50 protein-coding genes, 1 pseudogene and 1 riboswitch (1 of these 52 running past the window's edge) are annotated in these 57,671 nt (G+C 36.0%); of the genes and pseudogenes, 36 read left to right on the top strand and 15 right to left on the bottom strand.

What is annotated here, in order from left to right; genetic code table 11:
* Window positions 1–300 precede the first annotated feature (300 nt).
* From HNQ80_RS07665 to HNQ80_RS07675, 3 genes are all read left to right on the top strand, one after another.
* Window positions 301–1,902, top strand: a complete 1,602-nt coding sequence (locus HNQ80_RS07665) for a methyl-accepting chemotaxis protein (RefSeq protein ID WP_184309838.1) — start codon at window positions 301–303, stop codon at window positions 1,900–1,902.
* A gap of 139 nt (window positions 1,903–2,041) precedes the next feature.
* Window positions 2,042–3,145, top strand: coding sequence for an NAD(P)/FAD-dependent oxidoreductase (locus tag HNQ80_RS07670; RefSeq protein WP_279288968.1), 1,104 nt, complete (start codon window positions 2,042–2,044; stop codon window positions 3,143–3,145).
* 171 nt (window positions 3,146–3,316) lie between these two features.
* Window positions 3,317–3,490, top strand: a complete 174-nt coding sequence (locus HNQ80_RS07675; protein ID WP_184309842.1) for a zinc-ribbon domain-containing protein — start codon at window positions 3,317–3,319, stop codon at window positions 3,488–3,490.
* Between the two features lie 351 nt (window positions 3,491–3,841).
* Here HNQ80_RS07675 and HNQ80_RS07680 read toward each other — a convergent pair whose 3' ends face one another.
* Window positions 3,842–5,608 carry a methyl-accepting chemotaxis protein gene (locus tag HNQ80_RS07680; protein WP_184309843.1) on the bottom strand — a complete coding sequence of 589 codons (1,767 nt, stop codon included), beginning with the start codon at window positions 5,606–5,608 and terminating at the stop codon, window positions 3,842–3,844.
* Between the two features lie 309 nt (window positions 5,609–5,917).
* Entirely contained in the window at window positions 5,918–8,362 is a 2,445-nt protein-coding gene (locus HNQ80_RS07685) for an MASE3 domain-containing protein (RefSeq protein ID WP_330602804.1), read from the bottom strand.
* A 362-nt stretch (window positions 8,363–8,724) separates the two neighbouring features.
* Between HNQ80_RS07685 and HNQ80_RS07690 the strand changes: the two genes are divergently transcribed.
* The 4 genes from HNQ80_RS07690 to HNQ80_RS07705 all read left to right on the top strand — a co-directional run bounded on the left by HNQ80_RS07690 (window position 8,725) and on the right by HNQ80_RS07705 (window position 11,777).
* The gene (locus tag HNQ80_RS07690) at window positions 8,725–9,180 is read left to right on the top strand and encodes a hypothetical protein (RefSeq protein WP_184309847.1); all 456 of its coding nucleotides are present in this window, start codon (window positions 8,725–8,727) and stop codon (window positions 9,178–9,180) included.
* 15 nt (window positions 9,181–9,195) lie between these two features.
* Window positions 9,196–9,864, top strand: coding sequence for an accessory gene regulator ArgB-like protein (locus tag HNQ80_RS07695; RefSeq protein ID WP_184309849.1), 669 nt, complete (start codon window positions 9,196–9,198; stop codon window positions 9,862–9,864).
* Window positions 9,861–9,998 (top strand): cyclic lactone autoinducer peptide, encoded by a 138-nt coding sequence (locus tag HNQ80_RS07700; protein WP_184309851.1) that lies wholly within the window; start codon window positions 9,861–9,863, stop codon window positions 9,996–9,998. The genes HNQ80_RS07695 and HNQ80_RS07700 overlap by 4 nt, the downstream gene beginning before the upstream one ends.
* Window positions 9,999–10,505: 507 nt before the next feature.
* Window positions 10,506–11,777 carry a bifunctional diguanylate cyclase/phosphohydrolase gene (locus HNQ80_RS07705; protein WP_330602800.1) on the top strand — a complete coding sequence of 424 codons (1,272 nt, stop codon included), beginning with the start codon at window positions 10,506–10,508 and terminating at the stop codon, window positions 11,775–11,777.
* 735 nt (window positions 11,778–12,512) lie between these two features.
* Here HNQ80_RS07705 and HNQ80_RS07710 read toward each other — a convergent pair.
* Window positions 12,513–12,905 carry a YmaF family protein gene (locus HNQ80_RS07710; protein ID WP_184309854.1) on the bottom strand — a complete coding sequence of 131 codons (393 nt, stop codon included), beginning with the start codon at window positions 12,903–12,905 and terminating at the stop codon, window positions 12,513–12,515.
* Between the two features lie 358 nt (window positions 12,906–13,263).
* On the opposite strand from HNQ80_RS07710, the gene hcp reads away from it, so the two are divergent.
* From hcp to HNQ80_RS07760, 10 genes and pseudogenes are all read left to right on the top strand, one after another.
* Entirely contained in the window at window positions 13,264–14,928 is a 1,665-nt protein-coding gene (hcp, locus tag HNQ80_RS07715; protein ID WP_184309856.1) for a hydroxylamine reductase, read from the top strand.
* Window positions 14,929–15,566: 638 nt separating this feature from the next.
* A complete protein-coding gene (locus HNQ80_RS26420; RefSeq protein ID WP_184309858.1) occupies window positions 15,567–19,685 on the top strand; it encodes a copper amine oxidase N-terminal domain-containing protein in 4,119 nt (1,372 codons plus the stop codon).
* A 163-nt stretch (window positions 19,686–19,848) separates the two neighbouring features.
* Window positions 19,849–22,914: an ATP-binding protein gene (locus HNQ80_RS07725; RefSeq protein ID WP_207726913.1), complete on the top strand. Its 3,066-nt coding sequence runs from the start codon at window positions 19,849–19,851 to the stop codon at window positions 22,912–22,914.
* Window positions 22,907–24,016, top strand: a complete 1,110-nt coding sequence (locus HNQ80_RS07730; RefSeq protein ID WP_184309860.1) for a response regulator — start codon at window positions 22,907–22,909, stop codon at window positions 24,014–24,016. Before HNQ80_RS07725 ends, HNQ80_RS07730 begins: the two co-directional genes overlap by 8 nt.
* 452 nt (window positions 24,017–24,468) lie before the next feature.
* Window positions 24,469–24,837 (top strand): ArsR/SmtB family transcription factor, encoded by a 369-nt coding sequence (locus HNQ80_RS07735; protein ID WP_184309862.1) that lies wholly within the window; start codon window positions 24,469–24,471, stop codon window positions 24,835–24,837.
* A 34-nt stretch (window positions 24,838–24,871) separates the two neighbouring features.
* Window positions 24,872–27,244: pseudogene (locus HNQ80_RS07740) on the top strand (heavy metal translocating P-type ATPase).
* A gap of 234 nt (window positions 27,245–27,478) precedes the next feature.
* Window positions 27,479–28,015: a TIGR03943 family putative permease subunit gene (locus HNQ80_RS07745; protein WP_184309864.1), complete on the top strand. Its 537-nt coding sequence runs from the start codon at window positions 27,479–27,481 to the stop codon at window positions 28,013–28,015.
* Window positions 28,016–28,359: 344 nt separating this feature from the next.
* Window positions 28,360–28,809 (top strand): MarR family winged helix-turn-helix transcriptional regulator, encoded by a 450-nt coding sequence (locus HNQ80_RS07750; protein WP_184309866.1) that lies wholly within the window; start codon window positions 28,360–28,362, stop codon window positions 28,807–28,809.
* Window positions 28,810–28,898: 89 nt separating this feature from the next.
* Window positions 28,899–29,327, top strand: a complete 429-nt coding sequence (locus tag HNQ80_RS07755; protein WP_243183044.1) for a hypothetical protein — start codon at window positions 28,899–28,901, stop codon at window positions 29,325–29,327.
* A gap of 13 nt (window positions 29,328–29,340) precedes the next feature.
* On the top strand, window positions 29,341–30,042 hold the full coding sequence (locus tag HNQ80_RS07760; protein ID WP_184309868.1) for a pirin family protein: 702 nt from the start codon (window positions 29,341–29,343) through the stop codon (window positions 30,040–30,042).
* An 860-nt stretch (window positions 30,043–30,902) separates the two neighbouring features.
* Here HNQ80_RS07760 and HNQ80_RS07765 read toward each other — a convergent pair.
* On the bottom strand, window positions 30,903–32,258 hold the full coding sequence (locus tag HNQ80_RS07765) for a rhodanese-like domain-containing protein (RefSeq protein WP_184309870.1): 1,356 nt from the start codon (window positions 32,256–32,258) through the stop codon (window positions 30,903–30,905).
* 397 nt (window positions 32,259–32,655) lie between these two features.
* Between HNQ80_RS07765 and HNQ80_RS07770 the strand changes: the two genes are divergently transcribed.
* The 13 genes from HNQ80_RS07770 (at window position 32,656) to HNQ80_RS07830 (ending at window position 43,519) form a co-directional block, all read left to right on the top strand.
* Window positions 32,656–33,288: a YdjY domain-containing protein gene (locus HNQ80_RS07770; protein WP_184309872.1), complete on the top strand. Its 633-nt coding sequence runs from the start codon at window positions 32,656–32,658 to the stop codon at window positions 33,286–33,288.
* Between the two features lie 91 nt (window positions 33,289–33,379).
* Window positions 33,380–33,811 (top strand): hypothetical protein, encoded by a 432-nt coding sequence (locus HNQ80_RS07775; RefSeq protein WP_184309874.1) that lies wholly within the window; start codon window positions 33,380–33,382, stop codon window positions 33,809–33,811.
* A 20-nt stretch (window positions 33,812–33,831) separates the two neighbouring features.
* Entirely contained in the window at window positions 33,832–34,536 is a 705-nt protein-coding gene (locus HNQ80_RS07780; protein ID WP_184309876.1) for a TVP38/TMEM64 family protein, read from the top strand.
* Between the two features lie 75 nt (window positions 34,537–34,611).
* Window positions 34,612–35,784, top strand: a complete 1,173-nt coding sequence (locus HNQ80_RS07785; protein ID WP_184309878.1) for a (Fe-S)-binding protein — start codon at window positions 34,612–34,614, stop codon at window positions 35,782–35,784.
* Window positions 35,765–36,439 (top strand): TVP38/TMEM64 family protein, encoded by a 675-nt coding sequence (locus HNQ80_RS07790; RefSeq protein ID WP_207726914.1) that lies wholly within the window; start codon window positions 35,765–35,767, stop codon window positions 36,437–36,439. The genes HNQ80_RS07785 and HNQ80_RS07790 overlap by 20 nt, the downstream gene beginning before the upstream one ends.
* A 30-nt stretch (window positions 36,440–36,469) precedes the next feature.
* Window positions 36,470–37,063, top strand: a complete 594-nt coding sequence (locus HNQ80_RS07795; RefSeq protein WP_184309880.1) for a CDP-alcohol phosphatidyltransferase family protein — start codon at window positions 36,470–36,472, stop codon at window positions 37,061–37,063.
* Window positions 37,064–37,128: 65 nt separating this feature from the next.
* Window positions 37,129–38,361, top strand: a complete 1,233-nt coding sequence (locus HNQ80_RS07800) for an ABC transporter substrate-binding protein (RefSeq protein WP_184309882.1) — start codon at window positions 37,129–37,131, stop codon at window positions 38,359–38,361.
* 2 nt (window positions 38,362–38,363) lie between these two features.
* Window positions 38,364–39,239 carry a hypothetical protein gene (locus tag HNQ80_RS07805; RefSeq protein WP_184309884.1) on the top strand — a complete coding sequence of 292 codons (876 nt, stop codon included), beginning with the start codon at window positions 38,364–38,366 and terminating at the stop codon, window positions 39,237–39,239.
* Window positions 39,236–40,024: an ABC transporter permease gene (locus HNQ80_RS07810; RefSeq protein ID WP_184309886.1), complete on the top strand. Its 789-nt coding sequence runs from the start codon at window positions 39,236–39,238 to the stop codon at window positions 40,022–40,024. The genes HNQ80_RS07805 and HNQ80_RS07810 overlap by 4 nt, the downstream gene beginning before the upstream one ends.
* Window positions 40,025–40,117: 93 nt before the next feature.
* A complete protein-coding gene (locus HNQ80_RS07815; RefSeq protein WP_184309888.1) occupies window positions 40,118–41,131 on the top strand; it encodes an ABC transporter ATP-binding protein in 1,014 nt (337 codons plus the stop codon).
* 351 nt (window positions 41,132–41,482) lie between these two features.
* Window positions 41,483–41,578, top strand: a riboswitch (guanidine-I (ykkC/yxkD leader).
* 104 nt (window positions 41,579–41,682) lie between these two features.
* Window positions 41,683–42,003 carry a DMT family transporter gene (locus HNQ80_RS07820; protein WP_184309890.1) on the top strand — a complete coding sequence of 107 codons (321 nt, stop codon included), beginning with the start codon at window positions 41,683–41,685 and terminating at the stop codon, window positions 42,001–42,003.
* 100 nt (window positions 42,004–42,103) lie between these two features.
* Window positions 42,104–42,811 (top strand): B3/B4 domain-containing protein, encoded by a 708-nt coding sequence (locus HNQ80_RS07825; RefSeq protein ID WP_184309892.1) that lies wholly within the window; start codon window positions 42,104–42,106, stop codon window positions 42,809–42,811.
* Window positions 42,812–42,829: 18 nt separating this feature from the next.
* On the top strand, window positions 42,830–43,519 hold the full coding sequence (locus HNQ80_RS07830) for a radical SAM protein (RefSeq protein ID WP_184309895.1): 690 nt from the start codon (window positions 42,830–42,832) through the stop codon (window positions 43,517–43,519).
* 429 nt (window positions 43,520–43,948) lie between these two features.
* Here the strand turns inward: HNQ80_RS07830 and HNQ80_RS07835 are convergent, their stop codons facing one another.
* The 6 genes from HNQ80_RS07835 to HNQ80_RS07860 all read right to left on the bottom strand — a co-directional run bounded on the left by HNQ80_RS07835 (window position 43,949) and on the right by HNQ80_RS07860 (window position 47,634).
* Window positions 43,949–44,716: an EFR1 family ferrodoxin gene (locus HNQ80_RS07835; protein WP_184309897.1), complete on the bottom strand. Its 768-nt coding sequence runs from the start codon at window positions 44,714–44,716 to the stop codon at window positions 43,949–43,951.
* A 108-nt stretch (window positions 44,717–44,824) separates the two neighbouring features.
* The gene (locus tag HNQ80_RS07840; protein WP_184309899.1) at window positions 44,825–45,112 is read right to left on the bottom strand and encodes an ArsR/SmtB family transcription factor; all 288 of its coding nucleotides are present in this window, start codon (window positions 45,110–45,112) and stop codon (window positions 44,825–44,827) included.
* A 550-nt stretch (window positions 45,113–45,662) separates the two neighbouring features.
* A complete protein-coding gene (locus HNQ80_RS07845) occupies window positions 45,663–46,475 on the bottom strand; it encodes an aminoglycoside adenylyltransferase domain-containing protein (RefSeq protein WP_184309901.1) in 813 nt (270 codons plus the stop codon).
* Between the two features lie 27 nt (window positions 46,476–46,502).
* Window positions 46,503–46,730: a hypothetical protein gene (locus HNQ80_RS07850; RefSeq protein ID WP_207726915.1), complete on the bottom strand. Its 228-nt coding sequence runs from the start codon at window positions 46,728–46,730 to the stop codon at window positions 46,503–46,505.
* A gap of 26 nt (window positions 46,731–46,756) precedes the next feature.
* Window positions 46,757–47,053 (bottom strand): HD domain-containing protein, encoded by a 297-nt coding sequence (locus tag HNQ80_RS07855; protein ID WP_184309905.1) that lies wholly within the window; start codon window positions 47,051–47,053, stop codon window positions 46,757–46,759.
* A gap of 92 nt (window positions 47,054–47,145) precedes the next feature.
* Window positions 47,146–47,634, bottom strand: a complete 489-nt coding sequence (locus HNQ80_RS07860; RefSeq protein WP_184309907.1) for an NUDIX hydrolase — start codon at window positions 47,632–47,634, stop codon at window positions 47,146–47,148.
* A gap of 231 nt (window positions 47,635–47,865) precedes the next feature.
* On the opposite strand from HNQ80_RS07860, the gene HNQ80_RS07865 reads away from it, so the two are divergent.
* Window positions 47,866–48,660 (top strand): class I SAM-dependent methyltransferase, encoded by a 795-nt coding sequence (locus HNQ80_RS07865; RefSeq protein WP_207726916.1) that lies wholly within the window; start codon window positions 47,866–47,868, stop codon window positions 48,658–48,660.
* Between the two features lie 345 nt (window positions 48,661–49,005).
* Window positions 49,006–50,079 (top strand): mannose-1-phosphate guanylyltransferase, encoded by a 1,074-nt coding sequence (locus tag HNQ80_RS07870; protein WP_184309911.1) that lies wholly within the window; start codon window positions 49,006–49,008, stop codon window positions 50,077–50,079.
* A 44-nt stretch (window positions 50,080–50,123) separates the two neighbouring features.
* Here the strand turns inward: HNQ80_RS07870 and HNQ80_RS07875 are convergent, their stop codons facing one another.
* The 3 genes from HNQ80_RS07875 to HNQ80_RS07885 form a co-directional block, all read right to left on the bottom strand.
* Window positions 50,124–50,450, bottom strand: a complete 327-nt coding sequence (locus tag HNQ80_RS07875) for a CGGC domain-containing protein (protein WP_184309913.1) — start codon at window positions 50,448–50,450, stop codon at window positions 50,124–50,126.
* A 384-nt stretch (window positions 50,451–50,834) separates the two neighbouring features.
* A complete protein-coding gene (locus HNQ80_RS07880) occupies window positions 50,835–51,533 on the bottom strand; it encodes a YkgJ family cysteine cluster protein (protein WP_184309915.1) in 699 nt (232 codons plus the stop codon).
* A gap of 83 nt (window positions 51,534–51,616) precedes the next feature.
* Window positions 51,617–52,732: a glycosyltransferase family 4 protein gene (locus HNQ80_RS07885; protein ID WP_184309917.1), complete on the bottom strand. Its 1,116-nt coding sequence runs from the start codon at window positions 52,730–52,732 to the stop codon at window positions 51,617–51,619.
* 205 nt (window positions 52,733–52,937) lie between these two features.
* On the opposite strand from HNQ80_RS07885, the gene HNQ80_RS07890 reads away from it, so the two are divergent.
* Genes HNQ80_RS07890 through HNQ80_RS07905 form a run of 4 tightly spaced genes read left to right on the top strand, consistent with a single transcriptional unit; the run spans window position 52,938 to window position 56,458 of the window.
* Window positions 52,938–53,948 (top strand): CotS family spore coat protein, encoded by a 1,011-nt coding sequence (locus tag HNQ80_RS07890; protein WP_184309918.1) that lies wholly within the window; start codon window positions 52,938–52,940, stop codon window positions 53,946–53,948.
* A 14-nt stretch (window positions 53,949–53,962) separates the two neighbouring features.
* Complete coding sequence (locus HNQ80_RS07895; protein ID WP_184309920.1) at window positions 53,963–54,385, top strand: hypothetical protein; 423 nt, start codon at window positions 53,963–53,965, stop codon at window positions 54,383–54,385.
* Between the two features lie 14 nt (window positions 54,386–54,399).
* Window positions 54,400–55,410, top strand: coding sequence for a CotS family spore coat protein (locus HNQ80_RS07900; RefSeq protein ID WP_184309922.1), 1,011 nt, complete (start codon window positions 54,400–54,402; stop codon window positions 55,408–55,410).
* Window positions 55,403–56,458 (top strand): CotS family spore coat protein, encoded by a 1,056-nt coding sequence (locus tag HNQ80_RS07905; protein WP_184309924.1) that lies wholly within the window; start codon window positions 55,403–55,405, stop codon window positions 56,456–56,458. Before HNQ80_RS07900 ends, HNQ80_RS07905 begins: the two co-directional genes overlap by 8 nt.
* A 16-nt stretch (window positions 56,459–56,474) precedes the next feature.
* Here the strand turns inward: HNQ80_RS07905 and HNQ80_RS07910 are convergent, their stop codons facing one another.
* Together HNQ80_RS07910 and HNQ80_RS07915 are read right to left on the bottom strand one after the other, a co-directional pair.
* On the bottom strand, window positions 56,475–56,708 hold the full coding sequence (locus tag HNQ80_RS07910; RefSeq protein ID WP_184309926.1) for a hypothetical protein: 234 nt from the start codon (window positions 56,706–56,708) through the stop codon (window positions 56,475–56,477).
* Window positions 56,709–56,785: 77 nt separating this feature from the next.
* Window positions 56,786–57,671, bottom strand: partial view of a glycosyltransferase family 4 protein gene (locus HNQ80_RS07915; RefSeq protein ID WP_184309928.1) — the 3' portion only. The gene runs 227 nt beyond the window's last position; 886 of the gene's 1,113 nt are visible here — the last part of the coding sequence; its start codon lies beyond the right edge, outside the window — the gene reads right to left on this strand; it ends in the stop codon at window positions 56,786–56,788.

Genomic DNA, 57,671 nt, shown 5'->3' on the forward strand with positions numbered 1-57,671 from the left:
ATCCTTCCAGATTTATATACCCACTGACATGATTATTCGGACTTTTTTAAGATAGAAAATGGATAATCCATCTAACTATATATTACAAGGGAACGACGCCCTCGTCGTTCCGAAATATAGATGCTAAAAACAAAGGAATGGCAAAGGAGCGAGTTCCTACGGAATACTTGTGGAGGGTAAAAATTTAATATGATAAATCACAAAAAAACGCTTTCCTAAAATGCAGGATTATCAGGATTAGCTATCGAAATACAGCACATAAATGTTTTACGTTCAAACAATAAAAGGGGGGCATAATCCATGAAGTTAAGAAGCAAGATCCTTTTTCCTATTCTACTGGTCATGATTGTAGCGATTGGGATATTAGGTTTAAGCAACTATTACAATGCCAAGGATACAATCATGGAGCAACTGCAGGAACAGGCAGGCAATGAGCTAAATACCATAACCACCATTATGCAGTTAAACAGTTCAAGTTTGAAAACTTTAATTGAAACGCTAAAAATAGGGGGAGAGGGCTATGGCTATGTGATAGATGATAGGGGCATCATCACAGTCCATCCTGAGCAGGAAATGATCGGAAAGAAGCTAGACGATTACGATTGGGGAAAGACGATTCTTGAACGGAGAAATGGAAATCTCACATATGGCTTTGATGGACTTGAAAAATATGCTGTGTTTCAAGCTGTAGGAGGAAGTATTGTGGTGGTGGAAGTTCCAACAGAGGAGTTTATTGGCCCTTTACGTGCATTAAAGGTACAAATTGGAATTATACTTTTAGCCGCAATGTTAGCAGCCACCTTGATGATTACGCTATTGATTCATAAGACTACAATCAAACCTATAAATAAACTTATAGATGCGATGGAACAAGCTGGAAAAGGGAATTTGAGTGCAAGGATGAATACAAAGTCATCAGATGAAATGGGTAGATTAGGTGAAAGCTTCAATCATATGACAGAAAATATCAAGACATTGGTAAACAATGTAAAGGTAACGATTTTAAAGCTCCAACAGGCCTCCGAGATTATCGCTTCCTCCACAGAAGAAGTGAGCGCTTCCACCATAGAAGTAGCAAGAACGATTCAAGAAATCGCTAAAGGGACAACGAATCAAGCTGTGGAGACGGCAGCAAGCCTGGAAATGACCAATACATTAGCAGATAAAATAGTAGCTGCCAATGAGAAAATCAAAGTTACTGCGGCAGGTACCACGGATATGAGATTAAAAAATGAGCGAGGAATGAAAGCGATCCATGTGCTTGAAAGTAGATTCGAAGAAAATACAAAGGCTTCTGTTGTTGTTGCAGAAAATGTAGGAGCTTTGGCTGAAAAATCCAAGTCCATTTCAATGATTGTGGAAGCCATTAAGGCAATCGCAGGACAGACCAACTTATTGGCATTAAATGCTGCTATAGAGGCTGCAAGGGCAGGAGAACAAGGTCGGGGATTTTCTGTTGTAGCCGACGAGATTCGCAAGCTGGCAGAGCAATCTGCGAAAGCAACAGAGGAGATACAAAGCATTATTGGAGATATTATCCGTATTATTAGTACAACCAACTATACCATGGAAGAAGCAAAAGCAATCCTGACCAACGCCAATGGTGCTCTCGTAGAAACAAAGGAAACATTTGAGGGAATAAAAGGCGCTGTAGAAGAGGTAACCAGTCAGGTTGATTTGCTAGACGCAGATATCAATGAAATGGACAGTGCAAAAGCAAATGTTCTGAAATCCATAGAAAGTGTATCTTCTGTTTCCCAGCAAACAGCAGCTTCAACCCAACAAATAAGTGCATCTGCGGAAGAACAAACGGCTTCCATGGAGGAAATAACCTCATCCTTACAGGAACTAAATAATATGGTGAATCACCTAGGTGAGGCCATAAAAATATTCAAGTTCTAAGGCATTCTAACAAAAGGTACCATATTTGTAATGAAAACATTCAGATTCCTGATGGAATAATCGGGAATCTTTTATTTTAAATATTTTTTTAATTTTTGAAAAAACTATTAACACTAGAGGGATTGTCTGTGGAAGTAAATTGAGATCCAGAAGAGGTGACAAAATGAAGGTAGCGATCATGGGTGCAGGTTTGTCAGGTCTATCCTGTGCTTTAACCCTTGAACAACATGGGCTGGATGTAACAATATTTGAGAGTAGAAGTCAGACGGGAGACAGATTCGTAAATGGAGAAATACTCCTTTCTATTTTGCAAAGGCCAGTTTCCGACTGTATTGTCTATTTGGCAGAGAAGCACAATGTTTTTTTACACCCGACAAGCAATATTTCGAAGCTTATGCTATATAGTGAGAAAGAAGAAACAGCTATTTCTGGCTTTCTAGGGTTTACCAATATAAGGGGACGGCATGAAGACTCCTTTGAAAAGCAGCTAGGGAGACAGGTGAAAAGTAAGATTATTTATAATAGTGATTATACGTACAAGCAATTAATGAAAGAGTTTACCCATGTTGTTATGGCTACGGGGGATGCAGCGTATGTGATGAAGCTTGATAATTATCGTAAAGATTTATCTGTGACGCTGAAAGGTGCAACGGTTGAAGGCCATTTCACACCAAGTACAGTCATTGCGTGGTTAAACAATGAATTTGCACCAAAAGGCTACGCCTACTTGATCCCATTTTCTGATAAGGAAGCAAACATTGTGATTGCATACCCAGATTATCCAGAAAACAAAGCAAAGGATATTGATAGGTTATGGGAAAAATTCTATCAGGAAGCCTGCAGTAAATTAAATCAAGAGATGAGGATTACCGATGGCTTTGAAGTTACTGAATATATCATAGGAGTTTGTCAGCAACCTAGGCTAGGAAATACCTTGTTCACTGGCAATTGCTTTGGATCAATCATGCCGTTTCTGGGATTTGGTCAATGGGTTGCACTTTTGACAGGTATCTATGCAGCTCAAGATTTGTCCGGTATGGGGAGATACGAAGAATTAACAAAGCCTTTACGCCAAGGATATGAGAACTCTCTGGTTTTAAGGCGAGGGATGGAAAAAGCAGATAATACAAGATTTGACCTAATGATAAGAGCCTTAGGTGGAAGGCTTGGAGAAAAACTCTTCAATAGTGGGCATCACGATCCCTTAAAGCTTGTAAGCTATCTGCTGAGGCCTTTTGTATGAAAATATACAATAACTGTTGCATTCTTTTGAATATAATGCTATGATGAAAGTGCTATGATGGTTTAACGACCATCAAGAGATAGATTTAATACAGTTAACAACATTTCCTCTTTTAGGGTAATAATGTGAACCAGATTAAATCTTAATCAACGAAAAAGGAGGAATGTTGAAATGGCAGATAAAACTTTAGCATGTAAAGATTGTGAGAAAGAGTTCGTTTTCACAGAAGGCGAGCAAGCTTTCTACAAAGAAAAAGGTTTTGAAAATGAACCTCAAAGATGTCCAGCTTGCAGACAAGCGAAGAAGCAACAAAGAAACAATAACAACAGAGGCTTCAGAAGATAATATATCAATAATGAACCCTAGAGGATTTTATCCACTAGGGTTTTTATTTTTTTATACGATAGCGCATTTTTGCATTTTGCTGTGAGTTTTAATATATGAATGCCTATACGCTTGTTTCGCAGTTGTAGGAAAATACGTCGCAACGATAACGGTTGGACAGGGTCGTCCAACCCTACAAAACCACAGAGAATCATGTTTTTTGTAGAGAACGATGCCTCATCGTTCCGAAAAAAAATAGGGATTCAAAACCGCGGAACGGCGCCGATCCCTACGAAGTATGGTCACAATCGGGCGGGATCTCCCACCCGATTGTGACGCAATATTTATTCAATATATCTGATGGAAAGATTCTTATATTTTAAATTGTTCGATAACCTGTTCTAGCTGTGTAGATAAGACTTTTAACTCATGGGCATGGCTTGATACTTCTTCTACCGCTGCCAATTGTTCTTCGGATGACGCAGACACTTCTTCAGTGGCAGCCGATGTTTGCTGGGTAGAAGCAGAGATATTTTCCATAATTCCTACAATCTCGTCTTTCATATTTCTCATAGATAGGGTTTCTTTACTAATTTCATTTACACTAATAATTAGCTTTTTGAGAGCACTAGATATTTCCTTGAAAGCATTCTTTGTATCATTTACTGCAGTATTTTGTTCTTTAGATACAGACTTAACGAGTTCCATTGTTTCCACAGAGGAATTAGAATACTTATGTATGTCCCCAATAATATCTTTGATCTCTTTCACTGCGTTCTCCGATTGTTCAGCCAGCTTTCTGATCTCATCAGCTACCACTGCAAAACCTCTACCCGCATCTCCTGCCCGTGCAGCTTCGATAGATGCATTCAGAGCCAGTAAATTTGTCTGTTGAGAAATTTGTGTAATGGTTTCTGTAATAACATTGATTTTATTGCTGCTTTCGCTTACTTTGTTAATAACCTCACTAATACTGTTTGTGGCTGTATTATTCTTATCTGTAGTACCAATTAGTGTTTCAACAGCTTTCAATCCCTTATCGCTTAATTCATCGGTTATTGAAGCTACTTGATCCATATTTATGGCTGAATCGGCTACTGTTTCAATGTTGTTTGCCAATATATCGACTTTGTTTACCGCATTTTCAGTGCTATTTGCTTCTTCCCCAACGGCTTGAGCCACCTCTTGTATGGTCGTTGCTACTTCGTTGATAGCCCTAGAAGTCTCTTCCGTAATCGTTGCTAAGGAGTCAGAGAACTTCATTACTGTCGTCGAAGAATCCTTCATTGTGGAAATAAGCTCCTTCATATTTCGTAGCATAACGTTAAAAGACTTTGCCAACATCCCTGTTTCATCCCTATTTGAAATGTTTAGCTCCATAATGCGAAGATTCCCTTTGGACACCTCTTCTAAATTATTGCTAATCATCTGTATAGGTACAGATATATGTCTAGAGAATAGGATAATAGCAATCAGGCCTAGAATAGTAGATCCTGCTAAAATGAACAACAGTAATTTTAAGATGGCATGAGAACCTTGATTATAATCTTGCATATAGGAACCAGCTGAGACAATCCAACCCCAATGGGGGTCTTTTTCTTGATAGGATATTTTTTCTCCTACCTGTTCAGAGTTTGGTAATGTCCATGTATAATAAACAAATCCGCCACCATTTTGAGCAGATTTTATTTGTTCTTGAACAAGTTTAAACCCTTTGCCGCTTTTGTCTTCTACATCCCACACATTTTTACCCTCTAGAGAAGGATGAGCGACCTCTAAACCATTTTCATCATATACTACAAAGTAGCCATTCTCTCCTAAATTAATGTTCTTATTGATGTCTCTTTTGCCTTCGCTATTCATCTTGCCCAACAAATAGATTTTAACTTCTTCTTGGGCCTCGGCTAAAGTTTTATTTCCCGTACTTACTTCTTTTTGTTTAGTATCAATAAGCTGAAGTGCCTGTTTGACACTGTTCTTTAGTATGACTTCTCCTTTCTTATTTAACTCGGTTGTTGCAATTCGATAGCTAACGATTCCAGTAACTAATAACGGAAGGATTAGTAAAAGGGATGTCATCGCAATCAGTTTGGTGCGAATAGAGCTTGTTAAGTTCAATTTGATTCTTTTTGTTTGCATAAGCGTGCCTCCAGTTCTCATTTTAAAATGGGAAGAATTTAGCGTAGATGGAACTTGTTTGATTGACTAACTTAAATTCGACAATTTTTGTCAAAATCCTTTTAATAAAGAAGTATTTGAGTATGGTTTATAATGGGAAACTCAAAACCTATCTATTTTTACTCTTATAATTTAAGCTTAAGGAGTACTTTCGATTTTTGCTTTATAGATTGAATTGCCATAAGAAAAAATCATTCATTGACTGATTTTTGGGTATAAAATAGAAAACAACTCCTTAGAATAAGAAGTTGCTTTGTCTCTATCCATTTCTTACGAATATATATCAGAAAACTCGATATTTATCCTTTCGATATTTATTTCCCCTGTAGAAGCAATTTCGTCATATTCATTATTTTCGCTATTCATGAATATAGCAGGCAGCTTAATAATAAATTCACTTCCTTGACCATAAATACTTTTTACACCAATCGTTCCGCCATGGAGCTCAACAATTGATTTAACAAGAGATAAACCTATACCACTGCCTTCAGCTCTTCTACTTAAAGGATCATTTACTTGTCTAAATTTATCAAAGATTTTTTCCTGCATATCTTCGGGAATACCTATACCTGTATCTTTTATAGAAATAATGATATTCTCATCTGCATCCTGTATGTTTACCTCTATAATACCTCCTGGATTTGAAAATTTTATGGCATTTGAAAGTAAGTTCAGGAGTACTCGTTCTATTTTATCCGCATCACAGGCAATAATTTTTTCTTCTATGTCTGTATCAAAAACAAGTTCAATCCCTTTGCTTCTTGTATATTCCACAATGGATAAGGTAATATCTTCGACGATACTCACAATATTATAATTCTTATAATTCATATGTAAAAAGCCTGAATCTATCTTTGTTATATCAATTAAGTTGTTAATCAACCGTAATAAGCGGTGACAATTTTGCTTCATAACATAGATATACTTTTTGAATGAGGTATTTTCAGCATGAAATTCACTAACTTGAAGCAATTGTACTGTACCAAGGATCACATTTAACGGCGTTTTCAGTTCATGAGATATCATTGAAAAAAACTGAGTGATTGTCTTATTATATTCTTGCTCTTTTTCTAATTGGATTTGTTTTTGTTGAATATCTTTTTGTAGTTGCTCTTTTTGTTTTTTTCCAGAAATATCTCTGACAATGATAACAGCAGAAGTATCCTCATTTATTGAGTATGGAAAACCTGCAGCTTCAATATCCAGAACGGTACCATTGTGTAAAATGATTTTTTGCTCTAAAAATGGTAGGACTCTCTTTTTTTCTAAGATTTCTAAAAGTATATTATGAATCGTATTGCTACAGGAAGGATGCGTCCTTAAAAAATCATGTTGATTTTGATTCATTAGTTGTTCAGGAGATCCTACTTGCAGTATCTTAGCTAAGGCTTTGTTTGCATAGATGTATTTACCTTTATCTATAATTCCAATTCCTTCGGGCATCATCTCGACCAATGTTTGGTAGCGCATTTCATGGTCTTTTAATTGACTAACTAAATGTAGGCTATTTGTAATATCACGAAAGCTCCAAATACTGCCTAATATTTCTCCGTCAGTTATAAGGGGCTTATATAATTGCTCTATGATCCTTCCATCTTTGGCCTTAATATAATGTATATTTTCTTTAGAAGCGTGGGGTTTTTGTTGAAAGTTCAACAGGATTTTTCTAGAATCACTGCAATGATCTTTTAAAAATCTTATGATATCTTTAGCTTCTCTTTTCTCAATAATCTTTTCAGGGATTTGCCACATGTTGATTAATTGGTTATTTATTTTCATGAGCTCTCCATCGATGTTTATCACCATAAATCCAGCTTCTGTTGAATTAAGAATAGAATTTAGTACAGCTTGATCTTTTAATAATTCTTTCTCAATAGCTCTTCTTTTATCATTTTCTGATTGTAATTCAGCATTGCTTTCTTCTAGTTCACTCATGACTTCTTCTAGATAAATATTCGTCTTATTTAAAAGATGGTAAGGCTCTTTTAGATAGGTTTGCACAATGGATTTATATACAAAGTAGAAAGATAGTAATTTGAAAATATGTCCAAGCATATTTGAGAGACCATATACACTAACATAAAATACAAAGAACAACTCAGAGATAGCTGTAAGTGTAATAGAGAGGATCAGATAAAAGAAGACTTCACGTGATTGGGATTCTTTTTTTCTTACTAAGAAAGATATTGCTATCAATAAAATACCGCAAATGATATATTCGCTTATTTTTTTGAAAGAAGTTAGGCCGATCCCTTCCACAAAGCAGTTAGGGAAAATGTTCCAATAAAAAACAGATAGCAATAAAAAAGCAGAAATGACAGAATATAAAAAAGTCAGTTTAGATACTCGAGTCCGTCTATTTAAAAATATAGATACAATAACAAGCGATATACTTTCTATGTATCGGGCTATAATCCATAGTTGTGTTGGCACATTTGCGTCTAGACCAGAAAAAATGTTCATTCCTTTATAAGTAATCGTATGAATAAAATCGAAACCCGCAACAAAAGAATAAGAAACTCCTAGAAGTAACAGAGAATCATTTTTCGTAAAGGTATGAGTGTTAAAGGCAATTACCATTACGCCAAGACCAATAACGATGCACAGACCCTCTACAAGGATATGAAAGAACAGATAATTTTCAAAACTGGAATATATGAGACCTAGCATAATTGATGCAAAAAAAAACAGTCTGATCAATGATTGCTTAGACATGAATTGAGATAGTTTTCCGAATGTAAAATTATTTTCCAATGTTTAGCCCTCCCTAAGTGGTCAAATGTTAAAAAAATCTAATAAATAACTCAATTTAAAATATTGCTGAATACCGTTTTATAAGTTCTACAAAATACTGGAAAATCCTTTGCGAATTTTCCTTCGTATCAAGAAAAATAAAAATTATATGTATAAATATATTGGAGGGTTAGTATCGAATACACATACTTTGTAAATTCAATCGTTAGAAGGTATTTCCATTATAAAATATAAAGGATTTGTTTCAATGCTGTCGAATTTAGTTATATGTCGAAATATGGTGTCAGATGTTGAAAGCAATTTGTTGAAAGGAGGCCGAATAAGTGTTAAAATTACCCTTGTTGGCATTATTTCTAAGGACAATACCTGAAGGAGTATTGCTCATTTTTGCTGGCTATATACTTACAGGTGAGAAAATAGATAAAGGTAGGGTTATACGATCTGGTATTATGTTAGGAATAATAACATACCTAGTTAGGCAATTACCAATTAATTTTGGTGTACATACTATGATTACTCTGCTAGCATATATCATTTTGGTGCATAAGATAAATAAGATTGATATTATTAAGGCTATTTCCGTAGCAATAATAAGCTTCATTATTATCTCATTTGCAGATTGGGTTACAATTCTATCATATATAAAATTATTTCAAATGGATGTAGAAATACTACTTAATCAATCGTTTCTAAGTATTTTGCTTGGAACACCTTCTCTATTATTAATGTTTGGTATCATGTGTTTAATTGGTTCTATAAGAAAGAAAAGAATTAGATAAGAGGGTAGGGTTAGAATGTATTTAATTGAAAAACTATCGAATCGTTTTGCCTCTCAAATATCAGTAATCTTAGGTTTTGATAAAGATTATGAAGAAATTCTAGCTTATGGAGCTTTTGCTATTTTGCATATTTTATGGTCAATTCTGTTAATCACTGTTTTTGGAATTTTATTTGGTGTGCTTTTAGAGTCTTTGATAATATCATTTACGGCAAGTATTTTAAGAAAATATTCTGGTGGTGTTCATGCAACATCACCGAATAGATGTGCGACGATAGGTACAATTATATTCGTAGGATTTTCTGTAGCTATAAATCAATTCAATTCTATAAATTTAGTCTTTGCCTTAATATTTCATATTCTTAGTTTTATATATGCTTATTATATTATTTCAAGATATTGTCCTGTAGATACTCCTAACAAACCAATCATTAAGCAGGAGTCGAAAGAGCGACTTAGGAAAAAGTCATTTCAATTTATTCATCTTTGTCTTATTTGTTCAGTCGGATTATTCATATTATATTTCCAGAGAATAAACTATCCAGCAATGAAACTTATTTTAGCAATATGTATTGGATTGGTATGGCAATCATTTACTTTAACAAGATTAGGTCATCTAATAATATCAAATTTAGATATTTTATTAGCAAAAACTTCTTTTATTACTGGAGGTGACAAAAGATGAAGAAGCATTTATTTACTACACTTGCTGTTTTTGGAGCTACAGTTTTAGCTTTTTTTGCTAGCACGACTGCAGCATCCGCTTGTGTATGGGGAGTGTATCAACCTACAGAACCAAAGCTGCTAAGAGAAAAATAAAAAGGGAGGTCGGAAATTGACCTCTTTTTATTTTAATTTTCTACAATTTTAACTAATTATAGTAGAGTATATATAGGTGAGAAAATGAATTTATATGAAGATAGTAGAAGAGAGAATGTACATAAGGTTGTGGCAATAGTTAAGTTAATATCAATATTATTTTGTGGAATAATAGTTTTTAGTATCTATGGCAATCGATATAATTCTATCGCCCGAATTAGCAGTGATAATTACGATCTGGTATCTGTTACTACGATTTGCGTCGGAACATTAATGCTAATATATGAATTGTGGATTTTTTCGTACAAACGAAGCCGTTTTCAGAAAAGATGGGATATAAGTGATATTATTGAGACAATACTTTTTGTTGGAGTTTTTTATGCAATTGTTTTTGTATCAGGAAAGCATTTGAGTTCTTTTAAATTTTTATTCCTGTTCATTATTATTACATCAACTATACAATTTGGAATGTACCATGGATTACTTTGCGCATCCGTGTGCTCAGTTATGATTCTGACTACAGATTTAATTTTTGGCACGAGTAATGCGAATGCAAATAGCTTTTTCGAAACAGATTTAGTGTTAACGGGTGTATTTGTATTAACGGCATGGCTGCTTGGAGATTATGTGAAAATCGAAAAAAATTATAGAGAAAAATTACATGCTTTGGTTAATATAGATGAGTTAACGGATGTCTATAATCACCGATATTTTCAAGAAAAATTAACTACTTCTATGAGTGAAGCTGAAGAAATGAATCATTCTGTTTCGCTATTGTTTATAGATATTGATTATTTCAAAAGTTATAATGATCTTTATGGACATCTGCAAGGGGATAAAGTATTAAAAAATATTGCACAAATCTTAAAAAACAGTATAAATGACCAACAGACTTTAGCGAGATATGGCGGGGAAGAGTTTGCTGTAATAGCTCCATCTATACCAGAAGAAGAAGCGATTGAATTAGGTGAGAAAATCAGATGTGCCATAGAGAATACATGCTTTGAGGGTGAAGAAAATTTACCAGGAAAGAAGCTTACGATATCTATAGGTGTATCCTGTTTTCCAGATAAATCCAAAACAAAGCTAGAGCTAATAAATAGCGCAGATGATGCCCTATATAGGGCAAAGTTTTTTAATAAAAACAGAGTGGAGGCTTATGTTTCGGTCCTAGATGAGTTAAAGAAAGATATCGAAACGGAACATATTGATCTGATTAGTTCATTCAAGACATTAATCAGTGTAATTAATGCTAAAGATAGATATACCTATGGGCATACGGAGCGCGTCGTTATCTATTGTAAACTTATAGCTGAGAAGCTGGGTCTTAATGAAGCGGAGAAAAGAATATTAAAATATGGCGCGTACTTGCATGATATAGGTAAGATCAATATCCCAATTGATATTTTGAATAAAAAAACAAAGCTAACCTTTGATGAGTGGAAAATGATTAAAAGCCATCCTGAACAAGGAATTGAAATATTAAAGCATGTGCCTTCTCTACAAGATATTATTCCACTCATATTACATCACCATGAGAAATATGATGGCACTGGATACCCTTCTGGACTACAGGGGGAAGAAATCCCTTATCTTGTTAGAATCCTAAGTGTAGCTGATAGCTTTGATGCAATGACATCAAATAGACCTTATCAAACAAGGAAAGACTATCAGCAGGCAATGGAAGAACTCCAAAGATGCAAGGCTATACAATTTGATCCAAATATTGTGGATATGTTTGTCGAAGCAGTGGGAGAAAAAGAAGGGTTTATCAGCTGAGGTATCTAAACATTTTCCAAACAATTGAGGGTGATAGCCACCACAGAAGAGGACATACATCTAAAGAATAGATTGATTTAAAGATCCGAAGCAGAATTTAATAAAGCTCCTGGTAATCCAGAAACTTTAATTTTGATTATATAAATATAAAAATCAAGCACGTAATGATCTACCTTGCACCACCATAGATAACTTATTACCTAGCTATGATCTTTCGACCATAACCAAGCAGGTCATTACCCATGATGATGGTTCGTTCGACCATGCAGAATACCTTAACAGCTATATGCAACCTCTCGGCTGCATATAACCATCAGTCTTACGACCTGCGGCACTCTGCAGGATCTTCGCTCGACCCTACATGATAAATTGGGACCCTATTACAATCAATTGAGGTCGACTGCAATAAAACCTTTCTTTACCATATAGAATCTTCCCTCCGACTGCATACGAACCCACTAGGATCCGTATGCAATCTTTGGCCGACCTATATACACCCCTTATGAGAGCATATATAAGTCTTGGCTCAACCATTACGTACCTGATGATATTATATTAACCATTCAAAGTAGGATATATAACCGCTAAATTATTCCAAAAATTAGTTTGAAAATTCTTTTTGTGTTATGCGATAACCAGCTGGATATAAGGTATAAGGGAGAAACCCTTAGAATAACATTATATGTAATAACAAAGGAATGGCATAAAGCCTGCCATTCCTACACTCTTTATTTATTAATATTCTCGATTCATTCCATAATATGATCTAGTATATTGGTGCGGGCGTGGTAGCATGCAATGGTGGGAGGATAAATGAGAAGGTAATTGATGTGAGGTGGCATTCATATATTTATGAACATGCCCATCAACGTAATTCGTTATCCCTTGCATATAATGTATATGGCCACCAGGAATCTGTATTGCTGGACCTGTATGTCCTATATATTCATGCCTATGCTCGTCTTCAACAGTAGTATATCCTTCATAATAGTGAACATGGCTCCCATATGCAGGTATAGTTCCATGAGTATATCCTCTATATCTATGGATATGACCATCATCGTATGTCGTAACCCCCTGATATTCATGGGTGTGATCCTTGTTTTGCCCTTCAAAGTAATTATACATCTTGCTTCCCCCCTATTTTATTAAATAAATGGATTATATATCTATTGTCAGTTCTACTATATTCGCGAGTGGAAACTGATGTTACAATTTAGGACACGGACAATATCTTTTCAGAATCTAACTGAGGGTAAATATACACATCGATGTATAGTGAATTTACTTCTTTAGAGCCTGCGGTAGGTACCAAAATAATACTATAAACAAAAAGTTTTATTATTCAGATCACTTTTAATGATTGTGAGAATATGAAATTAACAGATGCATAGGAAGTTTTTGTTTAATAGTAAAAATTGGTGGTATTAATTTAACAAACTGCATGGAAGTGGTTTAATTAAGGAGAAAAAGGAGGACAATGTTTATGGAGAACAAAATGTTTTGTTTTCAGTGTGAGCAAACTCTTGGAGGTAAGGGATGTGTAAAGTCCGGGGTATGCGGAAAGGACCCAGTGGTTGCGGGGCTTCAGGATTTATTAGTCCATATGCTCAAAGGAATTGGCTTTTATGGATACAAAGCTTTGGAAAAGGGACATAAAATTGACGAAAACACCCATAAGTTTGTAATAGATGCAATCTTTTCAACCCTAACAAATGTAAATTTTGATCCGGAGAGATTTGAATCCTATATTAAGAAGGCTTCTGAGGTAAAAGAGCAGTTAAGAGCATTGGCAGGAGAAATTGGACAACCTGTCCCAAGTGCAGCTGCCTATGAACCACCTATGACTAGGGATGAGATGTTAGTAGATGCTAGTAAAGTAGGTATCATGGCGGATAGCAGTTTAAATGAAGACATAAGATCCTTAAGAGAGTTATTGATTTATGGAATGAAAGGAATGGGTGCATACGGTCATCATGCCCATGTTCTAGGGAAAATGGACGAAACCGTTAGCAATTTCTTCTATAAAGGCTTGGCAGCTGTGATTGATGATACTTTAGAAGTGGGAGACCTAGTGAATTTAAATATGGAGCTAGGACAAGTGAATTTTAAGTGTATGGAGCTTTTAGATGGTGCGAATACAGGAACTTATGGACACCCAGTACCGACAGAGGTTTTGATCACGAAAAAGAAGGGGCCATTCATTGTGGTCTCAGGTCATGATCTAAAGGATTTAAAGCAGCTGTTAGAGCAAACAGAAGGTAAAGGGGTCAACATCTACACCCATGGAGAAATGATACCAACCCATGCATATCCAGAATTGAAGAAGTATTCTCATTTAGTAGGAAACTTTGGTGGCGCATGGCAGGATCAACAGAAAGAGTTCGATGGCATTCCAGGTGCTATTTTGATGACGACAAACTGTTTACAAAAACCTAGGGAAAGCTATAAGGATCGAATCTTTACTTCAGGTATTGTTGGTTTCCCAGATATTACCCATATTGAGGAAAAAGATGGGGTTATGGACTTTACACCAGTCATTGAAAAGGCTTTAGAACTTGGCGGATGGTCAGAGGACGAAGTGGAAAAGAAGATCCTTGTTGGTTTTGGGCATAATACTGTTCTAGGTGTTGCAGATAAGGTAATTGATGCAGTTAAAAAGGGTGATATTAAACATTTCTTTTTAATAGGAGGATGTGATGGAGCTAAGCCAGGACGAAACTATTATACCGAATTTGCAGAAAAAGCTCCAAAAGATACAATTATATTAACACTAGCATGTGGAAAATTCCGATTCAACAAAATGGAATTCGGTACCGTTGCAGGACTTCCAAGATTACTAGATATGGGTCAATGTAATGATGCTTATTCAGCAATAAAAGTAGCCGCTGCCCTCGCAGAAGCCTTTGAATGCAGCGTCAATGAACTGCCATTATCGCTGATCCTGTCTTGGTATGAACAGAAGGCTGTGTGTATTTTGTTGACGCTTCTATCTTTAGGTATAAAGAATATCCATATAGGACCTTCGCTACCAGCATTTATTTCACCAAATGTATTACAGGTATTGGTGGATAATTTCAATATTACACCTATCTCAAATGTTGAAGCGGATATGGGTGCAATCCTAGGTACAGAGGGTGCATTGGCTTAAGTAAGCATTTAAATTTTCATACTAGAATGTATACCTGAAAAAAGATAAACTCTCCAGCAGAACAAATACTGGGGAGTTTATTTATTGCCTATATTACTAAATCCGTCATCAGTTTGAAAGCCCTTTTGCTGCTATAGGTTCACCATGGATATAAGGAATGAGGGAGAAACCCTTGAGTATTGAAGTAATAGAATTCATTCATCATTAGGCTATTTATTACCATATCAATACAAGTCAAATCACCTTAAAAAGTTGTCTAGATAAATGTTGACAACCCAAGAGAAACCGCATGAAGAGACAGTAAGATCTTTATGAAAACAAACATATTCGTATTGCATTAGCACTCTAGCTATTAGGGTGTATTTTTTGTCGAAAATGTTCAGAAAATGTTCAGACCCATAGATTATGATGATCTATGACGTAAGTTCTAACTTTGCTTCATTCAAATAGACAGTAAGAATTGGACTTAGGTCAATAATTTAGACACAAAAAGTAAGATATTTATACATAGTTATATTTTTTCTTCATCTTATCATCAAAAAACGAATAAGGGGGTAGAAATGCAAAGCAATAATTAATAAGTAGTAAGAGTAGATTTAAACTTAGCCATTATCAATCATACTAAAGGAGGAGATCAAGTGAAAGGAAAAAGAATTTTAGCGTTGATTTTAGTATTGGTCATGCTACTACCTACGGGTATAGTAAATGCTGGCGCATCTGGACTTATGGATGGCAATAGCGAAATGGAAATTAAAGAAGAAGGAAATATACCAATATCCGATACATTAGATATAGTTAGCATGCAGTCCGATCTAACAGTGACATTACAGGTATACAGCAATACCGCAGGGGAACTTGATACAGAACAAACAACATTTAGTATTGATGGAGGTAATACAGATAATTGGAGCATTACAGACAACGTATTAAATGTTAAAAGAGATACTCCTTCGGGAACATTTACTATCAATGCAGTTGTATCTGATTATTTAGTAACTAAGACAATTAATGTTTTAGGTACAGATGAGGAACCAGCAGAAGGACCTATATTATTACAATCTTTAGGAGAGGATTTTATCCATGTACCTCCAGCTATAATAGGAACAGATTACAGCCCGATATCTACAATCACAATAGCTGCGAACTATCCTAATGTACATAGGATCTATATGCATACTTATATGAAAACAGGGGCAGGTTTAGAACCTTTTGGGAATCTGACACTTGAGAATATAGAAGAGAATACGTGGCAGCCAATGTCTCCGTTAACTTCTGAAGATGTCGAATGGATGATTAATTATGGCGTAACCGAAATCTTGTACTATTTCAGGATTGATAAAGTAAAGGGAGACATAGACCCAATTATATACCCATCAGGAGCTGATCAAAATGGGTATGAAACCGCATTTAAGATATCGTTACCAGGCAAGAATTCAGCTCCTATAGTTACTCATACGCTTCCCACAGTAACATCCCTTGATAGTATTCCAGCAACATTCACTATTACAGGATTACAAGAAGGCGATGTTCCATTAATAAACGTATATCATAGATCTGCAATTAATCAGCATGGTTTAAGTATTGTAAAGGGTTTTCAGCAGTTAAATCATGAGGGTGGAAACGTTTATACATATGATCTAGCAGACCCAGAGTACGCACAGATGCAAGCATATGCGATTGAATATTTCGTGTATGTTATGCGAAACGGAGGACAGGCATGGTTTTACTATCCAGATAATGTAGATCCTTCTAGGCTTACAGATTTATATGCAATTTCGATACCCGAGGGGCTGATAGTAGCTCCGACGCCTACTTTAGATACTTCGGAGTTGACAAATCTAATAAATGATATGTTTAATGTATACAACAATGCAGTAACTGGAACTATGCCAGGACAGTATCCACTGGAGGCCAAGTTTACTTTTCTTGATGCTATTTACTCAGCAGTATATATAAGAGATAATGCAACTATACAGTCCGAATTGGACAACGCAGTAGTAAATTTAAACATAGCATACCAAATGTTTTTAGGTTCAGCAGTACAGATACCCGTCGTGGATAGATCTGCACTGAGTGCGTTAATAGGAATTGCTAATGATTTATACTACGATTCAGTAGAAGGTACGGGAGTAGGTCAGTACCCAGTAGGATCTAGAAATACATTGTGGCAGGCTTTATCTGTAGCAGAAGATGTAATGTATGCTGCAGAAAGTAGCCAACTTGATGTAGATAGTGCTACTAATACTTTACAAGCAGCTGTAACAGCTTTTGAGAACTCCAGAATAACTGAAAAAAGTAAGCTTTTAGGATTAGAGATAGTAGGCGGTTCAGAATTTGTGGTCGATGAATCTGATAACATACCTTTATTAATCGAAGGTACAGTATCTAATGCGGTAACGCAGCTTGAAATTTTTACTATGAAAAATAATGACTTAGATATAGTTAAAATTGGTGGTGTAGATGCAGAATATCCTACTGTACTAGATCTTCAAACAGGTTTAAATACGTTTGAAATTACAGTGCAAGAGGAAGGTAAAGCAGTACAGACTTACACTGTAAAGGTAACCAGACAACCACAAACCAGATCAGTCGTTTTATCAATACGTGATGCGAGAACCAAACAACCGTTAGCAAATGCTACTGCTATAATTAACGGGGTATCTTATGTAACGAATAGTATTGGTAAAGTAACGATTCAAATTTTTGCAGGAGCTAATGACTTGGAGTTTTTTAGAGAGGGCTACATAGCAACAAGATATGATGGTTTTGTTATACCTTCTACATGGTCTGGTGTGGTTGAAGAATTAGTAAGAGAAAGAGTAGTAGATATTATCGTTAAAGATAAGAGTACTGACGAATCGGTAGCCAGTGTATCTGTCGTGTTAAATGACACTATTTACACTACAGACCAAAACGGTAGAGTCACGGTAACAATTGGAGAACTTGGCAATACTATTAGTTTATCAAAACCAGGATATACATCAGTAACTGAAGCTTTCGATTTATCAGATGATGAAGAGTATGTTTTCTTGGTCGAACAAACAGTAGATAAATCATCTCTACAGGCAAAGTTTGATGAAATAGAATTATTTTGTCAATCAGTAGATGTAGGCATAGAACCTGGGCAGTACCCTGAAGAAGCAGCAGTTAGATTCGATCTAGTATTAATGGAAACAGTCAATATGTTAAACGAAAACGATGCTGCAACACAGCAGGAAGTAGATGAGCTTCTAGACTTATTGATTGAAGAATTTGAGATATTTAGAAATTCAGTAATTCCTTATAGCGTATCCTATGATACGGACTTCACGGTTTATTGGGGAGTAGCAAATCCTCTAGCGGATGCAACTATTTCTATTAATGGTTCTACTCTTACTACAAATGATCAAGGAAAAGCAACCATTCAGCTACCAAATGGGACTTATTCATATACCATTAGTAAGACTGGATGGGAGACTCAATCAGGTCAAATTGTAGTAGACGGTTCGGAAGTTTCGATAGAAAAAACATTATTACCAGCATCTACAGTAGTAGTGAAATATCCTGTAGAATTTATTGTAAAAACATCTACAGGCGTATTACCAGTATCAAAAGTTTCAATTAATGGTTATGATTTAACAGTTAATGAAGAAGGAAAAGCGATAATTAACTTACAAAACGGCACGTATGATTACAGTGTAAGCAAGGCTGGATATGTAACACAAATAGGAACTATCGAAGTAAGCGGAAATGCTGTTAGTGTCACTGTGACAATGGTAGCATCTCCAGCAAGTGGTGGAGGTTCCACTGGCGGCAGTGGCGGAGGTGGTAGAAGCTCTGCAAATACTCCTCAACCTACTGTAGCTCAACCTGCAACGAAAATTACAGATGGTTTATCCACTGTAGAAACAGGTCAAGGAACTGTAAAAGCTACAAGCACAGAAATTAATAAAATAATGGAACAAGGGAAGCCAGTAATACTAGAATCAACTGTAGCTAAGATTGATTTTGGTAACAAGAGTTTAGCCGTTCCAGAAGTAAAACAAGGATTAAGTGCATCATTAGAGTTAGGTGCCCTTCTAACGGAACAAAAGAAAACTGAAGAAGTTTTAACGGGCGCAAAGTTGCAAAGCTATGGTTTACAGCCATTAGGTGGTAAGGTCTTAGACTTGGTAGCACAATTAAATTATAGTGATGGGACAAGCAAAAGAATCAAGAGTTTTGCAGAACCTGTGAAAGTAACAATAAATCTTAAAGAACTAGGCTTGACAGGCGCAACAAATAATATGACAGCTGTAAGATTTGTTCCTCAAGCAGACGGTGCGTACCGTACAGTTAAGTTAGGCGGAACTTATAACAGCAAAGAAGAAACATTTGAGTTTTACACAGATTCTTTCAGTTTGTACAGTATCGTAAAAACCGATAAAATTAGCAAAATCAAATTAACGGTTGATAGCAATGATTATTCAGTTGATGAAGTTAACAAGCTAACGGATGTTGCACCTATCATCAAGGATAATAGAACCCTTGTACCCATCCGAATAGTAGCCGAAGCATTAGGTGCAAAAGTAGATTGGAACCAAGATTTACGACTTGTTACAATCACGTTAGATGGTCAAGTACTCGAATTAACAATTGATCAGTTAATTGAAGATATGGATGTTCCAGCGAAGATGATTGATAACAGAACAATGGTTCCTATTCGTTATATTTCAGAAAAATTAGGTGCTTACGTTCTATGGTTTGGTGAAACGAAAGTTGTAGAGATCATCAAGTAGATAGGAAATAAACAATAATAAGTAGAGGGATTGGTTTTATTTCCAATCCCTCTACTTATATAAAGACAGTTTTTTTAGTATTTTTTACCTTCAATCTATCCGAAACAATTCTGTTATAATACACGTATATGCCATAGAAAAGGAGATCAGAGAGGAAATCATAGTGAAAATTATAGTGAAAATAAGAACAATGATCTTAACAATTACAGTTTTTTTAGTAATAGCCTTGTCGATAGGAAATGTATTTAATTTTGGTATTACGAATGGGGATGCATTAAAAGCCAAACAAGGAATACTAGATTTGAAAAATTATGATTTTAATGAGTATGGGCCCATTGAACTGAATGGGGAATGGGAGTTTGTTCCTGGGAGGCTTGTTGGTTCTGAATATTTTAGAGATAGAGAAAATCCTATTTATGTATCGGTGCCGTCACTATGGACTAAGTATCAGATCAACAATAAACCTGTCTCAAAGTACACAAGTGCCACATATCGATTAATAGTAAAAGTTCCTCCAAATGAACCTTTATTAGGTATAAAGACCTCTAATATTCGTATGTCTAATGCTATTTATATCAATGGAACAAGGGTTGGACAAAGTGGAATACCAAAAGAAGATATAACCTATTCTCCCCATAATACGCCTTATGCTGCTTTCTTTTACAACAATAACGATGATATGGAAATCATTGTTCATACAGCAAATTTCGACTATGCTTCAGGAGGAGGAATAATCGGTTCTATATACCTTGGAGATGAAAACGGGACCCTTAATCTAAGACAAAGTGCCATAACCTATGATTGGATTATAATCGCTGCCTTTTTTATGGCAGGTATTTATTTCTTAGGGTTCTATCTGCACTTTCGGAAAGATATCAGCCTTTTGTATTTTTCACTTTTCTGCTTCTCTGTTATTGTATATTCAGCAACACATGGAGAAAAGGTTTTACATTACCTATATCCAGGGATACCTTATGAATTATTTCAAAAGCTTCAAAGCACATCGAATTTGGCAGGGTTATTCTTGGTAGCTTATTTTCATACCACATTAAAAGCATTTTCTAACATAAAAATTGTACGTTGTATCATAATACTGGGAATTGGTGTGACGCTATCTATCCTATTTCCAGTCAACATCAATTCAAACTTAGAATCTGTTCATACCATCTATTTTATGATCACCCTGCTGTATGTGTTATACATTCAAGCGAAAGCAATCATGAAGGGAACGACAGGTGCTGGGCATTTATTCTTGGGTTCTCTAATATTAATCTTATATGCTATTGTAGCAACGCTTAACGTGATGAGAGATATTAAGATTTATATATTGCCCCCCGTTTTTCCATTTCTTTATTTACTAATGCTGTCCTTGTATATGGCAAATCGATTTACCGATACCTATCGGAAAAATGAAGAATTATCTGAGCAACTGTTACAGGTTGATAAATTAAAAGATGAATTTCTTGCAAAAACATCCCATGAATTTAGAACCCCTTTGTATGGTATTATCACGATTTTACAAACGATGCTAAATAATAATGTGGCCAGCACATTAACATTACATCAAGAAGAGAAGATCAAACTTGTGATCCACCAAGCAAAACGTCTTTCCAGTTTGGTTCATGATATCTTAGATCTTGCGAAATTGAAAAGAAATGAATTAAAGCTAGACCTCAAATCGATAGACTTGTGCGCTGCTACCTTTGTTGTCTCAGAGGTATTAGAATACATTATTAAAAAAGATATAAAAATCATAAATTTAATTTCTAAAGATACGCCATTGGTTTATGCAGATGAAAATCGCTTAAGGCAAATATTATATAACCTTATTGATAATGCAATAAAATATACAGATCAAGGTGAAATCAAAATATCCGCCATGCCAAAAGATGATAAAATAATTGTTTCCATTGAAGATACTGGGGTCGGCATTGAAGAAGAGAAATTAGATTCTATTTTTAATAGCTATGAGCAGGCAGGCGCTGTACCTCAAGAGATTCATGGTGTTGGCCTGGGATTAAGCATTGTGAAACAGCTGGTTGAGTTACAAGGCGGACAGATTTGGGTTGAATCTGAGTTTGGGAAGGGATCAACTTTTAGTTTTAGTCTACCTATTATAAATCAAGAAGCAGGGGATATTCGTCCAATAAAAGATGCTCATGATAAGGCTGTTGAATACACGCCCCATTATACTTTTCCTTATATAAAAGGAAATACAAAGCATAAGAAAATCATCATTGCAGACGATAATCATTCTAATCTGCGCATATTAATGGACGCTTTAGAATCCGAAGAATATTGTATTATTGCTGTCGATAATGGAGCGGATGTGTTAGAACAATTAGAGAATCATATGAATATACATTTGGTCTTGCTTGATATTATGATGCCGGGGCTTAGTGGCTACGAGGTTTGTCAGAAAATTAGAGAAAAACATAATTTGACAGAGCTACCTGTGTTAATGCTTACGGCAGCTATTTTGCCGGAAGATATGATCGCAGCATTTCAATCAGGGGCCAATGATTTTTTGCATAAGCCAATAGACTTAACAGAGCTAAAGATAAGAATGAAGAACCTGATATCCGTAAAAGAGTCTGCTCAAGCAGCGACCAATATGGAAATTGCATTTTTACAAGCACAGATCAAACCACATTTTATATATAATGTCTTAAATTCCATCATGTCTTTAAGCTACATGGATATTGAAAAGACACGCACCTTACTTTTAAATTTTGCTAATTTTTTACGAGGAAGCTTTGCATTTACAAATACACACATGCTAATTCCGATTCGTAATGAGATATCTTTAGTCAACTCCTATGTTGAAATAGAAAAAGCAAGATATCCTGATAAATTTCAATTTGAGATAGAAATGAATTTGAATCAAGATTGTATGATTCCGCCATTATTAATACAACCACTCGTTGAAAATGCCATTCAGCATGGTGTTAGCAGCAGAAAAAATGGACAAATCTGTTTGATGATGAAGCAAATGGATAAGCAAATTATGATTCGTATTACGGATAATGGCGTTGGCATGAAACAAGAAATCATCCATCAGATGCTTACGCAGGAGGCTAATCATAAAGGTAGGGTGGGGCTAATCAATACTGTAAAAAGGATTAAACAATATAGTGGAGGAAACATTGAAATCAAAAGTGAAGAAGGCGTAGGCACTAGTATAACTATAATATTGCCTTGGTATGAAGAGAAGGAAAAGGATGAGTAATATGTTAAAGGCATTGGTTATTGATGACGAAATACTGGCGATTCATTTGATAGAGAACATGTTAAAGGAAACAGCAGATATAGAAGTTGTAGGGACTTTTGAGCATCCAACAGATGCTTTAAAATCCATAAAGCAACTTGAACCAGATATCATTTTTTTAGATATTGAAATGCCTGATCAAAATGGAATTACAGCAGCTGAACAAATATTGGAAATTGATGAAAACATTGATTTTATATTTGTAACAGCCTATGACCAATATGCTCTGGATGCTTTTAGGGTTCATGCTACAGATTACCTATTAAAGCCTTTAGACAAAAAACGCTTATTTCAAGCTATAGAAAAAATAAAGAGAAGAAGGAAAGCCTCCTCCACTAAAGTACATCAAACCATGCACTTAAATGCTCAATTTATGGGTAATTTTGTTTTGTATAACAAACACGGACAACCTATAAAATGGAGGACCAAAAAAGTAAAAGAATTATGTGCATATTTATTGCATCATAAAGTGACCATGCATCGAATGCAGATTATTGAAGATTTATGGCCTGATCTCTCCCTTGATAAAGCAGCAGCAATACTGCATACCACGGTTTATCAACTTCGAAAAGAATTAAAAAGTAATGAATATCATGACCCGCTGCTTTATTCTGATGAAAGGTATTCCTTAAATATTGATATAACCTATGATCAAATTCAATTTTCTGGAAAGATAGAGAACTATATCGGTGATGATGAGAACCTATTGCGTATGATTGAGCATGCCATAAAGGGATACCTTGGCTATGAAGATTATAACTGGGCATTGCCCTATAGAGAAAAAAACAGAGAAGACTGTAAGCGGTTTTTTGAAGAATATATCCGATACTACAATAAGATAAAAATAAAACCCAAATTATGGATGGTCATCTTAGAAAAGCTAATTGAGCTCGATCCCTTTGGTGAACTTTATTACAAAGAGTTGATTCAATACCATATGGAATTAGGTAACGTGAGAAAAGCCTTCGATATTTATAAGCAATTAGAAGTATTACTTTGGGAAGAGTTGGGAGAGAAACCAAACGAAGAAACAGTAAGTGTATTACGAAGACAACTATATTAGCATTGCATTAGCACCCTAATGATTAGGGTGCATTTTTTGTCGAAAATGTTCAGACCCATAAGCTATGATGAACTATGATGCGAGAACTAGGTAATATATGTAGTCTAGATCATACATGTACATATCATATAGACCCTACTGCCGTGGTTTCTAGGCAGATAATAAAGGCAGCTTGAATAAAATGGGCATTTACCTGCTGAGTCTAATTAAAATATAACGATGAGCTTTTCAGTATGTCTAAGCAAGCTTAAATACTTCTGCAGGAGATTTGATTTTATTGTCAGAAGTACCATTATTTACGAGAATATGACCTATGAATGTAGCATATTTTACGGGAAAGTTTTCGGAAATATTTTCTTTTTAAAAAATGTAATTGAATAATAGCGCACATAGGAATATAATAAAAGTGAACATATGAATATATGTGCATATATTTAAGGGAGGATGATTAGATGGAAAAGGAAAAACAAATGATAGATAGCTGCAGTTGCACCATTATCCATGAGGATATTGTAAATAAAGTAAAAGAATCTATGCCCCAGGAAGAAAAACTGTACGATTTGGCTGAGCTATTTAAGGTATTTGGAGATACGACCAGAATTAAGATTCTATATGCCTTATTTGAATCAGAAATGTGCGTGTGTGACATTGCTGCACTTCTTGGTATGAATCAATCTGCCATATCCCATCAATTAAGGGTACTAAAGCAAGCTGGATTAGCGAAATTTAGAAAAGAAGGAAAAGTAGTTTACTATTCCTTAGATGATGAGCACATTAAAAATATTTTCGATCAAGGATTTATCCATATTACCCATAAGTAGTTTTAATAAATTTTAGTTGTTGGGAGGAAATAGAATGAGCACAGTAATTAAAAAAGAATTAATTCTAGAAGGTTTAGACTGAGCGGGCTGTACTTCTAGGATAGAAGTAGGAATCAATAAATTAGAAGGCGTTAGAGAGGCATCTTTAAATTTTATGACGAAAACCCTAGCTATTGAAATAGATGATGAGAGTAAAATGGAGTCTATTGTTGCAGATGCGCGAGATATCGTAAATAAATTTGAACCCCATGTTATTGTAAAGGAGAAGATTATTGATAAAGCGTCTAAAAAGACCCTGCTCCTTATGGGATTGTGTTGTGCCAACTGTGCAACGAAAATAGAAAGAGAAGTTAAGAATCTTCCAGGTGTAAAAGCAGCATCAGTGGATTTTGTAAATAAAAAGCTAACGATCGAAGCCAGCAAACGAGATATGGATAAAATTTTAATAGAGTCAGAAAAGATTGTAAAGAAGATCGAACCTGATGTTACTGTAGTTGATGAAAGCGAAAAGAAAGAGAGAACTGGGACTGATCAGAGACCCCATGAACATGAAGAAGAAAACCATAAAAAAGAAATGATTCGTCTATTATGCGGAGCTGCTTTGTTTGGAATTGCGATGATATTTAAATTCCCATTTTGGATTGAATTTGGGTTGTACCTAGTCTCTTATCTATTTATAGGGAGTGAAGTATTATTAAAGTCTATAAGGAATATAGCCAATGGGCAAGTATTTGATGAAAATTTCCTTATGACTATTGCAACCCTTGGTGCGTTTGCTATTCAGGAATTCTCTGAAGGGGTTGCGGTTATGTTATTTTATCAAACAGGAGAATTCTTACAAGATCTAGCTGTGAATCGTTCCAGAAAGTCCATAAAAGCCCTTATGGATATTAAACCAGACTATGCAAATCTAAAGGTTGGCAATGACACAAAGAAAGTATCCCCTGACGACGTTAGTGTGGGAGATATTATTGTAGTTAAACCTGGAGAAAGAGTACCGTTAGATGGTAAGGTACTGGATGGAAAGTCAATGTTGGATACTTCAGCCTTAACGGGTGAGTCTGTTCCGAGAGAAGCAGAAAGTGGTGACGATATTTTAGCAGGCTTTATTAATAGGAATGGTGTACTCACAATACAAGTAACGAAAGAGTTTGGGGAATCCACTGTAGCTAAGATACTAGATTTAGTGCAAAATGCCGGCAGCAAAAAAGCAGCTACTGAAAATTTCATCACAAAATTTGCTCGATATTATACACCAATCATTGTAGTTGCCGCCCTTGCCCTGGCACTTATTCCGCCATTGCTAATAGAAGGAGCAACTTTCTCCACATGGATCTATAGAGCCTTAGTATTCTTAGTAGTATCCTGCCCATGTGCCCTTGTGATCTCAATTCCCCTAAGCTTTTTTGGAGGAATAGGCGGGGCATCTCGAAATGGAATACTCATCAAGGGTGGTAACTACTTAGAAGCCTTAAATAGTATAGATACAGTAGTATTTGATAAAACAGGTACACTAACCAAAGGAGTCTTTAAAGTTACGGAAGCAAAAGGTGTAGATGGCATATCAGATGATGAGTTATTACAATATGCGGCCTATGCTGAAAGTTACTCCAATCACCCGATAGCAACCTCCATTCTTAAAGCATATGGTGCAGATGTTGAAAAAGATAAGATTGAACAGTATGACGAAATCTCTGGTCATGGTATTAAGATAAGATTAGAAAATAAAGAAATTCTTGCAGGTAATGGCAGATTAATGGAGAAAGAGCACATTCAGTATCAACCCATAGATGCCATGGGTACCGTAATTTACATGGCCATTGATAAAAAATATGCTGGATACATCTTGATATCTGATGTGATTAAGGAAGATTCAGCTGAGGCAATCAAGCAGTTAAAAGCTATAGGAGTTAGAAAAACAGTAATGCTCACGGGGGATAACAGTTCTGTTGCAGTTAAGGTTGCTTCACAACTTGGACTAGATGATTTCTACGCAGAGTTGCTGCCTGATCAGAAGGTCGAAAAAGTCGAGATGCTAGAAAAACAAAAAACAACAAAAGGGAAGTTAATATTTGTTGGAGATGGAATCAATGATGCTCCTGTATTAGCAAGAGCAGATATTGGCGTTGCTATGGGAGGATTGGGTTCTGATGCTGCCATCGAAGCTGCTGATGTTGTGATTATGACAGATGAGCCATCAAAGCTTGTGGATGCCATCAAAATTGCCAGAAAAACCAAAAGGATCGTATGGCAGAATATTATATTTGCCTTAGGATTAAAAGGGATAGTGCTTCTTCTTGGTGCAGGCGGGATAGCAACCATATGGGAAGCAGTTTTTGCAGACGTAGGCGTAGCCATAATTGCAGTATTAAATGCAATGAGAGTCATGAAAGTAGAAAGGTCATAGAAATCTTATAAAGAGAGACAAACTAATAAGGAGCCTTTAGGCTCCTTTGCTTTAGGAATAGTTTTGGAATATTAAATTTCAATAGACTAAAACTAGGAATTGTGTGTTTTGAAAATAGTCATTTATATAAACTTGCCTATATTTTTAGATTGAAGGAATTTTTAAGAAAATATAGAAATACCTATCAATATATTGAACTGTGACAGTTGTAATAAAATCGAGGGGGGGATGGATGTGAAGAGAATATTTACTATTATTATTTTAACCTTGATGTTTTCTAGTACATTTGTTGCTGAGGCTTTAGGGGCAAAAGTTGATTGGGACGGAGCCACAAAGACAGGAATAATCAATAGTAGTGAAGCGGTGACTAAAAATCAAGCAACCGACATTGTCCCAAATGGGGTCATAACCTTTGATGATAAGAGCTTCGGATATGTAAACGCCCAGATCTATGCAGATCCAGGTAGATATAATGGAAAGAAAGTTATCATTACAGGATTTGTCTTTAGAAGTCCCGATTTTAAAGAGAATGAATTTAAAGTAGCAAGAAAGGAATCAAGTGGATGTGCTGCAGATGCCTATGTATTGGGATTGGTGTGCCGTTCAGAAAACGCAGCTGATTATGAAAATGATCAATGGGTAACTGTTAAAGGTACGCTAGTGGTTACAAACTATGTAGACCCTAAGACCAACTTTGTGTATGAAGAAGTATATCTTGAGCCTGAGAGCATTGAAAAGATTGAGAACAGAACGGACTATTATATATATTAATAATATTTAAGAATTTAGAGCCTAACTAGGCAAAGTTTATAAATAAACCCGTCTAGATAGGCTCTTGCTATTATCATGAAAGTAACTATACAATAATTTCTTCTAGCCTTTCTTAAAGTACTAGGTAATCTTTTGTCAGGATATCCGTTTAGCTTTACTCTACAATCAAAACGTTCTAGTAAAGATCCATAAAAATATTTTGTTAATTCCTTAATTTCTTGGCAATTGGACATAAATACATCGGGATCTTCTTCATTATTATAATTGGATAGAATTTAAGGTGAAGAAAAAATTTTGTAAGATAGTGCCTTGACATTAGTACTAATTAGTACTATATTTAAAATATGAAAACTAAAAAAACCTACGGAGAACAAAACGATCTTAATCTAAAAACCCTAATTGCCTTATCAAGGAGTTTCCAATCTGTACACAAAAGAGAGATAAAAACTATTCGAGAAGGAGGTTTGACAGTAGCCCAGTTTGGTGTCCTCGAAATCCTATATCATAAAGGGGATTTACGGATATGTGACATCATTGAGAGAACCCTTTCTACAGGTGGCAATATGACGGTAGTCATCGATAATTTGGAGAAAGAGGGGCTTGTAGGAAGATATTCTGACCCTAATGACCGAAGAGCCAGTCTCATCAGTATAACTGAAAAAGGAAAAAAACTTGTGGAAGAGATATTTCCTAAGCATGTTGAAAATATTAGTGAGATTTTTGATGTGCTATCTTCTGAAGAAAAACAAAGTCTTATAAAATTATTAAAGAAAGTTAGTGGTGTAGAGATATAGCTGCACCTAATTTTTATATAGTATATTACTAATTAGTAATATACTATATAGTATCAATATAAAACATGAATGAGTTGGAGGAATGAAGGATGAATTACATGGAACATTTTATAGATAGTTTGGATAGTTTTTGCCAAGACTGTACAAACTATGGCACGCAGGATTGTAAAGGAAGAAAATGCAATATTGGTTTTGCAAAATATGTGGTTCAGTACGCCAAGGACAATGCTCAACCGATCTTAGAAGGTGGAGAGTATCTGATTCCGAAGAAGGATATACGCTATTATGACGAGATAAATGCTGCCCACAGTGTTGCTACAATATGTAAGTTGTGCAAAGATTGCAATGAAAATCATAATGAAGCATGTATCATTTCTTTAGCGAGACAATCTTTAGAAAGTACTCAAATAAAAGATACGGTAAAGTATCCAGGCAATGTATTAGGATATCTATTGAATCTATCAAAGGAAAGTCCCAAATTTGCCCAGCTTGTAAGTAATGAATATCAGAATTTCTAAAGGAGGAATCGACATGATAAGGGTATTAAAACACGAAAATATGGGAAAGAGTGATCTAGGTTGGTTAAAAAGCACATTTCACTTCTCTTTCGCCGAATACTATAATCCAGAGAATGTAGAGTTTGGCATATTAAGAGTGCTAAACGATGATCTTGTAGAACCCAACACAGGATTTGATACCCATCCCCATAGAGATATGGAGATCGTCTCCTATGTAGTTACAGGAGAGTTGACCCATGGAGATAGTATGGGAAATAAAAATATCCTCACCAGAGGGCAAGTACAATATATGAGCGCAGGAAAAGGTGTATATCATAGTGAGCATAACTTTGGAAAAGAAACCTTAAGATTTCTACAGATTTGGATTAAACCAGATATGAAGAACCATGATCCAAGCTACGGAGATTATCGATTTGAGTGGGAGGATAGAAGTAATAAATGGCTTCATATGGTTTCAAGTAAAGATGGAGGTGCTCCGATTAAAGTACATCAGGATGTAAATGTTTACTCCTTAGAACTAGAAAACGGAAAAGAAATCACTTTCCCTGTAAAAGGAGGTAGACAAGCATACTTAGTACAGATAGAAGGGAATTCAACCATTAATGGACTGACTATGGAAGAGAGAGATGCTATGGAAATTGTTGAGGAAGATATAGTTATAAAAGCAGACGATATTTCTCATTTTATACTTTTAGAAATGAAGAAGTCCAAATGATCTAAGAAAATGAGAAGAGAATAGGCTTCACGAGGCGAATACAATATCTGATGAAGAAATAGACGATAGTGCACGAGAATATGTAAAATATATTTATGATGCAAAAGCATACTAATTTGTCTCTAGCAAAGCAGGACCCCCACATTCAGTTTGGGGGTCTTTTTAAGCGACCGAAAATTGAAAGTTTGACTTTCAATTTTGGTTGGCGCCATGAGCAGTTGCGTTAGTGACCAGCGAATTTTACTACTATGTGGCAACCATCTGGATATAATATGTAAGGGAGAACCCCTTGGTTGACGAAGTACAAGTATAAGGATTTTTCTTTGTCATGTATTGTTTTGAATACAAATTGTTAGTATTTATCTAACTTTTTAAAAGCAACTATATGCATTATCATTTTAAAATATTGTATTACCAAACAGATAAGTGCGGTTATTATCCAATAATAATACGCACTTAAACCCGAATTAAAGAATAATAGTACCAGGGATAGGTTTACACCAAGGGTAATTAGGTGACTTGTTAGAAACGTTTTTCCTGCATACTTAAGATTTTTTATTAGACTTCCCAAATGGATAACAAAACAAGCAATTAGAATTATTCTATATAAATACATAAGTTCAGAAGTGAACCAAGTAGTTTGAAATACATGGTTTCTGTAGACAAGGTGTCTCATAACTCCCATCTTCTTATGTGATAGATTCTCTATGGTTGATACTGCCCCTACTAAAATAATCTGTATGAATGTAAATAGATGTATCAAGATACTATATTTTCTTTTCTGCTTCATTTTTAATCTCCTAGAGTTTAATTTGGAAAAGACAATACATCTGTATTGTCTTTTCCAAATTAAGAATTTGTTATTTATTGTTTGGTTCACCAGTTTCAATTGGATTCTGTGCGTCAGAACTCCATTCATTCCAACCACCATCATATAATGAAATATTTTGTAGTCCCATAACATCTGCGTATAATAGTACTTCCGCAGCTCTCCAACCCGTACCACAGAAGAAAGACAATCTTTGATCAGTAGTTATATTCCATTCTTTCCACATGTCTATAATCTCATCAGCATTACGCATGGTTGTGTCAATATTTTTGTAGTCCATTATATCATGTCCCCATTTACTACCAGAGGGGCGACCTTTACCTGTTATATAATCATACCCGGATGTTTTTCCAATATATTCATCCCAACTTCTAATATCAACAAGGATACTCTTCTCTTTGTCAGCAAGGATTTCTTTTGCAGTAGGTAAATCTACAATGTAATTTGGATTTGCTGGAACGGTTGTGCCAAATGCATCAACAGGTGTTTTTTTGTTTACTGTTGTTTCTACATTATACCCTGCATTTACCCAAGCCGAATATCCACCATTTAAAATTCTAACATCTTTTACACCCATGTATTTTAAAATAACGGCAACCCTACTTGCTGCCATAGTATCACTGCCGTAGAGGACAGTAGTCGTATCAGTAGTAATTCCGTTATTCAATGCAAATTGTTCTAATTGGTCTGCTGATTTACGATTCCAGATGGGTCCTTCTTCTACCTCATCGGTATTAATGTGAACTGCACTTGGGATATGCCCTTTGTTATACTCTTCAGACACTTCACCCCAGCTTACTTCAAATACTTTGTAAGGTAATCCATTGTTATTACTTTTTATCAGATCATTGATCCAGGTTGCTGGTACGAGCATGCTGTAGTTTGGGTAACTCTCCATAGGCAAGTTATCATCGGATGCCCACTCTTTCACGTTGTATGCATATAGGTTTTTATATCCTTTTGAAGCTAGATAGTCTGCAAGTTCTTTCGCATCATTTCCATTTGCATCATAGAGTACAATATTTTTTTCAGCTATGATACCTTTATCAGATAGGATTTTTTCTAACTTTTCTTCCTTGTCTGGATCAGACACTTTTAACCAAGCAGCTGCAAAATCTGTAGCACCTTTAATATGGCCGCCTCTTTTAACACCATCCAGCTGCCATCCGTTAAACGCATCATTTATTCTTGTATCAACTACTACCCAGTCTTCTTTTCCTATGTTTTGTTTTAATTCTTCAGTACTAATCGCACTTGCTTCTCCAACTTCCTGTCCCTCTGTAGCATTTACATTTTCCGTTTTTGTGTTTTTTGAGCATGCAGTAAATATAAATATACTGAAAAGTACAACTAAAAATAGTGCAAGATAATTTTTCTTATTTTTCATGGGATACCCTCCTTTTGATAGTACAACTTGTAATTATAGCTTTAGACAACTAAAAAGTATAATAGAAATATTTTATTAATAACGAGGTCTAATAAAAACTGTGAATGGCTAGTTTTCCTGGCAGGTACAGCAGGATTTAATATTTATTGTCACTTTGACATTCAATGGAAATAACTTTAAATTATATTGAGACTAATATCGTTTGTTTATTGAAGAGCCAACTACCAGAATCATGAAATATAGCCATGAATATGCCAAATATTTAAACATATTGAGTATATTAATGGTTATCAAAGAAATCATAAAAACATTCTATTAGACAGTGAAAACGCTGCCAAGTATAATCAATAACTGTGAAGTATATTTACAAAATTTACAAAAAGGGGGGCATATTGATATGAAAATTTTAAGATTAGCTTTAATAGTAGCATTATCTTTGCTTGTTTTTGCAGGGTGTACGAGTAATCCTTCAGATGTTGCTACAGATGAAGGTAGCTTGATGACAGTAGATACAGAGAAAAAGGAAGTTAGCATCCAAACAGAGGTAAATGGAAAATACTTTACTGAGCCAACTAGACATGGTGTGGTTTATAAAGATGGATCAAATGGGGAAAAGTCAGTTTTAAGGGGCTTAGTGAGTGAAAAAGAATTCCATCAAGCACTTCTTGATATTGGTGCACAGCCAGGTAACAATGTAACCCTTGAAGATATGGCTAAGGGGATTAAGGTGGAAGGAGATAAGCTTGATGTGACCGTTACATGGGAAGGACTTGGAAAAGAAATTCCTTTCGCAGATATCATTACTTCAAGTGATCCAAGACCTATGGATGTAAGATTTGGTGGAAATCTTGAAAGAGCAGAGCAAAAAAATACTGGCTGCATCTTATGCTTAGATAGTTGTGCAGTTGGAATCACAAGCAATAGCAGTTATGCCACTGGGGAATCCAACACAGTGAAATTTTACGGAAACAAAGAAGTTCTTCCAGAGGACGGAACAAAGGTTACTGTAATTTTTAGACTTGCACAATAATACAAAAAGACAAAGGTATTGGATGTATGTCCCATACCTTTTATTCTATGTATTGAATATTGATATTTACTTCAAAAATGGAGGCGTTCCGATGAAGTATTTTAAAATGCTTTATATTAGCTTTTTGTGGAGTGTTTTGTTTTCCGTCATTTGCTTTCAGAGTGAATGGTTAGAAATGAGGGTAAATATTGGACTGCTTGGGTTTGTTATGATGGTCGTTTTTATGTTGGCAGGGGTGCTTTTAGATAACAAGAAAGGCACTATGAACGATTTGTTGAATATGAAATTTGTATTTGTAAATCTAGTGCTGTCCTTTGGATGTATGCTGTTATTGTTAGGGCTAGAAAGAATATACGTACTGCCTGCAGCAATTATTCGGGAAGGATTACATATCAGGGGGGTAAGCTTTGCTGCTATAAATAGCCTAATACTTTCATTTCTTGTACTTGGTGCAGGCGCAATGGTTTTTAGTGAAAATATCCAAAGAAAATCAACTAGAGATAGTAGAATTCTTTTCAAGTAGTATAAGGGGGACACACGATAATGAAAGATATCAGAAGATCGACATGGATGAAAATAGGTGCTGTAATCGCTATCGTACTTATCTATTTATTTGTTAAGCCTGTAAAAGATAGTATAAACGAAGTAATCATCTTATTTAGTAAAGTAGATGTGGAGGCTGTAAAAGCTTACATATTGGCTTTTGGTATATGGGCACCTATCATTTCTTTTCTTTTAATGGTGTTTCAATCTATCGCAGCACCATTGCCAGCTTTCTTAATCACCTTTGCCAATGCGGGGCTATTTGGATGGGTAAAAGGTGCTATTCTATCTTGGTCAAGTGCTATGGCTGGGGCTGTATTATGTTTTTATATAGCTAGGTTTTATGGAAGAACAACAGTAGAGAAGCTTACCAGTAAATTTGCTCTAGAGAATATTGATGAGTTTTTTGAGAAGTATGGAAAGTATGCAATACTGATTGCTAGATTGCTTCCATTTATTTCTTTTGATATCGTCAGCTATGCAGCAGGGTTGACATCCATGAGTTTTTGGGCGTTTTTCTGGGCCACAGGAATAGGTCAGCTGCCTGCTACCATCGTATATTCCTATGTAGGAGGAATGCTGGTAGGTGGTGTGAAGAAGTTTGTATTTGGTCTTTTAATATTATTTTCCCTCAGTGTAATGATTGTATTATTCAAGAAAATCTGGAAAGATCGAAACAAAAAACAAGAAACACCCAAAATATAGGCAAAAAGCTGAGGATTATTGCCAAAATGGAGCAATCTTTTTATATCATGTGAATCTTTCAAAGGAATGATATGGATGCAGATAAAGTTTGACAGTGAGGTAAGCAAGCTGTTGAAAGAAGAAAAGGAAAAATGCATAGGATGCAAGCTGTGTATGAAAAATTGTCCCATGCTTGGGCAATATTGCAAAACACCGAAGGAACTTCTGTCCCGAATGGACGAAGGACAGCAAGTGGAGGTTATCATTCCCTATTCCTGTGCTCTATGCGGTTATTGTACCCAGGTATGCCCTAAGCAGGTGGACTTAAATAAGGTTTTCTTTAAATTGAGGATGAATATTGTAAGGGATACTGGAAGGGTTCCTGAAACTATCAATTATCGACCTGTTCAATTTCATCAGAAAAGCAGCTTTTCAAAGTTGTTTACAACAGAAGTAACAGGGCTAGAAGCAGGAAAAAAGAGGAGCGTTTTTTTTCCTGGATGTAGCTTAACAGCATACAATCCAGATTTGGTGATGAAAACCTATGATTATCTGAGGGAAAAGCGGCCAGAAACTGGAATCATGATGAATTGTTGTGGAAAGCCTACCTATTCCATGGGAGATATGAAAAGCTTTCACAGGTTTTACGCGACAGTCCAAAGCAGCTTTGATGTCCAGGGGGTGGATGAGATCATTGTAGCCTGCCAAAATTGCTACAAGACCATGACGCAATATAGTCCAAAACAAAAGGTAACTTCATTGTGGGAAGTGATTGCAGAACTTGGGATTCCTGAAGATAAAATGAATAGAGGAAAAAGTATTCCTATTACCTTTGCCATTCATGATCCGTGCCCAACAAGGAAGGAGACGAATATTCATGATTCGATTCGAAAGATTACCCTGGAGTTGGGCTTGAAAATAAGGGAAATGGAGTTTTCAAGGGAGAATACATTGTGCTGTGGATCTGGTGGGATGCTAGGCATTACCAATAAGGATTTAGCTATTCATCAAATGAAAAAGAGAGCAAATCAAACGGAAGAAGATTATATTGTGACCTATTGTGAAGAATGTGTTGAGTCTATGAAGCATGGAGGCAAGAAGGCGATTCATATACTCGATTTTCTTTTCGATGATGAAATATACTTGAAGAAGATATATCATCAAGGTCAGCTAAGCACCTTGAAAAAGTGGTCTAATCGGTATGTGGCGAAACGAAAGGTGAAGAAATTGAAGTTAGGGGGGAGAGTCAGTGGAAATCAAAAAAGGTAAAAAATCAATGTTGAAATATGGAGCTTTCTTATTTATAGTGACAGTTGTGATTTTTCTATTAAACCGATTCAATCTTTTTAAAGATTTTACACCACAACAAATAAAAGAATATGTGCATTCTTTTGGTGCCTTAGCACCAATCATCTATATCATCATGTTTACCATTGTGCCATTGACTCTATTTCCAGACTCGGTTCTTGCCATCGCTGGAGGCATGTGCTTTGGACTATTCTGGGGATCAATTTATACGATGATAGGAGCCCTGTGTGGAGGAACCCTTTCTTTTTATATTTCCAGGCTCATTGGAAAGAACTTTATCAAGAACATCCTCAAAAAAGATTTGGGAGAGTTAAGCAGCAGTATTGAGGAAAAAGGATTTTTCATTATTTTATTGCTCAGGCTTATCCCCTTATTTCCATACGATATCATAAGCTACAGTGCAGGCTTATCAAACATTAGGTATAGAGATTTCCTCTTGGCAACGATCTTTGGTACAATACCAGGTATCATTGTGTTTACAAATGTGGGAGATAAGGCTACAGATGTGGGTTCAACTGGATTTTACATATCTATAAGCCTGTTGGTTATTTTGTTGCTTGCATCTGTAGGGCTAAAGAATAAAATTTCTTTAAGAAGAGTGGAAGAAATGAAATAGGAAAATATTTATTTTATAAGGAGATTCAAAATGATCGATACAAGACTGCGGGGTAAATTTCAACCGGCCTTTGATGTCATGGCAGCAAAATTAGTGAAAATCCATTTAAGACCCAATGTGATTACTTGGGCTGCTTTTGGAGCAGGTATACTAGCCAGTGCATCCTTGGCCATGGAATGGATGATTTTGAGCATTCTTCTGCTTTGGCTCTCAGGATTACTGGATGTATTAGACGGCACAGTAGCCAGACTCACAAGGAGTGCATCCAGAGACGGTGCCTATATGGACTTAATACTCGATCGAATGGTGGAAGCCGCCTATATACTAGGCCTTGCCTATAGATTCCCCCAGGCCTATTTCGCCTATTTGCTTTTTTATATTGCGGTGATTTTTAATTTTACCACCTTTATTGTTGCAGGAGCGCTATTTGAAAACAATGGAGCAAAGAGCATGCATTATGATGTAGGGATTGTAGAGCGAACAGAAACTTTTTTAGTTTTTACCTTACTGGCGCTGTTTCCTTCTCAGATATTTCCGATACTAATGACTTTTAATGTTGTCATTTTCATTACGGGCGTAATTCGATTTAAGAGGGTGCTTGCCTATAGCAAGTCGTTAGGCTAAGGCGTATTTTTTTAGAAACAAAAACTGTTGATGATGATAATAGACCGATAAGGAGTGATAAACAAATGAAGAGATTGAAAAAGCTAGGCGTTGTACTGATGATCATCTTTATGTTAACCGGCTGCAGCGCAGGCACGATGAATAAACTTGAAGAAGCGAAGTTAAATACATGGGAAGATGTACTAGCCCAAGGAAAGAACAAAGAGGTAACCATCCTGATGTGGGGCGGGAATGAAAGCGTGAACAAGTATATGGATGGATTTGTTAGTACAAATCTCAAAGAAAAATATGGTATTACCTTGAAGAGAGTGCCTATGAATGCACCAGAGTTTATGAGCAAATTACTTAATGAGAAAAAAGGAAATGTAGATCCAGGAACGGCGGACTTGGTATGGATCAATGCAGAGAACTTTAGAACTGCAAAGCAGGGGGGGCTTTTGTGGGGACCTTTTACAGATTTATTGCCAAACCTTAAACAATATTATGATTTAGAGGCATCGGACCTCCATTATGATACGGGAATTGCTATAGAAGGCCATGAAGCGATTTGGGGAAGAGCCCAACTGGTACTTACTTATGATTCTGCATATGTAAAAGAACCACCAAAATCATTTAAGGAATTGATGGCTTGGGCAAAAGCAAATCCAGGCAAATTTACGTATCCTAAGCTTCCCGATGACTTTGTTGGAGCAGCATTTATCCGAACAGCTTATTACGAACTAACTGGAGAAAAGGATATTTTCCAGCAAGAAATGACCCGAGAAGAATTCAATGAACTCTCAAAACCTGTAGTGGCATATTTTAAGGAACTGAATCCATATTTGTGGAGAGAAGGGAAAGCTTTTCCAGTGTCTCAAGCCCAGCAGGATGAATTGTTCAAAAATGGGGAAGTATACATGACCATGGGCTTTGAAATAGGGAAGACGGCAGGCCAAGTGAAGGCAGGGGTATATCCTGAATCTGTGAAGACCTATGTCTTTGATACAGGTACAGTGGGGAATTCCCATTATTTAGCGGTTCCATTTAACAGCCCAAATAAAGCGGCGGCTCTTTTGGCGATCGATTTTCTACAGAGTCCGGAGGCTCAGTTGGAAAAGATGAAGCCAGAGGTTTGGGGGGACATGCCTGCGTTTGATACCAATAAATTAGATGCAGCGATAAAAAGCCAATTGGAAATGTTAGAATCTGAGCCAGCTTCACCCAGCATGGAAATGCTGACAAAGGGAAGGTTACCTGAAATGCAGGCCCAATATATTGATTGGATTAAAGAGATATGGACGGAAGAGATAGGAGGCTAGGAATGGCCCCAAAAAAGAGCATACCCTACTTGCTCATACTGCCAATTGTCCTCTTGTATGGAATTTTCATAGGAGGAGGACTCATCGGAATTGTCCAAGAAAGCCTGGGGCACATTCCCGTTATTGGGTTAGAAGGGTTTACGATGAAGTATTATCGTTTAATTATTTCACAAAAATATTTTATAAAAAGCTTTCTGTATTCAATCTATATCGCTTCAGCTGCTGCTGTGATTGCAACGGTATTGGGGGTAATGATTGCCTATGCTTTTGTTATGTGCCAAAGCAAGTCGATTCAGAGAATTGTAAAAAAGGCTTTACAATTTGGATTAATTTTACCTTATCTTTATGGCATTTTTTTAGCTATGATCCTATTGAATCAGACGGGATTCTTTGCTAGATTATTGTATAATACTGGCGTCATAAGAGAATCTGCTAGCTTTCCAGAACTCATTTTTGACAGGAAAGCCATTGGAATCATATGGGTGTTTGTGTTTAAAGGAACACCCTTTATTGCGCTTTTTGTGATGAATGTGATGGCTAGGATTGGCAATACCTATGGGGATGTGGCAAGATCATTGGGTTCGGGGAGTTTGACCATACTAAGGAAGATATATCTACCCCTATCCTCCAACAGCATCATATGGACTTCCAGTATTATCTTTGCCTATGCTTTAGGTTCCTTTGAAGTGAATTATTTATTGAGCAGCATCTCGCCAGTGCCCATATCAGCCAAGTTGTACAGTTTGTTTATTCATCCAGATCTTACGGTGATACCACAGACAATGGCACTCAGTGTTATGTTGTTTGTCATTGGAGTCAGCCTGGTGGGGGTATATTCTTTTTTATTAAGGTTCGTGTTAAAGGGGAGAGCAGGATGAGAAAAACATTTCTAGTGATCATAAGTCTTATCATTATTTTTCCTATGTTCATAGTGCTGCTTTTGTCCATGTTCTCTTATTATCGATTTCCTCTAATTTTTCCTCAAAATTTTACAAGCGAATTTTGGAAGTCGGTAGTATTTGAAAATCCTTTGTTAGTCTCTAGCTTAGCAAACAGTGTAGTGCTTGCAATATGCAATGGAATTTGTTCTACCGTGGTAGGAATCATGACTGCTAGAGCATTGGTAAGGCATGCGTTCATAGGAAAAAAGGCGGTCAAGGCATTTTTTACCCTTCCCCTCTTTATCCCAGCTATGGCGCTGTTTTTGGGGATTCATTCTGTCATGATCAGGCTTCATTTGATGAATCGATGTTCGGGAATTATATTGGCCCATATGTTAATTTCCATTCCCTATGCAATCAATATATTTATCTCGTTTTTTCAAGGGATTAATCAAGATATGGAGGATGTGGGGAAGACCCTAGGATGTACACCTATTTCATTATTTATAAGAATTGTTTTGCCCCTCATCATGCCAGGTATTTATTTATCTTTTTCGATTAGCTTTTTAATTTCATTCACTGAGTATTTTTCAACATTTCTTATAGGTGGGGGAAAGGTGATTACCTTCGTTACCATGATGTATCCATATATCCATAATGGGGACTTAGGGCATGGAGCGGTTTTGGGCTTAATATTTATCGGCATAAATGTATGTATTTTTTATCTTGCTGAACATTTATCCAAGAGAAAATTAAAAATTGAAAACTACTTATTTGAATAGAAGATTCGTGAAATGATCGATATGAAGACAGGGAACAGCCACGACTGTTCCTAAAGTAGAGTTTTCAAACCGAAGAGGCAGGAATGTGATCATATGAAAATAGACTTACAAAATATAACAAAAAAGTATGGAGAAGACAAGATATTAGAGGATGTGAATATCCAAGTAAAGGAAGGCAGACTACTTTCCATCTTAGGGGCTTCAGGTGCAGGAAAAACAACGATTTTAAAAATCATATCTGGTTTGGTAAGACAAGATGAAGGAAGGGTAATGATTGATGGGATGGATATATCAGACTGTCCTGTTGAAAAACGAAACATAGGATATGTATTTCAATCTCCTTTATTATTTCCACATATGACGGTGGAAGAAAATATTCGGTTTGGGTTGGAAATAAAGAAGTGGCACGGTGGGAGAGCCAAAGAAAGAATAGGCCAGCTGCTAAAGCTACTTCAAATTGAGGGATTGGAAAAAAGAATGCCCTCCATGATCTCCGGAGGACAACAACAGCGGGTTGCAATTGCTAGAGCTTTGGCTCCAGAGCCAGAGATTCTATTAATGGATGAGCCTTTTTCCAGCCTAGACCCAACCCTTAGGTATGAAATGGGGGAACTAATCAAAGAAATTCAGGAGAAGTGTAACCTCACTGTTGTATTTGTAACCCATGATCGAAATGAGAGTTTAGCACTTTCCCATGAAATTGCCATATTGATAGATGGAAAAATAGCGCAAATGAATAGCCCTCAAAACATATACAATAAACCATGCAGTAAGGCGGTAGCTCAGTTTATGGGATCTTGCAATTTTATCTCTGGAAAAGTTGAGGGAGGAACCTTTTATAGTAATTTAGGAGAGTTTAAAGCAATAAATGAGCAAGACGGAGAAAAAACATTATTCATAAGACCAGAACAGATCAGAATTGATGGGGAAGGCAAGGAATTTATCATCAAGTCATGTAAAAGCATGGGCAAAGAGGTTATTTATACTGTAGGAACAGAAAACGTAGAGTTGTTGGTAGAGACCATAGGACATAAAATTTTTGAGATAGGTCAACATGTTGGATTATTATTTCCTCAAGGAAATCTGCATTTTATGATGAATGGCTAAGGGAAAACACGAAAATACACATAATCATTGGGGTTAGAGTCGGTGTTTGGCCGATCGAGTAAAATAGATTGTTTGAAAAGGTGCATGAAGGTAATTTCAATTTAATGAATCCATTCTGCCAGATTCGATATTCTTCTAATCCAAACCTATAGAATTATTTATGCCCTCTATACTAATCTAATTATATTTTGGGCTTTGCTTAAAAAGATGTTGAGAATGATATAATTCGTATATTAGCTATTTCACATTTGTTGAATTTTACGAAGAAAAAATACTAAGTTGATTTAAGCCGGCTGCTATGCTAGAATGGATATGTAAGTTGCAACTTATAAATTACGAAAAAGTTTATATAGTTCAGTTTTCTAGGGTTCCGCAGTTTGTAACTGGCTGGTCCGAGAGAAAACACACAGGTAACTGTGTACACGGAAGGATAAAAGCCTGGGAGATATTTTTATAATATTTCTTTGGGCTTTTTTATTTTACTTATTATAAAGTACTGTCATGAAATATTCTTATGGTGAACGCAAATACTGATTTTGGAAGGAGTAATTATGGAGTGGTTTTATTTGGTGGTAGCGGGAATTTTTGAAGTAGGTTGGGCCATCGGTTTAAAGTATTCCCAGGGGTTTACAAAAACACTGTCTAGCATACTAACCATTATAGGAATGGCTGCAAGTTTCTATTTTTTATCATTGTCTTTAAAAAGTCTGCAAATAGGTACTGCATATGCAATTTGGACAGGAATAGGCACTATTGGTACAGTATTGTTAGGTATTATTTTGTTTAAGGAACCCATTAATATCATGCGTATAGTTTGTATAGTATTCATAGTTAGTGGAATCGTTGGTTTGAAATTAGTATCAATTGAATAATCATTGACGCTAATTGAAAATAGATAATTTATTACACTATAAAGAAGTAAAACAGGTAAAAATCAGAGTTATCTTATTACAATATTGAGGAGGTATTTTAATGAAAAACTTTATTATTGAGGATGATTTCTGGAGCATATTTCCTAATGCAAAAATAGGGGTTGTTATTTGTCATGGTATAGATAACTCTATAAAAGATAAAGAACAATATAATGAAATGCTCTTAAAGGCAGAACAAGAAGCATTAAATTATTTACAGGATTCGGAATTTAGCAATAATGAGGTAATAAAAACATGGAGAGAAGCATTTCAAAAATTTAAAACAAAGAAAGGTGCAAGGTCTTCAATTGAAGCATTACTAAAACGAGTTTATAATGGAAATCATATAGGAACTATTAACCCTTTGGTGGATATTTATAATTCTATTTCGTTAAGATATGCATTGCCTTGCGGTGGTGAGGATATAGACAAATTCGTTGGCGATATTAGATTGACGAAGGCAGGTGGAAATGAAGAGTTTATTCCATTAGGTACAGATGAAAATGCACCTCCATATGAAGGCGAAATAGTCTACAAAGATAATAATGGAGCAATTTGCAGATGCCTAAATTGGCGTGAGGCAGTAAGAACAATGCTTACTGAAAGTACAAATAACGCTCTACTATGTATTGAATTAACTGATGAAAAAAGACGAATAGAATTTGAAAGTGCTTTGAAGGATTTAGCAAAAACAGTACAGGATAATCTAGGTGGAACATGTAAGATATCAATTCTTGATATTAATAGTAAAGAAGTATCAATAAAGTAATTTAAGGAGGATAAGGTGATGGGCGGTTTCAGTTATAAAGATATTTATATTGAAGATGGAAGAAGGGTACTGGAAGTTAACATACTTCCAGAAAAGCATTGTAACTTTGACTGCATATTTTGTCCTATCGGAAGGTCGCAAAATAAGGTAGATACCCAAAAGTCATTTGATAGAATAGATAGTTCATTGATTGAACTAGAAAGCATGATAGAAAATACAAAAGCAGAATTAATCTTTATTAACTCAAAAGGAGAAGCCTTAGTAAATGAAAAAATTATCGATGTGATTCATATTATTAAAGGTAAAGGGTTGCCAGTTAAGCTGCTATCAAACGGTTATATTCTAAATTGGCCAGAATTTAAAGAGATTGCTAACATGTGTGAGGAAGTTATTGGCGAGATAAAGGTTATTTCAAATGAAGATTTTCAAAAAATCCAGCGGCCAATTGGAGGATATACTTTTGAGAATCATATTTTAAATATGAAAGCGTTTAGAGAGCAATATAACGGCAAATTTATATTAGAAGTAACTATTCTAAAGGGCTATAACGATGATGAAGAATCAATTCAGAAGATAAAAAATATTATTAAGGAAATATCTCCTGACAAGGTAATTATTGCAAGACTGGAAGAAGAGAGATTTAAGAAAAAACTCGGTATAATGGATGAAAGATTTGAGGAGATTTCAACTGCATTGCTAAATATTTAGTAATGCTAATACACAATATTTATATTTTGCGAATTATATGGATAAGTAATCTTAAATACTCTTACAAAAAATTAGATATTATTGCTATAATCACCATTTTTTAGGAGGGTATGACCTATGAATGGAGCATGTTTTATAAGAAAACTGATGGGAAATATTGTTTGAAAGAGCTATATGCTTTGAAATCACTAGCATTAAGTAAAATGGACAAGCCTATGTAAAGCGGGACCCCCACATTCATGTGAGGGTCTTTTTAAGCGACCGAAAATTGAAAGTTTGACTTTCAATTTTGGTTGGTGCCATAAGAGTTGCGGTAGCGACTAGCGAATTTTACTACTATGATAAGGTAACCATCTGGATATAAGGCATTAGAGGGAACCCCTTGTATATGGAAATAGTTATATTGAGGTAATGAATCTATTTGAACAGTTAGCTATTAGAATCTATAATTTCTTTTATAGTTATATTTTCATTCTTAAATCGAGCATTGGGATTTTTCTCCTTCTTAAGTTTTATAGCATTCTTAGGACAGAGATTTATGCAGGCAAGGCAAAATTCACAAGTATCTCCATAAATAGGTTTACTATTTTTAAACTCTTTGTTTATAGAAAGATTATTTCGAGGACATACTTTGGTACAGGTTCCGCAGCCATTGCAGTTATCATTAATTGAGAAATTTTTTACTGAATTAAAGTTAGGAATTACCTTTGATATGCGCTCAATTCCGGTAGTCAAAAAGGAATCTAGTAATGAGCCTTTATGAATAAACTTTTTACTTTCAGAAACATCCATCAATAAACTGCTCAAATTTTCTTCTATATTTTTGGGCTTTTGTTTCTGCTGTTCAATATCAAATATTGGCAAGTAGTTATCAACCATAAGCAAACTATTTGCATAGTGTATCGTTATATTATTCTTTTTCGCATATTCTGCAAACCAGCCAGCACCGTTTGCTACCATATTTCCATATGTTAAAATAGCAAAGATATAAGGACTTTTTAGGGTTACCTTTTCCATAAATTCACGCACAATACCTGGTGCAGCTAATCCGTAACAAGGGAATATGATACCTATTTTTTCATCTTCATAACTAAGCTCATTGCTCTTTAGAACCTTTGGTATGGAGTAAAGTTCACCTCCAAATCTTTTAGCAACGTATAAGCTGTTTCCGGTAGCAGTAAAATAAAAAATTTTCATAGTAAGCCTCCTTGATGATTAATTAGATTAAAGTTTTATGTTCAGAATTTGATACTTTTAAAACTATCGAATTGTTAGGCGGAATTTAATCCCTATATTCCATACATGTTATAATTTGAACAATTTGCTGACTTCTTCGGCTAATTCTTGGTTTGCTCTACAAATTAAAAATTTACCTTTTTTTTCAGTAGTTATTAACCCAGCATTTGCTAATTCTTTAATATGGTGAGAGATAGTAGGGGCACCTATATTGAGGCAATGGATAATATCGGAAATTAAACATTCATTATTATTACTATAACCAGCATCAGAAGTCTCTACTATTTTTAAATATAATTCTAATCTGTTTTGATTAGATAGTGCCTTAAATATTTTTGCCATTTTTTGACCATCCATAAATATCTCCAATCTCATGGTATGAAACTTTGATAACTATCGAATTGATATTAACAAATAAATTACCTATTGTCAATATCCGTTTTATTTTAAAAAGTATACATTAAAGTAGCGTTTAGATGTTCCGCATTTTTCTTATATTGTGTTACAACAGCAGAAAAATGTGACATAAGATGGTTCCGTAGGGACGCCCATTGGACGTCAATGATGGGGTCATTACCAGGCAGAACGGACGTGCAATGCACGTCCCTACAATATGTCGCATATTTCTTATTTTACAACATAATCGGTTAATAGAACGGTGAATAGCTGTCTATATTTTGTGGGGGGGAGAATTTGACTAAATATGTTCTAAAATATGGTACTTGTTTGTGGTCAATTAATGACCATACTAAAGAAAAGTTTGGCCATGCTATCAACAATGAAAAACTGTTGGAAAAAACTATTATGAAAGCGTAAAAGTATTGAAATAACTTAGGCATAAGGAATATGGATAAGCCTATAAAAGGCGGGACCCCCTTAACTGTTGAAGGGTTGTATTAGAAGAATTTCAATTTAATGAATCTATTTTGCTAGATTGTAAAGCTTCATTTTGGGAGTTATCTATATATGAAATAGTAAATCGAATGAATTCCAAAACTTCATCAGCATTTTCAAAAGTAGAATCAGGATTCCAGGTTAAGGCTTTCTCAGCTAGAACTCCCCATTTTTCATTGTATATTTCACATATCCATTCTGCGGCTTTCTTTTTTGACACAATTTTTCCATGGACAAACATATATAATACTCTACACATTGTTAATATAGTATAGACTTTGTAATTACAATCGTTTAAACGATTAGTGTCCCAAAGCATTGGTAACCACCAATCAGTCAAAATTCTAATACTAGCAGATTGCAATTCAGCCGTAGTAAATGGATTAATCAAAATCTGTGGAGCAGGACCTTCGATAGCAATTCCGTACTCTCGAATAGTGTGCTGTTCAAGAACCCATTCATAACCGAAAGGCTCTAAGAGAAATTTGCCTTCATTAATGTATGGTCGTGGATCAACAGGAGGTTCTTTATAAAGTAAGTATTGCTGAGGGATATACGATCCTTCTAGCTTGCGTGCCCAGATATTTTCATTCTCTATAAGATGAGCATGCATTTTTCTTAAAGCATCAAATTGATCCTCAGAAATCAAGTCCATTGTGACAACAAGAAAATCAATGTCACTAGTCATGGGATCAAAATCTCCAATGGCAAGAGAACCATGAATATACATTCCAACAAAATGATCTTTTAATATAATCTTTATCTCATTTAAGAGACTTTGAATTGTGTTCCATACATCCGAGGATTTGATTAATTGAATACTCATTTATTAAATGCCTCCATTAAAACTATTTCATTCTATTTGGATTCCTACTGTCAGTCCTTCTTTTAAATCCTTGATAAACTCCCTTGAAAACTTTTGCTGTTCACGATAGATTTCAACTGCTTCTGGTAGATAGCACTGCCCTTTATCGATCAAATTTTCTTCCATATACTGAATCGTCTCTTCTAATGTTTGTCCTCTAAGAGATCCAGTAATAAGGGACTTAATGACTAAGAATGTCTTCCCGCCTTCGATCATATGAGCGTCATGGAGAATCATTCCCTCTAGGGTTTCGGGCTTACTACTTTTCTGCGATTCCCAGCAGCTTTTACTACATGATCGATCTCGTCCTGAGGTAGGTCTTGTTTCCTTAGCCAAAAAATAATTTCTGATTCATAATCATAGATGAATCCGTGAAAATACGCAGCATATATGAGGATATGGCGTTTTGCGTCATAGTTTCCCTTATCTACCATATCTAGAGCCAACCGGAGAACCCTTTCGATATGACTTAGATTGTGCATTATATCTTTATCCGCATAGTAAGGGTTGCAGAATGCTTTTAGGGAGCTTAAATCCATTTTTGACCCTCCTGTCTAGGTTATATATAGCACTTCTATCCAAAGAACAACAGACATGATATATCTACATATTTAATTATGCTTCTAATGAGCTAATCAATATAGATGGGCTGTAATGGAAAATCATCTGAGACAATTGGCTTTAATAGTTCTCCCAGCATGTTTGGAAAGAAAATTTCGTTGGAATTGCAGATTTCTTCAACACTCCACCACTCATAACTGCGATAAACTTCTCTCTCTTCTAAAGTGAGGTTATCCAACTTAATATCTGCTTCTTCTACGTAAGCCACATAATACTGCTCCTGAAATTGAATGAGTTCTCCCTTCCAGTTCAATTCTGCTACCCTATTCCATATGCATTTACTTAAAGCTACCGGAACAAGTCCAGATTCCTCAAACAGTTCTCGTTTGGCTGCATCTTCATAGGTTTCTTGATCTTCCACTCCACCCCCAGGGGTTACCCAAAATGGTTTACCTATTGGACCTTGGGAGCCAAATATGCTGTCGTCTTCATATTTAAACAATAAAACTCTCTTGTCCTTATTTATGGCGATGACACGGGCTGAACATCTTATCCTCATGATAGTCTCCTTATAAATATAAATTGTAAAAAATTTCTAATTCCTATGATATAATAGGTGACAAGAAAAATCAACTCACACCTAACGAGGAGATATTTCATGATAATAAAGCGGTTAAATAGTTTTGATGCAGATTTAGCATATATTTTGGAGAGAAAAAATAGATTTCATATGTAATTTGTAGCATCAATTTGAATACGATTTGGGTAGGTAATAGAGCAGATGTATAGTATGAATGGAGAGGGTCACTTGGATAAAAAATACTTATTTGATGAAGTAGTCTTAAGTTATGAAAAAAGACGTCCAAACTATGGACTAGAGTTATTTGAAGATATCATAAAATATGCAGCTATTAACAGGGACAAATCTATAATAGAAGTGGGTTGTGGAACAGGCCAAGCTACAGAACCATTTCTAAAGACGAAATGTAAAGTGACAGCTGTGGAATTAGGTGAAAATCTTGCTGCACATACAAGAAAAAAATATTTTAATTATCCAAACTTAGAGGTTATTCAATCAGCTTTTGAAGATTATGAGTGCGAAGATAGTACGTTTGATATGTTATATTCAGCTACTGCTTTCCACTGGATACCCGATGAGATTGGATATAAAAAGGCGTATAGAATAATAAAGAATGGTGGTACATTGGCTTTGTTCTGGAATAGACCATCAGTAAATAGTAAAGAAAATCTACTACATCAAAAAATTCAGTCGGTTTATAATGAGTTTTTACCACAATGGAATCATAAGGCAGCAAACAATACCGATAAATCAAGATATTCAAGTATTATAAACCAAATAAAAGAATATGGTTTTACTGATATTGAGTTCAAATTATATCATAATACCCGAAAAATGACTGGAGTTGAGTATGTTGAATTATTAAATACATACTCTGACCATAGAGCCCTAGATAAATCAATTCAATTACCATTTTTAAATGCCATTAGAACAACTATTGAAGACTTTGGAAACGAGCTGCTTATTAATGATACAGTAGACTTATATCTTGCACGAAAACATTGAGCTAGTTATAAATAGTTTTCCTTACATTGGTACTTAATAATAGAAGGATACGATTAGGCATCTGCACTGAGACTGGATATAGTTTTTAAGCAAATATTTAGCTGATTTTGAATTGGAGGTTTTATAGATGAGGCCATGCTTTGCTTTACTCGTAGATAACGAGATACATAATGTTTCAAGAAATCTAGCATTTGATTTCTATATAAAATATAATACAGGTTTTATGCCTGCTATATATTAATCTAGGATCAGAGGGCAGGTGCATTGTCCCTATATTTCCCTAGGAATTAAGTAACCAATCCATTTGTCTCGCCATATAGTGAATATTAAGGAGGCGAGACATAAATGGTATACGCAGTCATCATGTCTGGTGGTGTAGGGTCGAGGTTTTGGCCCAAAAGCCGTAAGAGTAGACCAAAGCAGTTTCTAAGAACCGTGGGAGCAAAGACAATGATACAGACAACGGTGGATCGGATCAGCAAAGTCGTACCCATGGATCGAATATATATTGTAACTAGCAGCCAATATATCGATACTCTAGAGACCCAAATCCCAGAAATTCTTTCAGAAAATATCTTAATTGAGCCTATGAATAGAGACACTGCCACATGCATAGGTCTTGCAGCTGTACATCTGCTAAAAAAGGATCCTGATGCAACGATGGTGGTACTTCCTTCTGATCACCTGATTTTTGATCAGGATAAATTTGTTGAGGTGATTCATGACGCGATAACCATCGTAGAAGAAACAAACTGCTTGATGACCATGGGAATCAAGCCCTCAAGACCTGAAACTGCCTATGGCTATATTGAGGCTGGGAAGTCCATTGCACGATATGATTGCCCAGTGTACGTAGCCAAACGATTCATCGAGAAACCCAATAAGGTGAAGGCTATCGAATTTCTGAACAAGGGTACTTACCTATGGAATAGTGGTATGTTTGTGTGGAAGGCATCGGTGCTAATGGACGAAATCAAGCGGTTCCTTCCTGACCTATATAGCAGTTTGTTGAAGATCAGTGATGCCATTGGCACAGATCAGGAAGCAGCGGTCTTAGAGGAGACCTATGAAGAGATTGATGGTATTTCCATAGACTATGGCATCATGGAGAGAAGTACCAGGGTCAATGTGATTGAGGCTGATTTTCGATGGGACGATATCGGGAGCTGGACGGCGTTTGAGAGATTTTTTGATAAAGATGAAAATGGGAATATTGTCAAAGCTTTGAATTCCAAAATTGATACCAGGGAGTGTATTATTTTTGGAGAAGATCGATTGATTGCTACCATTGGGGTAAGCAATTTGATCATCGTGGACACGGGAGATGTGGTATTGGTTTGTGATAAATCCCGAGATCAAGATATTAAAGAATTACTAAAAATACTTGTAGAGCAGCAGGAACTCACAAAGTTTATATAGACATAGAAAAGGAGAGGCAAAATAAACTGTCTCTCCTTTCTGTATTATCTTTTTTTACCGTGGCTATAGCCTTCAACATTAAAGTCTTTGGACAGCTCACTCATAAACTGATCATACCAAGGACATTTAGCGCGAACACAGGTAGAAAGGTGGATTGCAGTGACACCCGCTTCTTTCATTTCCTTTGCTCTATTTAAAACCTGCTGAACGGATTCTTCACCGCAGCCATTGCAGTGGACAAAACTGATCATCTCATCTTCTTGATCATAGGCTTCAAAAGCGCCGGTCCTATGATGAAAAGCTCTGGTGCATCCCCCACCACTACAACGTTGAGATACCTCGAAACAATTGATGATTCCTATTTTTTCCATGTGAGCGCCTCCTGCATATATTTCTAAATAGAGTATAGTAGGGTTTCTAAAAAGCGTATGTGATAAATATCAATATTTTTTCGTAGAAATTAGGGGAAATAAATACTCCCGCCTATAGTAGGCAGGAGTATTTTATATAGGGAGGAGGCTTTTGCTATTATTGGACTTCCATATAATCACAGGTAGGATCCTGATCCAATTCTTCTTTCGTATCAATTTTATCAATAGAAACATAGATGAGAACACATAAAGCAATTAGAAGGACTTCCATACCTATCACCACCATCATTGAAGTTAATTTATTATAGCATAGAAATATTCTGAAAAATTAAATGTAATCATATCGTAAAATAAATGTAATTTCTGTAATGGACTGGAAATTTTTTAGTGGGGATTTGTTATTTTAACACCCTTCATATCCATCCAAAAGTTATCAAGTGTATAGTGATAATGAAGTTCAGGTCGATAAGCAGGACTCCAATGAGCTGCTAAAAATTTATGAAAAGTTTCACTGTATCTTTGACTTTCCTTCATTAAGACAGGAAGGAAATGATTTAACCATGACTCTCGAGTAAAGTCTAGCGCTTCATTTCGAAGAATGGCATAGGAATTTAAAATCTCTAGAAATAGATTGTAAAACCGCTGATCATATTTTTCAAGGTACTTTACCATCTGCTTATATTTCCTATAATGGGAGGTATGGAACAGGAGATGGAATTTACCCTTAAGGCATAAATAGGTTCTACAAGGAAGGGTACGTACCCCATAGGGTAAGGTGCATCCTTGTGGAGAAAGGAACCGACAAGGCTCATCTCTTTGATCTAGGCGAAATGCCAGTACCAATGAATTCTCCTCGGTGGGATCGAAACCATAGATTTCTATTGGGGTGCCTTTTTGAATAATTTTTTTGGCAAGAGAAACATCGTAGGCTGCTAAGAGGCCCAGCTCCAAAAGACTGAACCGAGGGGAATAGTTCTGGCAGCAAAGCCCTTTCCCTTTACAAGCTGAAACACAGTTGGTGATACCTGAACACATTCCCTCTTCAACCAGTTGGAATGATGATTGATCCTCTTTCACTGCCATAATGCGTACACCTCCATTGGAAAGATCAATATATAGTCCCATTTTATTCCATAATCCAATTGAAGGAAAGGAAAATAATTCGACTATTGAAGGGATTCATAGACCCTAAGTGTATTTCTCGCAGTATTCTCCCATGAAAATTGAGACGCCTGTGCCAGACCCTTGACGATCAATTCCATGGAGAGTTTTTTGTCCTCTAAAACCCGGATGATGGCATGAGTTAGTTCATCCACATCATAGGGATTGATTAATATGGCAGCGTCATTCACCACTTCAGGAATCGATGTTAAATTAGAGGTAATGGTAGGACATCCACAGGCCATGGCCTCAAGGGGAGGTAAACCAAAACCCTCATAAAGGGAAGGATAGACAAATAGGGAGGCGGCATTATAAAAATATGGAAGATGGCTATAGGGTGCAAAACCTGTAAAAATAACACGATCTTTTAAACCGAGGCGATCAATGGTAGTAACAATCTCCTCGTGGCAATCCTTTGGAGCGCCGACGATAACCAAGGCATAGGTATTTTTAAGGAATCCAAGGGATTGAGAATAGGCCTGAATAAGTCCCAAAACATTCTTTCTAGCGCTAAAGCCTCCGAGATATAGGATGAATTCATGATCGATACCATAGGACGTTTTGATGAAGTTTTTGGCCTCCACATGATTGATAGGGTGATAGATTTCATCAGCTGCCAGAGGTGTAACCACCACTTTTTTATCAGATATGCCAAAATATTGGATGATATCCTTCTTGGAATATTCGGATACAGTAATGATGGCATCAGCATTTTCAACGATGGAGGGCATTTCCTCAACAAATCTTTCCCGATAGCTATAACCCACTGTCTCAGGAAGGATAAAGGGAATGAGATCATGGATCGTGACCACATATCTACAGAATTTTTCTTTGGGAAGCCCTAGACCGTTTTGGGGGATGTGGAATAGCTGAGCGCTACTTCTTTTGACATGGTGGGGAATATAATCGTAGGTCCAGAAAGTTTTGTTCTTTGTACCTACCAAATGCACATCAATATTGGGGTGGTGTTGGAACTGGTCATATCCATCACCAGGCCAAAAAAACACGTATTGATTCTTTCCATCTAATTTTAAGATATTTTTCATAAGCTCATGGGTATAGGTACCGATTCCCGTACCTGCATAGAGCTTTGCACCCCGGGTATCTATACTAATCAACATAAGAATACCTCCTTGTTATGTATACTTATGAATACAAGTTTATCTTAGACTTTAAGGTTAGTCGGTATTTAGATACAATACGAACTACTAACCATATAATATACCATCATATTCAACAAAGAGTCCGATGGTTACTTGAACAAGTCACACATTCCTATCTCGGTCATATAATACAATAGAACGCTGATGTTGGGATGTGTTAAAGATGGGAAAGCCTTTCATATTGTATAATGACCTAAAACAACTCATCGCCGAACACTATGGCATAAAGGTATTTGAATGGGAAGAGAAGAAAAGGGTTTTTAAAATTCTCACCGATGATGGGATAAAGCTTTTAAAGAAAGTAAATACCTCTTATGATCGATATTTGTTTACAGTAGAAGCCATGGCCCATGGACGAAATCATGGGTTTTATCATATTCCGAAGATTATGGAGACCTTGGATGGAAAACTGGGGATATCAGTGGATGATGGAGTATTGATGGTAAGCCAGTGGATCAATGGTAGAGAAGCAAATTATGATGATTTTTTCGATTTAGAAATGACAACCAGTGCCTTGGCTCATTTTCACCACGCTGCCAGGGGATTTGAACCTAGCACTAAGATAGGGAATAGGGTATTTTGGGGAAAATGGGTAGAACATTTTCAAAAACGTTGTAGAGAATTACAGATGTTCAAGGAAATTGCCCAAGGTAAAGAAACAAAGGACACCTTTGATCAAAAGATCCTTCGATATACGGACTATTTTTATGATTGGGGCATACGAGCAATCAAGGATTTAGAGAATACAGACTACTACAGACTGGCAGAAGAAAGCCGTCGGTATAAAACTTTCTGCCACCATGATATGGCCCATCATAATGTACTGATCACGGAGGACCATGGAGTGTATTTGATTGACTTTGATTACTGCATTTTTGATATGCAAATCCATGACTTGGCTAGTCTGTTGATCCGAAATATGCGTTATGGCTGTTGGTCTCTAGAAAAGGCATATTTCATATGGAATACCTATAATCGAGAAAAGTCTATTTTAGCAGAGGAAATAGGTGTGATAAAAGCTTTTATGGAATTCCCTCAGGAGTTTTGGCAGATTGGTCTTCAGTATTATGTGGAGAAACAGCCCTGGGATGAAGAGGTATTTCACAGAAGGCTGGATCGAATTTTGGATGATATACCTTTGCGAGAAGTTTTTATGAAAAAATTTTTAGTATAAAGGGGAGTCGGAATATGGAGGATGAAAATGGAAAAATTCTTCGTATATCCAGTGTCGAAGAGTATCATAAAAAATGGATGGAAGAACTGGATTTCATTTTGGATGCTATGCATCGAATGTCAGCGGAGGATCGGGCTGCGGTGAAAACCTATATGTCAAGAACCATTGAGTTTGTGGAAGAAGAGGAAGAGATCGACCAAAATGCCTATGCCCAATATAGGGATTTAGAAGCCTATGAAGAGAAAATCAAGGAAACAAAGCAAGAGATCAAATACTTAAAGAAGCTCAGAAAGAAAAAGGAAGAGCTGGAAGAAAAAAAGATGAAAAGATATAAGATTTTGCGGAAGCTATATAAAGAAGATCGCCTTGATCCAGCGTTGGAGGATGAGTATAGGGAATTGAGAGAAGAGTTTAAATACAAAAAGAGTCATGACTAAGGGGGGATAAAGATATGATGGGTGAAATGAAGCCTTTAGTTATGAGCATTCGGAGAAACTATGGCTTAGAGATTTATGAAATGATTGCCCATCGTAAAGACTGGGTTTTGGATACAAACCAGGGGAGATTTCGATTGAAAGCGATATCCTATAGTGAGGCAGAGGCTCTCTTCCACTATTCTATTTATCAGCACATTAAGGAAAAAGGCTTTCATTCTATTGTGGATGTGCTGACTACCAGAGATGGGAAGCCATATATAACCACGGAGGAAGGTCTCTTTCAGATCATACCTTGGGAGGATTATGATTTTATAAACTATGAATCTCCTGAGATGTTGAATGAAGTGGTTCACACCATGGCGTTGTTCCACCAGTTTTCTATAGATTTTGAGGCAATTCCAGGAAGTAAGATTCGAACGGAGTGGGGCAGATGGCCGTGGGTTTTTCAGGCTTATACGACCTTGGGGGGAAAAGTAAGGCAGCAAATTCGAGAAAAACACCACCGCGAAAAGACCGAAAAGGGTATTCTGGAGGGTATCGATAGATATTTAGAGCAAGCGAATGACTGTATCGCTATGTTGAAGGAGATACCTTATTTAGATATGGTCAGGGAGTCCATGGAAAAAAGGGAGCTTTGTATAAATAACTTTAATAAAAAAAGCTTTGTAAAGGTGCAAGGCCATCCATTAAAAATGGCATGTCTAGAGGATGCGAAGCACGACATGCATGCTGTAGATGTGGCCAATTTGATCTTAGCAAATATGGAACAGGTTGAAAGTGCAAAGGAGATCATCCGCATATACCATGAGCATTATCCATTGAAGGATGATGAGATAAAAATGATTCAAGCCTATATTCAGTTTCCCCATGAATACTTTAAGTTCATAGAGCGTTATTATAAAAATAGAAACAGCGGATCCGACAGTTATTGGAGCAAGAAATTGAAAAAGATACTCAAGATAGAGAAACTACAGAAAAGTTTCAGCAATCTAGACTTATGCAAGGTGGTGAAAATTGATGCATGAGCCTATGGAATTGATTAGGGAGGAGGAGAAGGCCATTCTTGTAGAATATATGCTGACACCAGATTTATTCAAGGCCTACGGACTAAAAGTGATAGATATTGTGCCGAAAAGGGGTATATATCGGATCGAAACGGATCAAGGCTTCAAATGCTTAAAAAAGATGAAGCAAGACCTTGGGAATATCTATTTCACTCATGATGCCATTGAGCATCTATCACAGAATGGTTTCCAAAAGGTCTCCAGAATTCGGAGAACCCTAGAGGGGAATTTGTTTTTGACCTATGGTGAAGATACTTACTTTATGATGGACTGGATTGATGGTAGGGAATGTGATTACGAAAATCCGATTGAATTAGATATCGCAGTGAAAACCTTGGCAGAGCTTCATGACGCATCCAAGGGATTTATAACAAACTATGGAGATGGAAATCGCAATCTACTGGGAAAATGGCCAGAAGTATACAAAAGACGATGCGAAGAGCTGTTGATTATGAAGGAAATAGCCCAAAAAAACCAAAACAAAATCCAATTTGATGAAATATTTCTAAAGTATGTGGACTATTATTATGAGGATGCCTTGGAGGCCTATGAAGGATTGAAAAGCTTTGATTATGATGGACTTGTAGAAAAGGCGGCGAAGGAAAAGGGCTTTTGTCATAACGATTATGCTTATCATAATATATTGATATCCTATGATCACCAAGAGGTAGCTGTACTGGATTTTGAGTATTGTATTTTTGATTTGAGAATCAACGATATTGGCAGTCTTGTCCATAGAAATCTGAAAAAGTGCTTTTGGGATATAGACCGGGCGGAGTATATATTAAATGGATATCATCGCCACAGCAGTCTAAGCGCCGATGAGTTAAAAGGAATCTATGTGTATTTAAGGTGCCCTATTGATTTTTGGAGGATTGCCCGTCAGTTTTACATGGAAAATAAGCGATGGGGTGATGAAACCTATATTGGAAAAATCATTGACAAATCGGAGTGGAAGGATTTACGAGAAGATTTTCTGGAGGATTTTAAAGAAATGACCGGGATGTAATCCCGGTCATTCATATTTAGCAGCGACGCTCACATTCTCTTTTGATGGCTCTTCTTTCTTTTTCATAGCATTTTTCAAGAGCTTCCAATTCATCTTTAAGCGCTCTTACGCGGCACTCGGCCTCTTTGATAGCCTCTTTTAATGCGCATCTTTTTCTGCAATATTCTTCTTCAAGCTTGCATAAAAGGGCTTTGCATCTTTCAGATTCTCTATCTACACATTTGCATCTATCGTGATGTTTATGACTCATATATATACCTCCTTAATATTGATATGGGTCCTTCCCATACCAATATATTCTGTCCAATGGAAAGTGTTAAAGAAATCTTAAAAAGAGAGGTATATTTCCAGGGTTTTTTTTGCAGTTTTTTCCCAAGTATATTGTTTTACCTGTTGTAATCCTTTATGAATCATGATGGCATAAACGGATGGACTCTCCAAAACCAATGTAATTTTTTCAGCTAAGTTTTCTATATCATGGGGATCTATCAATAGGGCAGCATTACCAACTACCTCAGGAATAGAGGTGACATTGGAACAGATGGTGGGAATGCCGCATGCCATGGCCTCTAAGGGTGGCAAACCAAAGCCTTCATATAGGGAGGGGTACACAAATAGGGAAGCCCCATTATAGAAAATAGGAAGCTCCTCCAATGGAATGTACCCAGGGAATAGAACGTCGCCTGCCAAGCCTAAGGATTCACAGCGTAAGCGTAATGCCTCATAGCTTCGACCGTGGGAGCCGCCTATAACAATACAATAGTTTTTTGATAATTTTTTCTGACAAAGGTGGAATGCATCGATGATGGCACCAATATTTTTTCTAGGGCTCATGCCACCAATATATAGAATATATTCACGGTCAAGGCCGTAGTGATCTTTTAGATAGGATTTGCAGGTGTTTCTATCCATGGGACGATATATTTTTTCAGGGGCCAAAGGTATTACGGATATTTTCGATGGAGAAATTCCTAGGATATGATAGATATCATTCTTGGCATGGTTAGAAACAGTAATGACATGATCCGCATTTTTTACGATGTGATTCATTTGCTCCATGAAGGTTTTTAAGTAAGCTTTGCTGCAGGTTTCTGGCAGAATATAGGGAATCACATCGTGAAGGGTGATGATATAGGGACAATATTTATCCTTTGGGAGCCCAATACCATTTTGAGGCACATGGTAGACTTGAAAAGGCTGATCCATTAAAAAT

This window comes from Anaerosolibacter carboniphilus, from assembly GCF_014205875.1.
GTDB lineage: Bacteria > Bacillota > Clostridia > Peptostreptococcales > Thermotaleaceae > Anaerosolibacter > Anaerosolibacter carboniphilus.

Bases quoted from the DNA above. Each gene is read 5' to 3' on its own strand.
- HNQ80_RS07755 (WP_243183044.1), top strand. From the start codon at position 28,899: ATGAATTACATGGAACATTTTATAGATAGTTTGGATAGTTTTTGCCAA.
- HNQ80_RS07880 (WP_184309915.1), bottom strand. From the start codon at position 51,533: ATGGCAGTGAAAGAGGATCAATCATCATTCCAACTGGTTGAAGAGGGA.
- HNQ80_RS07870 (WP_184309911.1), top strand. From the start codon at position 49,006: ATGGTATACGCAGTCATCATGTCTGGTGGTGTAGGGTCGAGGTTTTGG.
- HNQ80_RS07850 (WP_207726915.1), bottom strand. From the start codon at position 46,730: ATGATCGAAGGCGGGAAGACATTCTTAGTCATTAAGTCCCTTATTACT.
- HNQ80_RS07795 (WP_184309880.1), top strand. From the start codon at position 36,470: ATGATCGATACAAGACTGCGGGGTAAATTTCAACCGGCCTTTGATGTC.
- HNQ80_RS07765 (WP_184309870.1), bottom strand. From the start codon at position 32,258: ATGAAAAATAAGAAAAATTATCTTGCACTATTTTTAGTTGTACTTTTC.
- HNQ80_RS07895 (WP_184309920.1), top strand. From the start codon at position 53,963: ATGGAGGATGAAAATGGAAAAATTCTTCGTATATCCAGTGTCGAAGAG.
- HNQ80_RS07890 (WP_184309918.1), top strand. From the start codon at position 52,938: ATGGGAAAGCCTTTCATATTGTATAATGACCTAAAACAACTCATCGCC.
- HNQ80_RS07705 (WP_330602800.1), top strand. From the start codon at position 10,506: ATGATTCTGACTACAGATTTAATTTTTGGCACGAGTAATGCGAATGCA.
- HNQ80_RS07830 (WP_184309895.1), top strand. From the start codon at position 42,830: ATGGGCGGTTTCAGTTATAAAGATATTTATATTGAAGATGGAAGAAGG.
- HNQ80_RS07810 (WP_184309886.1), top strand. From the start codon at position 39,236: ATGAGAAAAACATTTCTAGTGATCATAAGTCTTATCATTATTTTTCCT.
- HNQ80_RS07855 (WP_184309905.1), bottom strand. From the start codon at position 47,053: ATGGATTTAAGCTCCCTAAAAGCATTCTGCAACCCTTACTATGCGGAT.
- HNQ80_RS07775 (WP_184309874.1), top strand. From the start codon at position 33,380: ATGAAGTATTTTAAAATGCTTTATATTAGCTTTTTGTGGAGTGTTTTG.
- HNQ80_RS07800 (WP_184309882.1), top strand. From the start codon at position 37,129: ATGAAGAGATTGAAAAAGCTAGGCGTTGTACTGATGATCATCTTTATG.
- HNQ80_RS07695 (WP_184309849.1), top strand. From the start codon at position 9,196: ATGTATTTAATTGAAAAACTATCGAATCGTTTTGCCTCTCAAATATCA.
- HNQ80_RS07710 (WP_184309854.1), bottom strand. From the start codon at position 12,905: ATGTATAATTACTTTGAAGGGCAAAACAAGGATCACACCCATGAATAT.
- hcp (WP_184309856.1), top strand. From the start codon at position 13,264: ATGGAGAACAAAATGTTTTGTTTTCAGTGTGAGCAAACTCTTGGAGGT.
- HNQ80_RS07835 (WP_184309897.1), bottom strand. From the start codon at position 44,716: ATGAAAATTTTTTATTTTACTGCTACCGGAAACAGCTTATACGTTGCT.
- HNQ80_RS07730 (WP_184309860.1), top strand. From the start codon at position 22,907: ATGAGTAATATGTTAAAGGCATTGGTTATTGATGACGAAATACTGGCG.
- HNQ80_RS07685 (WP_330602804.1), bottom strand. From the start codon at position 8,362: ATGTCTAAGCAATCATTGATCAGACTGTTTTTTTTTGCATCAATTATG.
- HNQ80_RS07680 (WP_184309843.1), bottom strand. From the start codon at position 5,608: ATGCAAACAAAAAGAATCAAATTGAACTTAACAAGCTCTATTCGCACC.
- HNQ80_RS07815 (WP_184309888.1), top strand. From the start codon at position 40,118: ATGAAAATAGACTTACAAAATATAACAAAAAAGTATGGAGAAGACAAG.
- HNQ80_RS07860 (WP_184309907.1), bottom strand. From the start codon at position 47,634: ATGAGGATAAGATGTTCAGCCCGTGTCATCGCCATAAATAAGGACAAG.
- HNQ80_RS07820 (WP_184309890.1), top strand. From the start codon at position 41,683: ATGGAGTGGTTTTATTTGGTGGTAGCGGGAATTTTTGAAGTAGGTTGG.
- HNQ80_RS07910 (WP_184309926.1), bottom strand. From the start codon at position 56,708: ATGAGTCATAAACATCACGATAGATGCAAATGTGTAGATAGAGAATCT.
- HNQ80_RS07825 (WP_184309892.1), top strand. From the start codon at position 42,104: ATGAAAAACTTTATTATTGAGGATGATTTCTGGAGCATATTTCCTAAT.
- HNQ80_RS07845 (WP_184309901.1), bottom strand. From the start codon at position 46,475: ATGAGTATTCAATTAATCAAATCCTCGGATGTATGGAACACAATTCAA.
- HNQ80_RS07770 (WP_184309872.1), top strand. From the start codon at position 32,656: ATGAAAATTTTAAGATTAGCTTTAATAGTAGCATTATCTTTGCTTGTT.
- HNQ80_RS07760 (WP_184309868.1), top strand. From the start codon at position 29,341: ATGATAAGGGTATTAAAACACGAAAATATGGGAAAGAGTGATCTAGGT.
- HNQ80_RS07900 (WP_184309922.1), top strand. From the start codon at position 54,400: ATGATGGGTGAAATGAAGCCTTTAGTTATGAGCATTCGGAGAAACTAT.
- HNQ80_RS07750 (WP_184309866.1), top strand. From the start codon at position 28,360: ATGAAAACTAAAAAAACCTACGGAGAACAAAACGATCTTAATCTAAAA.
- HNQ80_RS07780 (WP_184309876.1), top strand. From the start codon at position 33,832: ATGAAAGATATCAGAAGATCGACATGGATGAAAATAGGTGCTGTAATC.
- HNQ80_RS07675 (WP_184309842.1), top strand. From the start codon at position 3,317: ATGGCAGATAAAACTTTAGCATGTAAAGATTGTGAGAAAGAGTTCGTT.
- HNQ80_RS07700 (WP_184309851.1), top strand. From the start codon at position 9,861: ATGAAGAAGCATTTATTTACTACACTTGCTGTTTTTGGAGCTACAGTT.
- HNQ80_RS07735 (WP_184309862.1), top strand. From the start codon at position 24,469: ATGGAAAAGGAAAAACAAATGATAGATAGCTGCAGTTGCACCATTATC.
- HNQ80_RS07885 (WP_184309917.1), bottom strand. From the start codon at position 52,732: ATGTTGATTAGTATAGATACCCGGGGTGCAAAGCTCTATGCAGGTACG.
- HNQ80_RS07785 (WP_184309878.1), top strand. From the start codon at position 34,612: ATGCAGATAAAGTTTGACAGTGAGGTAAGCAAGCTGTTGAAAGAAGAA.
- HNQ80_RS07805 (WP_184309884.1), top strand. From the start codon at position 38,364: ATGGCCCCAAAAAAGAGCATACCCTACTTGCTCATACTGCCAATTGTC.
- HNQ80_RS07840 (WP_184309899.1), bottom strand. From the start codon at position 45,112: ATGGATGGTCAAAAAATGGCAAAAATATTTAAGGCACTATCTAATCAA.
- HNQ80_RS07865 (WP_207726916.1), top strand. From the start codon at position 47,866: ATGAATGGAGAGGGTCACTTGGATAAAAAATACTTATTTGATGAAGTA.
- HNQ80_RS07905 (WP_184309924.1), top strand. From the start codon at position 55,403: ATGCATGAGCCTATGGAATTGATTAGGGAGGAGGAGAAGGCCATTCTT.
- HNQ80_RS07875 (WP_184309913.1), bottom strand. From the start codon at position 50,450: ATGGAAAAAATAGGAATCATCAATTGTTTCGAGGTATCTCAACGTTGT.
- HNQ80_RS07665 (WP_184309838.1), top strand. From the start codon at position 301: ATGAAGTTAAGAAGCAAGATCCTTTTTCCTATTCTACTGGTCATGATT.